We start from the raw sequence: 53,454 nt of genomic DNA on the forward strand, positions 1-53,454 counted from the left end.
CGGCGGCTTCGGCGTCTGGTACCTGGACCTCACCAACACCACCTCCCGCGCCTGCGAGGGCATCCACCCGGTCGTCGTCCTCGTCGACGACGGCCGGGCGCTGGAACCGTCGCAGCCCCGCCTGGAGTTCTTCGACGGCGACCGCCCGCACGCCGTCACCTTCGAGAGGACCGACCGCGACGAACTGATCGGCGCCTTCGGTGAAGGAGAGGAAGCGGGCGGCGGCGCCTTCCCCGGCTTCACCGTCGGCCCCGGCAAGACCCTCACCGTCAAGGTCCGCCTCGCGCTCACCTCAAAGACCGCGCCGGGTGAGGTCACCGCGAACGCGGCCGTCGTACAGCGCCGGGGCGGCGACGGCGAGTGGATCGGCCAGTCGAACGACTACCGTTTCCACGTCGGGACCGGCGCACCCGCCGACGAGCCGGCCGCCGGGCAGGACTCCGGCCCGGCCACCCCCTCCGTCGCCGCCACCCCCGACGACCAGGGCACCGGCATCCCGTTCGCCGACGAACTCGCCGGTACCGGACTGGCGCGTCTCGACGCGGTCCTGGTGGCCACCGCCCTGCTCGTCGCCGCCGGCGGCGCGGCCGTACTGGTGGCCCGCAGACGCCGCTGAGCCGCGGACGCCCCGCCGCACACGTTCCCTCAGACGAGATCCACCAGGTCCGCGATGGAGTCCACGACCTTGGTCGGCCGGTACGGGTAGCGGTCGATGTCGTCGAGTGTCGTCAGCCCCGTGAGGACGAGGAAGGTCTCCATCCCGGCCTCGAGACCGGCCAGGACGTCGGTGTCCATCCGGTCGCCGATCATGGCGCTGGTCTCGGAGTGGGCGCCGATGACGTTCAGCCCCGTCCGCATCATCAGCGGGTTCGGCTTGCCGACGAAGTACGGTTCCTTGCCCGTGGCCTTCGTGATCAGCGCGGCCACGGAACCCGTCGCCGGCAGCGCGCCCTGCGGCGAGGGACCGGTGTTGTCCGGGTTGGTGGCGATGAAACGGGCGCCGTCGTTGATCAGGCGGATGGCCTTCGTCAGTGCCTCGAACGAGTAGGTCCGGGTCTCCCCGAGGATCACGAAGTCGGGGTCGGTGTCGGTCATCACGTAGCCCGCGTCGTGCAGCGCCGTCGTCAGGCCGGCCTCACCGATGACATAGGCGGTGCCGCCGGGGTGCTGGTTGTCCAGGAAGGACGCGGTGGCCAGGGCGGAGGTCCAGATGTTCTCGACCGGCACCTCCAGACCGATCCGGTTCAGGCGGGCGTGCAGGTCCCGGGCGGTGTAGATCGAGTTGTTGGTGAGGACCAGGAACGGCCGTCCGGACTCGCGCAGCTTCTTGATGAAGGCGTCCGCACCGGGAACGGGGACGCCCTCGTGCATCAGCACCCCATCCATGTCGGTGAGCCACGATTCGATGGGCTTGCGCTCTGTCATGGGGCGGACTCCTGCCGTGCGTGGGCCATGGGAGGCCCATGCTATGCAGTCATACGTTCACACGGATCACACCCATGTCTCCCGCGGCCGCCGAAACCCGCAGGCCGCCGCCGTAACCCGTTTGGAGCAGCCCGGCCCCGCGCGGGGTGCGGGGGCGGGGCGCACGGGGGAGCCTCCAGATAACTGGAGGTACACGATGGGCTCACTGAAAGTCACACTCTGTGCGGGAGCCGCGCTGGCCGCCGCGCTGTGCGCACCCGCCGCCTACGCGGCGGACGGCGGCGGCGTCTCCGTGACACCGTCGTCCCCCGCGCCCGGCACGGACGTCACACTCCGCGTGCCCGACTGCACCGAGAAGACGGCCGTCGCCGTATCGGCGGCGTTCGAGACGGACGTCCGGCTCGGCCTGGCCACCGAGGACGGTGTCCTCGTCGGCTCCAGCCGGGTCCGCTCCACCGTGCGGGCCGGGGCGTACGCCGTCCAGGTCAGGTGCGGCGACCACGCCCGCAACGGCACCATCACCGTCCACGAGAAACGGCACCCGGACACCCGGCCCTCCGCCCCGGCCTCTCCGGTCGCCCCCGTCGACGCGGGCGGCGGCGGCACCGCGCGGCTGGCCGCCGCCGGCAGCGGGGAACAGGCCCGTTCCCAGCCCCCCGGTACGGCGCACACCGTGACCGGCCTGGTGCTCGCGGGCATCGCCGCCGTCGCCGTCGCGCTGCGCGGCGTCCGCAGCCGGAGCAGCGGGACGGGCTGACCATGTCCGAACGACACGCGCACGGCGCCCCCGCGCCCGACGCGCACGGCGCCCCCGCGCCTGACGCACACCGCGCCCCCACGCACCACGCGCACGGCGCCCCCACGCAGGACGCGCACCGCGCCCCCGCGCCCGACGCGCACCGCGCCGCCCTTCCCGGCGGCCGTCTGGTGACCGGCATCGCCTGGGTGGTGCTGCTCCTCGGGCTGTGGCTGTGGGGCCGCGAGGCCGCCGACGTGCACGAGGGCACGTCCGGGCCGGCCACCGGCGACATGGCGGCGGCGGGGCGGCCCCCCGACGTTCCCCTGCCCCCCGCCCACGCCCCCCTCGGCGACGCCCGGCCGCAACGGCTGGACGTCCCCGGACTCGGCATCCGGGCGCCCGTGGTGGCCCGCGGCCTCGACGACAGGGGCGCGATAGAACCACCACCCTTCGACCGGCCCGGCTCCGTCGGCTGGTACGCGGCCGGCGTCACCCCGGGTGCGGCCGGGACCGCCCTGATCGTGGGCCACGTCGACACCGAGACCCGGCCCGCCGTCTTCTACGAGCTCAGCACCCTGAAACCAGGCGGGACGATCCGGGTGGTCCGCGAGGACGCCGCCGTCGCCGAGTTCACCGTCGACGACGTCCGGGTCCTCGCCCGCGACGGCTTCGACGCCCAGCAGGCCTACGGCCCCCGCGACACGGCCCGCTCCGAACTCCGCCTGATCACCTGCGGCGGCGCCTTCGACGACACCACCGACAGCTACACGGCCAACGTCGTCGTCTCGGCGTACCTGACCGGAACCGCCCCCTAGTCGGGCTACCTGACGAAGCCCTACCAGCACAGCACCCGGCCCCCGGTCCGGGAACCGCCCGGGTACCAGGGGCGTATGTCAGGATGAGCCCGGGAACAGCGCACCAGGGGGTTGGATGTACGGCAGCAGGCCGGCCGGAACCGTGTCCGGGAGGCGGGCGGCGGCAGCGGCGCTGGGGGCGGCACTGCTGCTCGCGGGCTGCTCCTCGTCCGGTGACGGGGACGACAGGAACGCGGGCGCCGGGATCACGCAACAGCCCAAGGAGGCCGACCCGTTCTGGGTCAACCCCGACGGCACCGCGGCACAGCAGGTCGCGTCCCTGGCCGAGGCGGGGAAGAAGGACCAGGCCGAACAGATCCGCAAGATCGCCCAGCAGCCGACCGGCGAGTGGATCAGCCCGGAGAACCCCGAGGAGCAGGCCCGCGGCTTCACCGAGGCCGCCGACGAGGCCGGCCGCACGGCGCTGCTCGTCCTCTACGACATCCCGCACCGGGACTGCGGCCAGTACTCGGGCGGCGGCGCCGCCGACGGCGACGCCTACCGCTCCTTCGTCGACGGCGTCGCCGAGGGCATCGGCGACCGTGCCGCCACCGTCGTCCTGGAACCGGACGCGGTGCTCCACCTCGTCGACGGCTGCACGCCCCAGGAATTCCACGAGGAGCGCTACGACCTCCTCAAGGACGCCGTCACCAAGCTCGCCGCCCTGAGGAACACCAAGGTGTACCTGGACGCGGGCAACGCCGGGTGGGGCGACCCCGACCAGATCTTCGAGCCGTTGAAGCGGGCCGGCGTCGAGCAGGCCGACGGCTTCTCGGTCAACGTCTCGAACTTCTACACCACCGAGGAATCCCTCGCCTACGGCAAGCGGCTCTCCGCCAAGGTCGGCGGCAAGCACTTCGTCATCGACACCAGCCGCAACGGCAACGGCCCCTACACCGAGGGCGCCCCCGACGAACGCTGGTGCAACCCGCCCGGCCGGGCCCTCGGCGAGACCCCGACCACGAAGACGGCGGACCCCCTCGTGGACGCCTACCTCTGGGTCAAGCGCCCGGGCGAGTCGGACGGCGAGTGCAAGGGCGGCCCGAAGGCGGGGGCGTGGTGGTCCGACTACGCCTTGAAACTGGCGCAGGGGTAAGCAACCCGACGCACCCGCGGAAGGGCTGGGGCTAGGGCACGTGCACCCACTCCGCCTTGCTCGGCGTCCCTTCCCCGTCCGTCACGAACATCATGTACCACCCCGACTGGACCAGGTTCTCGTTCTCCGGCACCGTCACCGTCAGCCTGTTCCCGTCCGCCGAGAAGTCCAGCGCCACGGACCGCTGGTCCACGTCCGTGACGTGGGTGGACGCGCTCGGCCGAATCAGCCGCACCTTCTTGACCGACCCGGCCGCCCGGGACGTGAACGTCCCCGACCCGCCGCGCTCGATGGTCTTCGGACCACCGGACAGGTCCGGCCGCGAGTCCCGGTACAGGTACGGCGGCGTGTAGATCTCGATGCGCTGCTCGAACTCGCCCGGCTTGGTGTTGGCCTTGTCGGCGTAGAGGGAGTCCGAGCCGAAGAACATCAGGCGCCCGTCGGGCAGCAGGATGGAACCGGAGTGGTAGTTGCGGCCCACCAGCGGGTCGGCGACCCGCTCGAACCGGTTCGTGTCCGGGCGGTACAGCCGGGCCTGGAGGATGTTGGAGTCGCTGCGGCCCCGGTAGTCCTCGGAGCCGCCGGAGACCAGCACGCTGTCGTCGGGCAGGACGGAGGCCTGCGGATAGCGCGTGCCCTTCTCCAGTGACGGCCCGTCCACGAACTCCGGGTCGTCCGCCTTCAGGTCGACGATCCGGGTCTTCTCGCTGGACAGCTTGGACTCGCCGACCCCGCCGCCGCCGATCACCATGTACGTCTGGTCCTGCGCCGGCGGCAGCAGCACCGTGTTCGCCGTCTCCAGCCTGTCGGCGTCGCTCATCCCGGGAATCCTGGTGAACTTGTTGGTCGCCACGTCCCAGATGCCGGGGTCGCGGCCCACGTCGTCGGGCCCGTAGCCGGCGTTCGCGCCCGAGTAGAAGATCTTGCCCTTCTGCGTCAGGAACAGCGCCGGGTACGTCGGGAACTGGCGGACCTTGTCGGTGTAGGTCCACTCCTTGGTCTCCGGGTCGTAGATCTCGTTCTTGCCCGGGACCAGCTGGCCGATGTCGTCGAGGCCGGAGACGCTGAGGATCCTGCCGTCGCTCAGGGTGGTGAGCGTCGGGTACCAGCGGGCCTCGTGCATCGGGTCGACCTTGATGTACTTCTCGGCGACCGGGTCGAACTCGAAGGCGTCCCGGATGCCCTGGAAGTCCTTCTTGTCGAGGGCGAGTTTCTGCGCGATGCCGTAGGTGTTGCGGGCGTCGGCACCGGACAGGCCCTGGATGCGGTAGTTGTCCTCGGTGCCCGTCTCGTACTCGGTGCCGCTCTTCTCGGCCTCGACGTAGATCCGGCCGAGGCCGGGGTCGTTGCGCAGGAACTCACCGGTCGTCCGGTCGAAGACCTTCTCGGCGCGCGGCACCAGGACCGGGTCCTTGGAGACGAAGGTCCTGCCGTTCTCCCTGCCGGTGAACCGGCTGCCCGCGGGCAGGGTGATCGGCTTGTCCGGGTTCTCGTTGTGGACGACCATCAGGCCGCCCGCCTTGGTGACGTCGCCCTTGAGCTTCTCGTACCGCTTGGTACCGCCCGCGATCAGCAGATTGCCGTTGGCGAGCTGGGTGTGGCCGGTGCAGAACAGGTCGGTGGGCGTCGGCACCTTCTTGATGGTGCCCTTGACGGGGTCCCAGATCCGGGTGTCGTACTGCTTGGCGTCGGAGTTGTCCTGGTTGTTGCCCGACCCGGCGACCATCAGCACCTTGCCGGTGCGCAGCAGTGCCGCGTGGATGGTGTTCTGCCGGTACTTCTCGGGAAACTCGATGATCTCCCACTTGCCGTTGGCGGCCTTGTACTCCGGCTCGTTGATCTTGTACTGGTGGTATTTCCCGGTTCCGAAGCGGTAGAGCCACGGCCCGTTCATCCCGGCCAGCGCGACTGCCACCGCCGTACCTATCGCGAAGCGACGGGCGCGGCGGCGGCCGGCACGGTCTTTCATTCCTCACGTCCCCCAAGTCCACCAAGGGCGATCTGCATGGTCTGGTCGTCGCCCCCGTCGGGCGCGGCGGCCCAGTTCGGCTTCTGCTGCGGCGCGTGCGGCGCCTGTTGTCCGAGCGGCGCCTGCTGTCCGTAGGGCGCCTGCTGTCCGTAGGGCGCGCGCGGTCCGTACGGCGCCTGCGGCGCGTGCGGCGCGTGCGGCGCCTGCTGTCCGTGCGGCGGGTACGCCTGCTCGGGCGCCGGCTGCTGGGGCGGGACCCGCGGTGCGGGCGCCGCCGCCACGGCAGGCGGCCGCTTCCTCGCCTTCCGCAGCTCGTGGCGCCAGGCGAACATCGGCGACGCGGTGATCAGCATCGCGAAGGTCGCCCAGATGATCATGGCGGGGTGCGAGTGGCCGTACACGAAACCGGCGGCGATCGAGCCACCGAAGATCACGATGAAGTACCAGTGGTACCGGAACGTCCCGAACAGGGTGTCCGGGCTGGCCGAGTCGCCCTTCGGGGTCACCACGAACTTGCTCTTGCGCCGCAGCACGGAGTCGATGAGCGCCTTCGCGTACAGCGGTGCCGACAGCGCGGACATGACCATGCCGGCCACGCCCCCGGAGCCCTCGGGCTCGTGCGGCGAGACGTTGTGGCGGCGGTTCCAGACGTACAGGCCGATCTGGAGCGCGGAGGCGTTGCCGTAGAGCATCAGCCAGACCGCCGGGTCGATGTTGACGCCCGAGGCGCCCAGGCCCAGGAACAGGCAGCAGCTCAGCGCCGCCAGAATCCAGTTCAGGGCCGACATCGGATAGAAGATGATCATCATCGTGTAGTTGAAGAGCTTGCTCGGCGGCAGCGAGTACCAGCCCTTCCAGTACTGCTTGAGGATCGTCTCGTACGTCCCTCGGGACCAGCGCATCTGCTGGGTGAAGAAGTCCGTCCAGGCGTTCGGGCCCTCGCCGACCGCGAGCACGTCCGGGGTGTAGACCGAGCGCCACTTGCGGCCCGTGGCCGGGTTCTTGTGGCGGTGCATCTCGAAGCCGGTCGCCATGTCCTCGGTGATCGAGTCGTACAGGCCGCCGATCTGCTTCAGTGCCCTGATGCGCACCGCGTTGGAGGTGCCCACGAACATCGGCCCGCCGTAGCGGTTGCCCGCGCGCTGGATCAGCGCGTGGAAGAGGAACTGCTGCGACTCGGCGGCCTTGGTGATCGGGTTGTCGTAGTTGCCGTAGACCTGCGGGCCGATGACGAAGCCGACGTCCGGGTCGCGGAAGAAGCCGAGCATCCGCTCCAGGTAGTTGGGCAGCGGCACGTGGTCGGTGTCGACGGAGGCGAAGAAGTCGTAGTCGTCGCCGTGCGCCTCGAGCCAGGCGTTGTAGTTGCCGTGCTTGGTCTTGGCGCGGTGCGGACCCTTCCTCCGGTTCCACTTGGCGACGCCCTTGCGGGAGAAGTGGTGCACGCCCAGGCGCGCGCAGACCTCCTTCACCTCCGGGTCGTCGCCCTCGTCGAGGAGCCAGACGTGCATCAGACCGCGGTGGCGGATCTTCACGGCCGCCGCCAGGGTCTTCGTCACCATCTCCAGCGGCTCCTTGCCGGGCACGAAGGAGGTGAGGAAGGCGACCTTGGTGCCGGTCTCGGGCACCACCGGGACCGGGTCACGGGCGACCAGGGTGGCGTGCGCGTTCGACAGCACGTTCAGGCAGCGGAACAGCTCGATCAGGCCGATCGCGACGAGCATCACGATGTCGAGCGCGGGCAGCCAGTCGAAGGCCACGTAGTCGCGCTCGGTCCAGTGCTCGGGCTGGAGCAGCCAGACCAGCAGCACCACCGACAGCAGCGGCGCGGCGGCCAGCATCAGGGCGACCCTGACGCGGTGCGGCTCCTGCGAGATCAGCGAGCGGTACTGGACCCGGTACGGCTTGTTCGGGTCGGGCTGGGTGAGGGGGCCCGCGAGCCGGCTGTAGTGCTCGTAGTCGTACTTCGGCAGTGTCTTCCTTATCCGGCGGTACGAACCGGTGTTCCAGTTCCGGTGACCGGGCACCCTGAGCCGGGTGGTCTGGGACGGGTCGTGGTCCCGCCCGGCGCCCGTCGGCGTCGACGTCATGAGTCATCCCCCCACACGCGGGTCAATGCGTGTTTCGTCGCTTCCTTCGCCTGCTCCGGTCCCCCTCGACCATCACGGACGTCACCAGTGGTGGGTCGGTGTCACCACGGCAACCACACCTTATAGACAGACATGGAATGGCGGCCCCCGGTTGCGTGATGCCCCCCTCGGCACCCGGCCCCGCAACCGGACCAGAGTTCTACGGCGTTCGTCATGATCGCAAGGTGAGCGGTCATCGGGTACGCCGAAGGCCCCCCGTGTGCTACGGAGGGCCTTCGACCGTCGGTGCGCCGCCAGGGACTCGAACCCCGGACCCGCTGATTAAGAGTCAGCTGCTCTAACCAACTGAGCTAGCGGCGCCTGCTGACCTGCACGACTCTACCCGATGCCGACCGGTGCTCCGGACCGCCGCCCCTCGCCCCGCTCCCGGCCGGTTACATCATTCGGACCGTCAACATGCGAGTGACGACGACAGTTGAGAAGCTGACCGACATGTACCGAAGTGCACCGCCACGGGTATTTCCGACGGGAGTGTGAGGGGAATCGCATGGACACTCCCGTATTCGAGGAAATCGACCCCGCGAGCGACTGCGAATGCCCCGGCTGCCGTCACTGGCGGCGCGTCCTGCCGCATTCCCCGGCCGGTCGCGCGCTCGCCCATCCGGCGGCCTACCGTGCGCTGGTCGTGGCCACCGCCACCGCTTCCGCGACCGCCGTCACGGCCCTCGGCGCGGGGCAGGCCGCAGCGGTGCCGACCGCCGCCCACGCGCCCCACCGCCCGGGCGTTCCCGCAGGTGACGGCGCCGACACGCCCCAGGGGCCCAGGGCCCCGCTGCACGGTGAGACCGCCCAGAGCGCCCAGACCGCCCAGAGCGGCCAGACCGGCCGGCCCGCGGCGCCACCGGCCGGTGCGGAACTGGCGACCATCACCCGTACGGAGATCATCGACCGGGCCAGGACCTGGGTCGCCGCGAAGGTCCCGTACAGCACGACCGCCTACTGGTCCGACGGTTACCGGCAGGACTGCTCGGGCTTTGTGTCGATGGCCTGGAAACTGCCCGCGAACGAATGGACCGGGAGCCTCGGCACCATCGCCGACCGCATCACCGAGGAGGAACTCCAGCCCGGCGACATCCTGCTGTTCCACAACGCGGCCGACCCCGAGAAGGGCTCCCACGTGGTGATCTTCGGTGGCTGGACGGACGGCACGCACACCGCCTACACGGCCTACGAGCAGACCCCGCCGCACACCCGCAAGCTCGACACGCCCTACGCCTACTGGAGCAACTCCGCCAAGTACCTGCCGTACCGCTACAAGCAGGTCGCGGCGAGCAAGGGGATCGAGGCGGGCAAGGGAGCCGTGCCGGGCGGGGCGGGCGCGACGGACGACATGGGTGCGGCGAACGACATGGGTGCGGTGGGAGGGGCCGGTGCGGCGGACGGCCCGCTCCCGGCCGCCGGCCCCGCCTCGCACGGGGTGGCCGGGTACCCGGGCCGGGCCATGTTCCGGCCGGGCGCGGACAACCCGTACGTCACCCGGCTGGGCAGGCAGCTCGTGAGAAAGGGGTTCGGCACGCACTACACGAGGGGACCGGGTCCGCGCTGGGGCGAGGCGGACCGACGGGGCGTCCAGGCCTTCCAGCGCGCCCAGGGCTGGCGCGGAGGCGCGGCGGACGGCTACCCGGGCCCGGAGACCTGGCGGCGGCTCTTCTCGTGACCGCGCCGAGGTGATCACCCGTTCATGACGCGTCTGGCGCGGAGGCTGGAGCACGCATGAGTACCAACACGACATCGTCAACGACCCCTCGGGCCGCGGCGCGGGACACCGCCGAGCCCGCGGCGGAGACCGGACACCGGCCCGCCCGGCTCATCCACAACGAGGCCACCACGGAGATCCCCGTCCACCTGCTGTTCCGCGACGACCCCGACCCGGCACCGGTGCCGCTGCGGCCCGCGGTCGTCGCCCGCAGACAGACCACCGGGGAGCGGCCCCGCCCGCGGCGTCCCGTCGCCGCACGCCCGCGTCCGGTGCCGTCGGTCGACCCGGAGCTGACGGAGCGTCCGGCCCGGGTGCTGCCCGGCGCCGCGGGGGTGGCCGCCGGGTTCTGCGGGGCGGCCGGCTGCGCCCTCGCCTCCTGGTGGGCCGGGCTCGTACCGCCGCTCGCGGCCCGGGCGCTGGGACTGCCCGCGTACGCGGGTGCCGGGCTCGGGCTCGCGCAGTGGGCGGCGTACGCGGCCGCCGGGGCGCTGGGGATGTTCGGGTTCGGCGGGCTGGCCCGGGGGCGGACCGGACGTGCCTGGGTGCTCGGCCTGTTCGGCCGCTACCGGGGGACGGTGCGGCGCACCGGCCTGATGTGGGTGAACCCGCTGCTGCTGCGCCGCAGGGTGGACGTGCGGCTGCGGCACTGGCGCAGCGAGCCGATGCCCGCGGCCGACGGCCACGGGGTCGCGCTGCGCGCGGTGACGCTGGTGGTGTGGCGGGTGCGGGACACCGCGCGGGCCACGCTGGGCGTCGAGGACCACGAGACGTATCTGCGCGAGTGCGTCGAGGCGGCGCTGGCCCGGGTCCCGGTGGAGCCGCTCGGCACGGTCCGCAGCTCGGCGGACGTGGCCGGGGACACGCTGACCCGGCTGGTGGCGGCGGACGCGGCGCCGGTGGGACTCGAGGTGTTCTCGGTGCGGCCGGTCCGGGTGGAGTACGCCCCCGAGGTCGCCGCCGCCATGCACCGGCGCCGGATCGCGGCGCTGGACGCGGCGCAGCGGGCGAGCGTGCTCACCTCGGTCGTGGACTCGGTGGAGGACACGGTGACCCGGCTGACCATGCGCGGGCTGGTCGAACTGGACGACTACGAGCGCAAGGTGCTGGTGAAGGACCTGACGGTGGCGTTCTGCGCGGGGCGGGGCGACGCGAGGCCCTGACCCGCCCGGCGCGGGAGGGCAGCGCGTTTCGTTTTTGGTATGGACATGCTCAACGTGCGCCCATAATCTGAAACTTGGTCTAGACCTGCACGGCTCACTGAACTTCCCCACACGTCACAGGGAGCAGCAGTATGCGCACCAGGACCAAGTTGTACGCCGCCGCGCTGGGCATGGCGACCACCGGAGCCCTCGTCCTCTCGTCCGGCGGCGCGAGCGGCCACGGCTACACCGACCTGCCGGTCAGCCGGCAGAAGGTGTGCCAGAACGGCACGGTCAGCGGTTGCGGCGCCATCCAGTGGGAGCCGCAGAGCGTCGAGGGTCCCAAGGGCTTCCCGGCCTCGGGTCCGGCCGACGGGAGGATCTGTTCCGCTGGTCACGGCTCGTTCGCCGCGCTCGACAGCCCCAGGCAGCCGAACGGGCAGGCGTGGCCGACCACCCGGGTGAACGGCGGGCAGAGTTACACCTTCCGCTGGCAGTTCACCGCCCGGCACGCCACGACCGACTTCAAGTACTACGTCACCAGGCCGGGCTGGAACCAGAACCACAACCTGACCCGGTCCGACCTCAACCTCACGCCGTTCTTCACGGTTCCCTACGGCGGCAAGCAGCCCCCGGCCACGCTCTCCCACAGCGGCACGCTGCCGTCCGGGCTGAGCGGGCACCACGTCATCGTCGCGGTGTGGACGATCGCCGACACGGCCAACGCGTTCTACGCGTGCTCGGACGTGACCTTCTGAACGGGCGAAGGGCCCCCTCGCCTGAGCGAGAGGGCCCTTCCGCTGTGCGCCGCCAGGGACTCGAACCCCGGACCCGCTGATTAAGAGTCAGCTGCTCTAACCAACTGAGCTAGCGGCGCATGACTCGCGCCGTCCGCTTCCCGCGGTCGGCGACGACGAAAATACTACCCGGTCCCGGGAGGTGCTTGTGACCGGCCCTGGACCCGCCGGACCGGTCCGGGACCGGCCCTGGACCCGCCGGACCGGCCCAGGACCAGCCCGGGACCCGCCGGGACCAGCCCTGGACCCGCCGGATCGGCCCAGGACCGGCCCAGGACAAGCCCAGGGCCCCCTGCGGATCTCCCCCGATCCGCTCCAGCCTCGCCGGGGGAGAGGCCGATCCGCTCTAGATCGCCAGCGACAGCAGCACCGGCGCCGCGCTCCGGTTCAGCTCGTCCGCGGCCCGGCGCAGCCGGTGCGCGTGCTCGACCGGGAGCGACAGGGCCAGACACCCCACGGCGGAACCGGCGGTGATCGGGACGGCCGCGCAGACCGTGCCCACCGCGTACTCCTGGAGGTCGAGGACGGGCACGGTGGCCGGCTGGGACTCCAGCCGGGACAGCAGCAGCTTGTCGCTGGTGATGGTGCGCGAGGTCAGGCGGGCCATCTTGTGCCGGGCGAGGTGGTCGCGGCGGCCCGCGTGGTCCAGCTGGGTCAGCAGGCTCTTGCCGACCGCGGTGGCGTGCGCCGAGAAACGGAAGTCCACCCACTCGTTCACCTTGGGCGTGGTGGGGCCGTCGGCGTACTGGGTGACGCTGACCTCGCCGTCGACGTACCGGCTGATGTAGACGGCGGCGCCCACCGAGTCGCGCAGCCGGTCCAGGGTGCGCTGGAGCTTCTCGTGCAGCGCCTGCTCACGGCCCTGGGCCGAGCCCAGCCGGGCCAGCGCCTCCCCGGTGACGTACGCGACGTCGGCGCTCTGCTCGACGTAGCCCTCGCGTCGCAGCATGCGCAGGAGCGTGGTCAGTCGCTCCGGGCCGAGGCCGGACTGGCGGGCGATCTCGGTGTCGGTGACACCACAGGTGTGCCGCGACACCGTCTCCAGGACGCGCAGGGCGTCCTGGGCCGAGTGGTGCGGCGTGGTCGGCTTGTGCTGCAGCGCCACGGTGGTCTCCCCCTGCGCTAGCTCGTAGGCCCCTGTCCCTGCCTGTGCCCCCGGTCCGGACAGCGGATGCCCTTCACGATAGCCGCCAGGCGGCCCGGCGTGAGGAGGTGTTCGCGGGATTTCAGGGCCCCCAACTGCGACAGTGACCCACTGGCATATGCCAGGCGGCGTGCCCCAACGTCCCCACCTCGGGGGTCGGGGCACGCGCGGTGCGTGGTCACGGCGCCGCGCCGGGGGTGGCTCCGGTCACGAGGTGGAGCTGAACTTCGGGTCGCCCCCGGTGCTGAGCAGGGTGCCGCCCTCCCACAGGCCGATCTCCCAGTAGATCGTGGAGTTCTCCGGGATCTCGTCGTGGAAGCCGTCGCACACCTGCCAGCCCGCCGAGGAGCCGCCGTACTCGTAGCAGCGGAAGTTGTCGCCGGTCCGGTTCACCGTGCCGCGCACCTCTATGTGGTGGCCGTCGGCCAGGGTGTCACGGACGTAGAACTTGTCGCCGTAGGGCCGGAAGCATGCCAGGCCGGCCGTCGCGCGGGGGTTCTCGTAGCCGGTGACCTCGTTGCAGTTCGCGTCGAGCGTCGGGGAGGTCGACGTCGCGGAGGCCTGCTCCGAGTGGAGCGTGGCGGCGGAGGCGGAGCTGCCGAGGAAGGCGACGAGGGCGAACGCGGCCGTGGTGACGAACACGGGGGCGGTGAATTTCACGGTGGGTCTCACTCCTGCGGTGTGGAGGGCCTGGCTGGGGATACCTGTCCGATCGACGGGGCGGGTGGGCTTCGGGGTCCGGACCTCCCGCCCGGACCGCTCGTCCTGGCTATGGCGTATCCATGACGATATGGGTGCCTTTGTGATGCCGTAAGGCCTTTGTCGGACAAGCGTCGACGGAATCAGGCCCCGCTCGCGTCCTCGTGGGGCCGGGCGCGTGGGAGCCCGCGCGGAAAAGCCGCGGGTCACCGCACCGCCCGACGTCGGCCGGGCGGTGCGGTGACCCGCGGTGGGAACGGTGGCGCGCTGCGCGCCGTCAGAGCACGGCGCTCAGGAACTCCCTCGTCCGCTCGTGCTCCGGATCGCTGAAGATCTTCTCGGGAGCCCCGGACTCGATGACCCGGCCCGAGTCGAACATCAGCACCTGGTCCGAGATGTCGCGGGCGAAGTTCATCTCGTGGGTCACGCAGAGCATCGTGATGTCCGTGCTGCGGGCGATGTCCCGCAACAGGTCCAGGACGCCCGCGACCAGCTCCGGGTCGAGCGCCGAAGTCACCTCGTCGAGCAGCAGGACCTTCGGGCGCATCGCCAGCGCGCGGGCGATCGCCACGCGCTGCTGCTGGCCGCCGGAGAGCTGGGCCGGGCGGGCGTCGCGCTTGTCGGCCAGTCCCACCATGTCGAGGAGTTCCCTGGCCCGCTCCGCGGCCTCGTCCTTGGACATGCCGAGCACGGTGACCGGTGCCTCGGTGATGTTGCGCAGCACGCTCATGTTCGGGAACAGGTTGAACTGCTGGAACACCATCCCGATCTGCTTGCGGACCTCGCGCCGCTCGTTCTCGGTCGCCGGGAACAGCTTCTGCCCGTCCACGGTGATCGTGCCCTCGTCGGGCTTGAGCAGCGTCATCAGCAACCGCAGGATCGTCGTCTTGCCGGACCCCGACGGCCCGATGAGGGTGACGTGCTTGCCGGCGTCGACGGAGAAGTCGAGGTGGTCCAGGACGGTGTTGTCCCCGAACCGCTTGGTGACCTGTTCCAGGCGTATCAGCTCGCCGGTGCTGCGTTCGGGACCGGTCCCGGAGTTGGGAAGAGTGTCAGTGGGCAAGGCGTCGCTCCAGGGCTCGCAGGAAAAGGGAGGCCAGGTAGGAAAGCACGATGAACGCCACGCCGATCACCGTGAGCGGCTCCGTGAACTGGAAGTTCTCACGGGCGAAGAGCTGAGCCTCGCCGAGCATCTCCAGCACGGTGATCGCCATGAGCATCGGGGTGTCCTTGAGCATGGCGATCACGTAGTTGCCGAGGGCCGGCACCACGCGGCGGACCGCCTGCGGAAGGATGACCGCGATCCACGTCCGGTGCACGGGAAGGTTCAGCGCCGTGGCCGCCTCCCACTGGCCGACCGGCACCGCTTCGATGCCGGCCCGGTACACCTGCATCGTGTACGTCGAGTAGTGCAGACCGATGGCGAAGACACCCGTGGTCAGCGCCGAGGCCTGCACACCCCACTCGGGCAGTACGTAGAAAAGGAAGAAGAGCTGCACCAGGAGGGGGGTGTTCCGGATGAACTCCGTGACCACCCCGACCGGCCAGCGCACCCAGCGCGTCGGCGTGCGCATCAGCAGGGCCCACACCAGGCCCAGCGCGAAGGAGATCACCGAACCGAGGGCCAGGATCTGCAGGGTGACCAGCAGACCGTCCCAGAAGTGCGGCATGAAGTCGGAGACCGCGCTCCAGTCCCACTTCATCAGACAGCACCTCCCGCGTTGGTCGCCTCAGGCCGCTTCAGCGCGGCCTCGGTCTTGGGGGTCGGCGCCTTGCCGACCCCCGCCTTGAGCTTCTTCTCAAGGCCCCGCATGAGCCGGGTGAGCAGGAAGGCGAGGACGAAGTAGATCAGCAGGACGTACGTGTAGATCTCCGCGCTCTCCTGCAGCGCGAGACGCACGAGGTTGCCGCTGAACGCCAGGTCGCCCATGCCCATGAGGGACACGAGCGCGGTGCCCTTCAACAGTTCCACCAGCAGGTTCGAGAACGGCGGGATCATCTCCGGCAGCGCCTGCGGCAGCAGGATCAGGCGCATCCGCTGCCAGGGGGTGAAGCTGAGGGCGATACCGCCCTCGCGCTGTGCCGGGTCGACGGCCGCGATCGCGCCGCGCACGATCTCCGCGCCGTAGGCCCCGTACGTCAGGCCGAGGGCGAGCGTGCCCGCCCACATGGGTACGAGCTGCCAGCCGAAGGCCAGCGGCAGCACGAAGTAGATCCAGAAGATCATGATCAGGGCGGAGGTGCCACGGAACACCGTGGTGTACAGGCCCGCGAGGAGCCTGACGATCCGCGACTGATGAGTGCGGGCGGTGCCCACGACGAAGGAGACCGCAGCGCCCAGCAGGGCGCTGAAGACGAGCAGCTGGACGGTCGTCCAGACGCCCTCGGCCACGAGTTCCCAGAGTCCGGATGTCATCCGCCGCAGAGCTCCTTCGCGGTCAGATCCGTCATCTCGTCCTCGGTGAAACCGAAGGGACGCAGGATGCGCAGGAGTTCGCCGCTCTTCTTCATCTTGTGCAGCTCGACGTTGAAGGCGTCCCGCAGGGCGGTCTCGTTCGGACGGAATGCGAAGGCGCCGCCGTCGACGTGCGGCTTGCCGTCGACGATCGGCTTGAACGCCTCGGTCACCTCGGTACCGGACGACTTCTTCACCACCTCACGGGTGGTCAGAGCCGTACCGGAGAAGACGTCGGCGCGCCCGGTCTCCACGGCGTTGAGACCGGCGACCTGGTCCGGCACGATCAGGATGTCGTCCTTCGGATAGCCGGCCTCCACCGCGTAGGCGATCTCCGCGTAGCCGGTGCCGGTGGCGAACTTGGCCTTCTTCGCCACGACGTCCTTGTAGTCGTGCAGTCCGAGCGGGTTGCCCTTGCGCACGATGAAGGAGTCCAGCATCTGGTAGTCGGGGTCGGAGAAGATGACCTGCTCGCAGCGGGTGGGGTTGACGTACATCCCGGCCGCCACGATGTCGAACTGCTGCGACTGGAGACCCGGGATGAGGGAGCCGAACTCGGTCGGTACCGGCTGCACCTTTTCCACGCCGAGCCGCTTGAAGATGACCCTCGCCAGCTCCGGCGCCTCGCCGGTCAGCTCACCGTTCTTGTCGATGTATCCGAAGGGGATCTCGCCCGCGATACCGAGCCGGGCCACGCCCTGTGCCTTGAGCCGGTCGAGGAGATCGCCGCCTCCCACGTCGGACGACGTGGCCACGCGCGAGCAGCCGGCGGCTCCCAGCGCACCGAGCGCCGCGACCCCCGCGAGCAGCGACCGGCGAGTGGGCCCGGCTGTCCTGGGCCATTGGTCGGATATACCCCATGGAGGGGTTCTGTGTGGTCGAGCCATGGGCGCGCAGCTACCCGAAGGCGGAAAGGTTATGCCGATCGTTTTCAGTCCGATACTTCGGCCCGGCGCTCTTGACCGCAGGGCCGTCGGGCACTGCCATGGAGGGCATGGCTGATCGCTACATCGAAGTCTCGCTGGTCAAGCGCGGAATCACCTGCACGGCCCAACTGCTCGACGACCGGGCCCCGATCACCTGCGCGGCCGTCTGGGACGCGCTCCCTCTCGGCGGCGACGTGTACCACGCCAAATACGCCCGCAACGAGATCTACGCCCTCTTCCCGCCCTTCGCGGCACCCGAACCCCCGCTGGAGAATCCGACGGTAACGCCTATTCCGGGCGACCTGTGCTATTTCGCCTTCGCGGGTGCCGAGCTGGGCACCAAGGCGTACGGCTACGACCGCGAGGTCCGCCCCGGCACCACCCTCGTCGACCTCGCCCTCTTCTACGAGCGCAACAACCTGCTCCTCAACGGCGACGTCGGCTGGGTCCCCGGCACCGTCTGGGGCCGGGTGACCGACGGCCTCGACGCGATGGCCGAGGCCTGCAACGACCTGTGGCGCACGGGGGCGGCGGGGGAGACGCTCAGCTTCCGGCGGGCGTAGCGCCGTAGAGCGGGAGGGGCACCTCGCAGGCGCCGGGCCACGCGGCCCGCCCGGCGCCCATCCCCGCGCGTCCGCCCCCCGCGTCGGCTGCCCGCGGTGCCCATCCCCCGCGGCGTCCACCCCCGCGTCGGCTGCCCGCGCCGGCCATCCCTCGCGTCGGCTGCCCGCGGCGTCCACCCCCGCGCCGGCTGCCCGCGGTGCCATCCCCCGCGTCGGCCCCCCGCGCCGGCTGCCCGCGCCGGCCATCCCTCGCGTCGGTCACCCGCGCCGGCCATCCCCCGCGTCGGTCGCCCGCGCCGACCACCACTCGGCCGGTGTGCACGCATCCGGCCCGCGGCTACACGGACGCCGCTCCCGCCTCGTACAGCGCGTGGGCGGCGCGCAGGACCAGGTCGTCGCGGTGGCGGGCCGCGACGAGCTGTACGCCGACGGGCAGTCCGTCCCCGTCCGCCCCCACCGGCACGGTCGCCGCCGGCTGCTGGGTGAGGTTGAAGGGGTAGGTGAAGGGCGTCCAGCCCGTCCAGCGCCTGAGTCCCGAGCCCTTCGGGACCTCGACGCCCGCCTCGAAGGCCGTGATCGGCAGCGTCGGCGTCACCAGCAGGTCGTACTCCTCGTGGAAGCGGCCCATCCGGCGGCCCAGCTCCATCCGGACGTCCACCGCGGCCAGGTACTCCAGCGCCGAGTACCGGGCGCCCGCCGCGACGATCTCCCGCAGTCCCGGGTCGAGCAGCTCCCGCTGCCCCGCCCGCAGATGCTGCACCACCCGGGCCGCGCCGCTGAACCACAGGGTGTGGAAGGCGTCCACCGGGTCCGTGAAGTCGGGGTCGGCCTCCGTCACGTACGCGCCCAGCTCCGCCAGCCGCTCCACCGCCCGCCGCACCGCGCCGGCCACCGCCGGACGCACCGCCACCTGCCCGCCGAGCGAGGGGGAGTACGCCACCCGCAGCCCCCGTACCCCGCCGGACAGGGCCTCGGTGTACGACCCGGGGGCCGGGCCCAGCGCCGACCAGTCCCGGGCGTCCGGGGCGCCGATGACGTCCAGCATCAGCGCCGCGTCCGCCGCGTCCCGGGTCATCGGGCCGACGTGCGCGAGGGTGCCGAAGGCGCTCGCCGGATACAGCGGCACCCGGCCGTACGTCGGTTTCAGGCCGAAGATGCCGCAGAAGGACGCCGGGATGCGCACACTGCCGCCGCCGTCCGTGCCCAGCGCCAGCGGCCCCGCCCCGAGCGCCACGGCCGCCGCGGCGCCCCCGCTGGAGCCGCCCGCGGTACGCGACGGGTCGTGCGGGTTGCGGGTGACGCCGGACAGGGGCGAGTCCGTCACGCCCTTCCAGCCGTACTCGGGCGTCGTGGTCTTGCCGAGGAACACCGCGCCGTGCTCGCGCAGCCGGGCCACGGACGGTGCGTCCTCGTCCCAGGGCCCGTCCGGCGAGACGGCCCGGGAGCCGCGCAGGGTGGGCCGACCGCGCGTCAGCAGGATGTCCTTCACCGTGACCGGCACCCCGTCCAGCCGCCCGCACGGCTCCCCGCGCCGCCACCGTTCCCCGGCCCGCGCGGCCCGGTCCAGTGCCTCCTCGCCGGTCAGCCGGACGAAGGCGTTCACCTCCGGCTGGATCCGCTCGGCCCGCTCCAGGGCCGCCCGGGTCACTTCAACAGGGCTGAAATCGCCCTTGCGGTAACCTTCGACGAGCCGCACAGCGGTCAGCTCGGTGAGGTCGGTCATGCAGCACCCTCCCGCGTTCTCTCCTGGGGACGTCAGTGTCCGGGCACGTATCCGCGCTTCTTGTCGACCACGTTGGCCAGCGGCCCGCCGGCCGCCCAGCTCTCGAACAACTCCACGAACTGCGCGCCCAGTTCGTCCCGCCAGCCGATGGTGTCCCCGCTCATGTGCGGCGAGAGGATCAGCTCCGGCACCCGCCACAGCGCACTGTCCGGCGCGAGGGGCTCGTGGCTCAGCACGTCCAGGGCGGCGCCCGCGATCCGGCGCGCGGTCAGCGCCTCGACGAGGTCCTCCTCGACGACCAGCTGACCCCGCCCCACGTTCACGAACCGGGCGGAGGGCCGCATCACCCCGAACCGCCGGGCGTCGAACATGCCGCGCGTGTCGTCGGTGAGCGGCGCCGCCGCGACCACCCAGTCGGCCCCGGCCAGCAGCCGGTCAAGCTCCCGCGGCCCGTGGACACCCGGGCGCGCGGTGCGGCCGACCAGCGCGGTGGTGATGCCGAGCGCCTCCAGCGTCCGCACGATCGCCCGGCCGATCGGCCCGGAGCCGACCACGCAGGCGCGAGTACCGGCCACCCGCATCGACTCCCGGTGGCGCCAGGTCCGTTCGCCCTGCAGGCGCAGCGTCGTGGGCAGGTCCTTGGCCATCGCCAGGACGAGCGCGGCGACGTACTCGGCGATCGGCCGGTCGAAGACACCGCGCGCGTTGGTCACCACCGTGTCCGACCCGGCCAGCTCCGGGCACATCAGATGGTCCACGCCGGCGCTCGCCGTGTGCACCCAGCGCGGCCGCGGGCCGCCACCGGGCCACGCCTCGCGCACCGCGTGCGAGGTGAAGTCCCACACGAGCAGGACGTCGGCGTGCGGCAGCCGCTCGGCGAGGGTCCTCCCGTCGGCGTGCTCGATCCGGGCCCGGCCGGTCAGCCGGCCCAGACGGGGGAGCGGCTCGGCGTCCAGGACGAGGAGCGTGGGCGCGGGTGGGGGCGTGGTCATCGGCGGTCTGTCTCCGGTCGGTGGAAGCGGGGCGTTCGGGTGTTGACGGGGAAGTTAACCGGCTGTTGACCTGGGAGTGACGCGGGCGGATTGACCACGCTCGCACCGCAACCTACCTTCGTCAACACGGCCGTGCGTAACGGTGCGTTGCCCTCTCCTTTCTCAGTGTGAGGCCGGTGCGTGCCATGGACATCTCCTTTCTCGGCGGACCAGCTCCGCAACGCGGGGTCGGCGTGGTCGCCCCGTTCGACTTCGCACTCGATCGTGAGCTGTGGCGATGGGTGCCCGACGACGTGTCGCTGCACATGACGCGGACCCCCTTCGTGCCCGTCGAGGTCAGTCTGGACCTCGCCCGGATGGTCAGCGAACACGAAACCCTCGGCGAGGCGGTGCGCACCCTCAACGCCATCGCGCCCGAGGTCGTCGCCTACGCCTGCACCTCCGGCAGCTTCGTCGGCGGCATCGCCGGTGAACGCGCCATGTGCGAGGCGATGACCTGGGCGGGCGCGGTCCCGTCCGTCACCACCTCGGGCGCGCTGCTGGACGCGCTGGCCGAGCTGCGCGTACGCCGGGTGGCGCTGGTGACGCCGTACACCGTCTCCGTGACCCGCGCGCTGGAGGCGTACGTCGCCGAGGCCGGCGTCACCGTCACCGGCTGCGCCTTCATGGGGCTGACCCGGCACATCTGGAAGGTCCCGTACCGCGACGTGGCCGACATGGCACGCCAGGCCGTGCCCGCTCAGGGGTCGGCGGACGCCCTGTTCATCTCCTGCACCAACCTCCCCACCTACGACGTCATCCCCCAGCTGGAGGCAGAGCTGCGGATCCCGGTGATCTCGGCCAACCAAGTGACGATGTGGGCGGCGCTGCGCCGACTGGGTACCCCTGCGATGGGGCCGTACCAGGCGCTGACCGATCCGGCCGCGCGCACCGGCCCCGCGGCGACGGGTTCGGCCGGTCCCGCGGTGGTGGGGCCCGCCGGTCCCGTCGACCCCGCGGTGGCGGGTCCGGTCGGTCCCGCGGTGGTGGACATGCCGGGCGTCGGTGACGGCCCGGACACGGAACAGCAGCAGGAAGGGTGGACATGACAGCACTGGGGTTCCTGTACCCGGGCCACTCCGGCGAGGACGACTATCCACGCATCGAGCAGCTCCTGGGCAGCGACATCCGGGTGGACCTGGTGCACACGGACATCGGCGAGGACGCGCACCGGGTGGACGCGCTGCGCGAGATGGGCTCGCCGCGGCGTCTCGAGGCGGGCGTGGCGGAGCTGCGGCTCGCCGGTGCCGACGCCGTGGTGTGGGCCTGCACCAGCGGCAGCTTCGTGCACGGCTGGGAGGGCGCCCAGGAACAGGTGCGCGGCCTGGCCCAGGCGGCGGGGCTGCCGGCCTCCTCCACCTCCTTCGCCTTCGTGCACGCGGCGAAGGAGATCGGGGCGCGGCGGGTCGCGATCGGGGCGACCTACCCAAACGACGTGGCGCGGCTCTTCGCGGACTTCCTCGGCGCCGCCGGCATCGAGGTGGTCGACGTGGTCGGCTCGGGCATCATCACGGCGGCGGAGGTCGGCACCTGGACCGGGTCGGAGGTGCTGGCGCTGGCCCGCGCCGCCGACCGCCCGGACGCGCAGGCGGTGCTCCTGCCGGACACCGCGCTGCACACGGCGGCCCACATCCCGGCCCTGGAGAAGGAACTGGGCAAGCCGGTCCTCACCGCGAACCAGGTCACCATCTGGGAGGGCCTGCGCCTGGCGGACCGCCGGGTCAACGCCCCGGACCTGGGCGCCCTGTTCACCCGGGAGCCGGTGGTGCAGGCCTGAGCGAGTGGCGTGACACGGAGGAACCCCGGTCCCGCGTGAGCGGAACCGGGGTTCTCGTCGAGCGCTGGGCAGGCCTTGCACCTGCATTTCCCCACGGGAAGTGGGGCGTCTTTCCTTGGACCACCAACGCACTGCCCGCCGCCGGGGTTTGACTCCCGTGATCAGGCAGGATGAGCGTACCGCAGCTCCGCCCGGGGCGCACATCGGGCGGGGTCCTCTCCCCGGCCACGTCCGGGCCTGCCGGGTCATGGCCGTTCATGTACAGAGACGGTGGCCTCTGTTCTGAACGCGTCAGAACGTGTCTGAACTCTTGTCAGGTCTGAGGGGGCACCCTATTCTCACGGCGAGAAAGCGCTTTCCCGCCATGTGGTATTGACATGATCGCGACATGGCTTTCGTTCCGGCACGTGAAGGCGAGAATGGGAGACCGAGGATGAGACGACCAGTCGCGCTGCGACTCCAAGCGGCGCTGGGCACGCTGGCCCTCGCGGCCGCGGCCGGTGTGGTGCTGGCGATGCCCGAGGCGTCGGCGGCGGCCGGCGGTGCCACCGGCTACGCGACCCAGAACGGCGGCACGACCGGCGGTGCGGGCGGGCGGACCGTCCGGGCCACCACCGGCACCGCGATCCACGAGGCACTGTGCGGCCGGGCCGACAGCAGCACCCCGATCACCATCGAGGTCGAGGGCACCATCAACCACGGCAACACCAGCAAGGTCTCGGGCGACAGCTGCAACACCGCGGCCGACAAGATCGAGCTCAAGCAGATCAGCAACGTCACGATCGTCGGGGTCGGAAGCGGTGCGGTCTTCGACCAACTGGGCATCCACATCCGGCAGTCCAGCAACATCGTCATCCAGAACGTCACCGTCCGGAACGTCAAGAAGTCGGGCTCGCCCACCTCCAACGGCGGCGACGCCATCGGTATGGAGAGCGACGTCCGCAACGTCTGGGTCGACCACTCCACCCTGGAGGCCTCGGGCGGGGAGTCGGAGGGCTACGACGGCCTCTTCGACATGAAGGACAACACCCAGTACGTGACCCTGTCCTACAGCGTCCTGCGCAACTCCGGCCGCGGCGGGCTGATCGGGTCCAGCGAGAGCGACGTGTCGAACGGCTACGTCACCTTCCACCACAACCTGTACGAGAACATCGACTCCCGCGCACCCCTGCTGCGCGGCGGCACGGCCCACATGTACAACAACCACTACGTGAGCCTCAACAAGTCCGGGATCAACTCCCGCGCGGGCGCCAGGGCCAAAGTCGACAACAACTACTTCGAGGACTCCAAGGACGTCCTCGGCACCTTCTACACCGACGCGGCCGGCTCCTGGCAGGTCAGCGGCAACATCTTCGACAACGTGACCTGGTCCGAGCGCGGCGGGGACAACAACCCGGCCGGCCCCGACCCGCGGTCCAACACCACGGTGTCCATCCCCTACTCCTACAGCCTCGACGCCGCCTCCTGCGTGCCGGGTGTGGTGAGCGGCACGGCGGGCGCGAACAAGGGCCTGAAAGTGTCGGACGGCAGCTGCACACCGCAGAACCCGGACCCGACCGACCCCACCGACCCGGACCCGACCGACCCGACCGACCCGACGGATCCGACCGACCCGGACCCGACCGATCCGCCGAGCGGGACCAACCTCAGCCTCGGAGCCGGCTCCGACGGCTCGTCCAAGGCGAGCGGCACCAGCTACGGCAACGTCCGCGACGGTGACCTGAGCACCTACTGGTCTCCGGTCGGCACGACCGGCTCCATCTCCGTCAAGTGGTCCTCCGCCACCACCGTCTCCAAGATCAACATCCGGGAGGCGGCGGGCTCCGGGGGCACCATCGGCTCCTACCGGGTCGTCGACCACGACACCGGCGCCGTCCTGGCCACCGGCAGCGGAGCGGGCGTGATCGGCTTCTCGCCGGTCTCGCTGGAGAAGATCACCTTCCAGATCACCGGCGCCTCGGGCACCCCGAAGGTCGCCGAGTTCGAGACCTACGCGGGCTAGCGGCCGCGGGTAACGCCCGAAGCGGGCGGGGCGTGTCCGGATCGCGGCGCCGGGCACGCCCCGCCCTCTTGCGCGGGCGCGGGACAATGGACGGTGGCCCACTCCCACCGGAGTGCCCCGTACGCGGGGGAGGGCCGTCGTGACGTACGAGGAGGAGAAGACATGGCGGAGCCCACGCCGCGTCGGAACGAACCGCGGCTACGCCCCGCGCCCCTGCTCTTCGAGCCGGCGGAGGCGGCCGCCGACCCCGAGCACTTCTTCGACCTCGAGTCGATCGACGACCCCCGGGCGCTGCTCGAGCGGGCCACCGAGCTGACCCACGCGTTCCGTGCGGCGGCGGACCGGGCGATGGAGTTCCAGGCGGTCGCGGCGGCACAGCTGGCCGATCCGCGCCGGTTCGACCGGCTGACGACCGCCGACATCGCCGAACGTGCCGAGTGGACCGAGGACTACGCCAAGAAGATGGTGGAGTTCGGGCGGGACCTGATGCGCGGCGAACCGGCCGAGTAGACGGCCGGGTAATCCGCACGCATATGCCAGCGGGGTGGGCAAGATACTCCCTTCCAGGGCCCCGCGTCCCGGTTTCCCGCAACTCAGCGGAGCGGCTTCCTCACGCCGGGTAGATATGTGCGACATGAGCAGCGCACGCAAGGCCACGCCCCGTGTCACGGACGTCACCTCGGACGGAGCCGCCTGGCTGGCGTCGGCGGCCGCGTATCCGCGCAGCACGCTCGCGTTCTGGGAGGAGCGGCCCGGCGCCCCGGTCGTTCTGCCCTGCGGTTCCGCCTTCGACGTGGTGAGCGCCCCCGCGATCTTCGGGCGCCGGATGCTGGACCGGCTGTGGGACGACGGCCCGGGTTCGGGGCCGGTGGCGGAGTTCCGCGGCCGGACGCTGCTGTTCGCCGCGCCGGGCACCGCCCAGCGGCTGCCGTCGTTGCTCGGGTGGGAGGAGTGGAGCGCCCGCGGCCGGGAGGGGGGGCGTACGGGCGGGGTGCCGCCGCTGCTGTGCCACGGCGCCGGGGACGCGGTGACCGTCCCGGCCCCCGCGGGCGTGTCCCCGCGTTCCGGGTGCCGCTGGCTGGTGGCCCCGGACACCCGTCGGCCGTGGCTGCCGGGCCCGGAGATCCTGCTCTGGGCTGCTGTCCGGGCGGCCCGCGCGGCGGTACGGATTTCGATTTTTCCTCCCGTCGGCCAGGATGCTAAGGTCTACGACGTCAGCAGGCGCCGCTAGCTCAGTTGGTTAGAGCAGCTGACTCTTAATCAGCGGGTCCGGGGTTCGAGTCCCTGGCGGCGCACGTTGTCGATGGCGAGGCAGGTTAGCGGAAACGCGAACACTGTCTCGCCATCGTTGTTTCCGCGTGGCCCCGCCGTGCGTGGCAGAGGCTTCGCCACCCGCGCCCCTCGGCGCAGGGCACCGAGAGCGTCCCGGCCGGGCGGCTCACCCCGGTGTGATCTGCACCGTCCACGCCCCCGACTCCGTCCGCCCCTGGGCCTCCACCCGTACGCCCTCGCCCGGCACCGTGAAGCTCTCGCCGAGGGCCACCGGGGCGTCGGCGAGCGGTGGGTAGACCGAGTCCGCCCAGCAGGCCTGGCTGTCCGGGTGGGCGTCGATCACCTCGATCGGTCCGCCCCCCGACTGTGCCCCGCTGTGCACCCGGTACACCAGCACCCCCGCCCGGCATGCGGAGACGTCGTTGCCGACCGGCGTGCGCACCTCGAAGGCGAGCACGCTGCCCGCGCCCGTGCGCACCACGGCCAGCTTCGTGCCCTGCCCGAGGCCGAAGGCGGGAGCGCCGGCTGCGCCGGTCACCTCCACCCCCGGGCCCGCCCCCAGCGGCTCCAGCGTCAGCCGGGTCGGCCCGCTGCCCCGCACACAGGCCACCTGCCGGGGCCGCAGCCAGCCCAGCTTCCACTTGTGCCAGCCGAAGAGGTCGGGTGCGAGCCCGAACTGGCTGCCCATCAGATCCCAGTCGCCGACATGCGTGTCCCAGTCGCCCTTGCCGTCGACGGGCCGGTGGTAGAGGTCGGGCAGGTCGAAGACGTGCCCCGTCTCGTGGGCCAGGACCAGCCGGTCCGGCGGATGGTTCTCGAAGACCGTGACGACCCGCCGGATGCCGGTGCCGTCCGCCCGCAGGGGCGCGTCCAGGTTGACGACCTTCGTGGCGTCGGAGTCCACCCCGGGCGCGTCCGGGTCCGCGACGAAGTAGACGACGTCGTACCGGGAGAAGTCGACGTACCGGTCGGCCGCGTCCAGCGCGTCGTGCAGGTAGGCGGCCCGGTGCTCGGGGCTCCAGTCCCGCCGTATGGCGTACGACGTCGACGGGCTCGGCATCGGGATCCATCTCGGCAGCGGGTGCGGGCGGAGGGTGAACGCGCCGTACGAGGCCCGCCGGAAGAAGCTGCCGGTGGCCGGGAAGTGGTCGGCGGCGAGTTCGGCCGCTGCCGTCAGCGGCTGGGAGTCGGGGAAGGACAGGAACACCATCACCGCGTCCAGGACGCGGGCGGGCCGCGGATAGGTGGCGTTCCAGGTGTCCAGGCCCTCGGAGTGGTGCACCTCGGTGCGCCGCAGCGCGCAGGGCTCCGGGGAGAAGGGCTCGGCGACCGAGGGGGCCGTGATCAGGGAGGTCGCGGCGAGCGCCGACATCGTGGTGCACACGGCCGCGGTGCTGCGCAGTCTGGGCCGGGCGCCCGTCCCCGCCGCCCGGCGGCCCGCACCGTGGCCCGCGAGAGCCTCCCGGGGAAGTCGCCTCAGGGGGAGCCGGCGCGGCACATGGACCTCCGGGTGCGGTTGACGGGACGCCGCACCCAGCTTGTGCATGATTGTCTTATTACGCCCTGTTCGCCTGCACCGGATGGGTGAGCCGGCCGGGATGTCGCCGGAGCCGTTCCGGCCGACCTCCCGAAGACACTCACGGAACGTCACAACTGGTCGGAGGCGTGAAAGGCCCGTCCAGGTGTGAGCGGAAACGATCTGCCAGAGGGGTCGCCCGGTCCGGAACTCGGGACGGCGGCTGGAAGGGCCCGGTGTCAGCCTCTATGATCGGCACACTTTCCTGCACGAACAGAGCACGAACAGAGATCGAGGCACTGCGGGAGCGAGCGGTGGACGGAACCTCCGAAGGGCCGGCGCCCGCGACAGACCTCGGCCGGTCGGTCATCACAGAGAGTGACAGCGGTCTGGCTCCTCGTACTGCGCGTACGGGGTCCCCGGCCTACCGGTCGGTGTTCACCGCGGCCCCTCTCGCCATGGCCGTCGTCGACGCCGAGGGCCTGGTCGTCAGCGCCAACGACACACTGGGCACTCTGCTCGGCACCGACCCGGCCGCACTGGCCGGCCGCGTGGCGGCCGACCTCGTCGACCTCGCCTCCGATGCCGGTACCTGGCACGCCTACCGCGAGGTGCTGCGCGGCCGGCAGCCCCGGCTGCGCTGCACCAGACGGCTCAAGCGGGCCGACGGGCACTCCCTGTGGGCGCAGGTGACGGTCGAACCGCTGGCCGACTCCGGGAACAGCCCGGGTCTGCTGCTGTCCGTCGCCGACGTCAGCGCCCGGCGCGAACTGCAGGCCCGGCTGCGCCACCTCCAGATGCACGACCCCGTGACCCGGCTGCCCAACCGCGCCCTGTTCTTCGAACGCCTGACGGCCGCGCTGGAGGCGGAGTCGTACGAGCACGGCGGCACCGGCCGGATCGGCGTGTGCTACCTGGACCTGGACGGCTTCAAGGCCGTCAACGACACCCACGGCCACCGCGTCGGCGACCGGCTGCTCGCCGCCGTGGCCGAACGGCTGACCCGGTGCGCGGACGAGGCCGCCCACGCCCGGTCAGGCGTCCCGCTGGTGGCCCGGCTCGGAGGCGACGAGTTCGCCCTCCTGGTGGAGGACTCCACCGGCACCGACCAGCTCGCCGACCTGGCCCAGGCGGTCCTGACGGCCCTCCAGCCGCCCTTCGAGCTGTGCGATCGCAGACTGTCGGTCACCGCCTCGGTCGGCGTCGTCGAACGCCACACCGCCGGCACCACCCCCACCGCGCTCATGCAGGCCGCCGACACGACCCTGTACTGGGCCAAGGCCGACGGCCGGGCCCGCTGGACGCTCTTCGACCCCGAGCGCAACGCCAGCCGCATGACCCGCCAGGCGCTGGCCGCCACGCTCCGCCCCGCCATCGAGCGCGGCGAGTTCGCGCTGGAGTACCAGCCGCTGGTCGGCATGGAGGACGGCCGGGTGCGGGGCGTCGAGGCGCTCATCCGCTGGAATCATCCTCAGTTCGGCGTACTGGCGCCGAATCGGTTCATCGCGCTGGCGGAGGAGGATGGCTCGATCGTTCCCCTCGGCCGCTGGATCCTGCGCACGGCCTGCCACCAGGCCCGCCGCTGGCAGCTGGCCCACCCGGACGAGCCGCCGATCTTCGTCAGCGTCAACGTGGCGGTCCGCCAGGTCTGGGACTCCGACCTGGTCGCGGACGTGGCCCGCACCCTGGAGGAGACGGGCCTCGCCCCGAACCTGCTCCAGCTGGAGCTGACGGAGTCGGCGGTGATGGGCTCGGCCGGGCGCCCGCTCCAGGTCCTCAAGGCGCTCAGCGACATGGGCGTCCACATCGCCATCGACGACTTCGGCACCGGCTACTCGAACCTGGCCTACCTCAGCCGGCTGCCGGTCTCGGTCCTGAAACTGGACGGTGCCTTCGTCCGGGGCTTCCAGTACGACGCCGTGTCCGACGGCGCGGTCGCCGACGGCGCGGTCGCCGGGGCCGCCAACCCGGCCGACGAGGTGATCGTCGAGGCGATGGTCCAGCTCGCCCACCGGCTCGGCCTGACCGTCACCGCCGAGTGCGTGGAGACCTCCGACCAGGCGACCCGCCTGCGCCGCATCGGCTGCGACACCGGTCAGGGCTGGCTCTACTCCCGGCCGGTGGCGCCGGACCGCATCTCCGCGCTACTGGGTTCCGCCGGACCAGGACCGGCCGGGGTTCAGGCCGGCGTCGGCAACCCGTAGGCGTCGGCGATCAGCTCGTACGAGCGCAGGCGTACGTCGCCGCCGTGGGCGTTGGCGGTGATCATCAGTTCGTCGGCGCCGGTGCGCTTGCGCAGGTCGTCGAGGCCGGTCCGCACCTCGTCGGCGGACCCGTGGATGACGTTCGCGTTCCAGGACCGCACGAACTCCGACTCCATCGGGCTGAAGTCGTACGCCTCGGCCTCCTCCGGCGTCGGCACGAGCCCCGGGCGCCCGGTGCGCAGGCGGACCATGTTCAGCGCGGCCGCCAGCAACTGCCGGCGGGCCTCCTTCTCGTCGTCGGTAGCGAGCGCGGAGACGCCGATGAGGGCGTAGGGGGCGTCGAGCACGGCGGACGGGCGGAAGGACTCCCGGTACAGCTCCAGCGCCGGGATCGTGTTCTGTGCCGAGAAATGGTGGGCGAAGGCGAAGGGCAGCCCGAGAGTACCGGCCAGCCGCGCGCTGAAACCGGAGGAGCCGAGCAGCCACACCGGCGGCCGGTGCGCCGACTGCACGCCCCCGGGCGAGGTGGCCTGCACGGGTCCCGGCACGGCGTGGATGCGGCCGTACGGGTGACCGTCCGGGAAGTCGTCGTCCAGGAACCGGATCAGCTCCGCGAGCTGCTGCGGGAAGTCGTCGGCGCCCTCGTTGAGGCGCTCGCTGCGGCGCAGGGCGGCGGCGGTGGCCCCGTCCGTACCGGGGGCGCGTCCGAGGCCGAGGTCGACGCGACCGGGGGCCATGGCCTCCAGCGTCCCGAACTGCTCCGCGATGACGAGCGGCGCGTGGTTGGGCAGCATCACGCCGCCGGAGCCGAGCCGGATGCGGTCGGTGTACGCGGCCAGGTGGGCCAGGATCACCGCGGGAGAGGAGGAGGCGACGCCGGGCATGGAGTGGTGCTCGGCGACCCAGTACCGGTGGAAGCCCCGGGCCTCGGCGAGGCGCGCGATGTCCACGCTGGTCCCCAGGGCGTCGGTGGCGGTCCGCCCGGCCCCGACGGTCACCAGGTCCAGTACGGAGAGGGGGACGGGAGCGGCGCCGTGGGCGGTGCCCCGGATCTCCTCTGCGGCGTCTACGGCCATGGTGGGGTGCCTCCTGTGGTTGACGTACGCGGGTCGCTTCGCGACGTAACAGGAGGGTGTCTCCGGTTATTCCCCGGCGGGGCGCCCGGAGGGCGGCGGGGAGCACGGTGGGGGGCGGAGACGGGGAGGGCGAGCCGTTGGAGCGGGAGGACGGGCGGGGCAGCGCCTTCCAGAGGGCGGCCCGCGCGAGCTCCGAGTCGTCGAGCGACTCGTCCTGTTCGGCGGTCTCCCGGTCCAGCGTCGTCTCGTACAGCCGCCGCCCCATCAGGTGGACGCCGGTCCGTCGCAGCTCGTCGGTGAAGGAGCGGAAGACCTTCCCGTCCGGATCCGTCCAGCCGAAGCCGCCGTCCGGCCCGACGATGTAGCCGTCGGGAGAGACGCTCATCGGACAGGTCATCCTGTGCACCAGAAGACCTCCCCGGTGACGGCTCCGACCCTACGACGCAGGCGTGGAAGAGGTGACGGCGACGCCGTTCGCGGGTGGTCACGCCACCTGGTCGACGGGTGAGACCCGGATCAGGTTGCCGTCCGGGTCGGTGACCACGAAGGTGCGGCCGAAGACCTCGTCGTGGGGCTCCTCCACCACGGCGACGCCCTTGGCGGCCCACTCGGCGTGGATCGCGTCGACGGCCGCGGCGGCGCCCGGCACCATCAGGCCGACCTCCGAGGTGCGCGGCGTCTGCGGCGCGACCCGGTCCCGGCGGCCGCTCCAGACGGCGAACAGCACGCCGGGCGCGACCTCGAAGGGGACGTAGCGCGGCGTGGTGACCACCGGCTTGATGCCGAACAGGTCGGAGTAGAACGCGGTCGCGCGCTCTACGTCGCTGACGTAGACGAGGAAGAGGTTGGGTGCGGACATGGGTATCGGCTCCTTCCGAGCGGCCGCTCGGCCGCTGGTGTCAGCCTCGCCTGAGAACATGACAGAAGCTGTCGTGTTCGGACGAGGGAGCTGTCGGATGAGTCGGCCGCAGCGTTTGATCGAGCTTCTCGCGGCGTTGCAGGCGCGCCGGCGGACCACGGCCGAAGCCCTGGCCGAGGAGCTGGGGGTGTCGACGAGGACCGTTCTGCGGGACGTACGGGCGCTCGTCGACGCCGGGATTCCCGTCTGCACCGAGCGGGGCAGGTACGGCGGTATCAGTCTGCTGCCCGGTGACCAGGCGGACCTGTCGAAACTGACGACCGGCGAGGCCGATCTGCTGCGGGCGGTCGGGCTCGATCTCGACCGTGCCCGTCAGCTCGGCGGCGAGGCTGCCGCCCGGTCGGCGCTGCGCAAGCTCACACCACGTCGGGCACTGCCGCCCGCCCGGGACGGCCTGCCGCTGGCGCTGACGGACGTGATCGTGATCGACAACCGGCCCTGGTTCGAGGATGCCGCGCCCCTGCCCGACGTCGCGGGCCTGGTGCGGGACGTGCGCATGGCCAGGCGGCTGTGGATCGTGTACCGGCGCAGCGGCGCCGAGTCCGCGCGGGAGCTCGTGGTCGACCCCTACGGGCTCGTGCAGCGGGGTGGGCGCTGGTACCTCGTGGCCGACCGGGACGGTGAGCCCCGGCTGTTCGCACTGTCCCGCCTCCAGCACTGGGCCCTGCTCGACAGCGACCGCCGACTGCGGCCCGGCGCCGACCTCGCCGGCACGGCGCGGAAGCTGGGTGAGGAGCTGGAGAGCAGAGACCGTGTCGTGGTCACGGCGCGCCTCGACGCGGGCAGCCTCGACCTCGCCCGCCGCGTCCTGGGCGCCAGGCTCAAGGAGGCGAGCGACCGGGGGGACCACGGGCGGGTCGAGATCACCGTGGCATACGACCAGGTCGACGGGGTGCGGCAGTTGCTCCAGTTCGGCGAACACATCGAGGTCGTCGCCCCGGAGCCCGCCCGCAGGCTGGTCGAACGGCTCGCGACGCATCTGGCCCGTACCCACCCCCCTGTCGCCGAGACGTGAACACTTCGCACGTATCTGTTCATGCGCCGCTCAAACGAGCTTCCGAAGGACAGAATCCCGCCCCTGTCCTCGCCGCGGCGACCGCTCCCCCCACGGCGCGACGTCCTCCAGGGCGCGGCCGCTCGTCTCCGGCGCCCAGGCCGCCGCCGACAGGGAGCCCGCGACGGCGACGACCGCCGGGGTCACGAACACCGTGCCGATCGCGCCGCCCACGCGGCAGCCCAGCGCCCTGATCAGGGCGGGGAGCAGCTCCGCGTGTACGGGCAGGGGCAGTCCGCGCAGGCCGCCGTCCTTGCCCGCGGCCGACCGGGTGGGCCGGGGCGGGGACGGCAACGGGGCGCCGGGAGCTTCTCGGCCGTCTGCTCGACCGACCCCATGGTCGCCGGAGCCTTCTCGCGGCCGCCGTGGTCGGCGAGCCACCGCGGCGACTCCGGAACCCAGCGGGCGAGGACGATGCACGGCACGCCCCCGTGAAGGTGGCCGAGGACGGCACCTCGCCGCCCTGACGACCGTCGGCTCGATCGGCATCCTGATCGGCGCCCTCGTCCCGGGCAGCCTCGTGGACCGGACCGGACCGGACCGGCCGGGTGTGGGGCACCTTGCCTCGGACGAAACGGACGCCATGAACGGCTCGGGCGAGGTGCAGAGCGTCAGGGCCAGGTTGCACGGGCCCACAGGCCGACGCAGCCGTTTGCCGGGCCGGTGTGGCGGCGGTGGTCGGGGGCGCGGGGTCACCCGGTGCTCCCCGAGACGCGCGAGCACCGCGTGGTTCGCCTCCCAGCCGTCCGGGCTGTGTCCATCGGCCGCCTGCGGCGGTGTGCCGGACTCCGTCCGGCGGGGTGGGGGCGTCACACTCGGGCCGGTGTGGCGGCGGTGGTCAGGGGCGCGGGGTCACCCGGTGCTCCCCGAGACGCGCGAGCACCGCGTGGTTCGCCTCCCAGCCGTCCGGGAACTTCACCAACGTGCCCAGCTGGACCGGTTCCGTGGACGGATAGTCGTCCAGCAGTTCGCCCACCCCAGCCCGGCAGACCACGATGCACGCGTGCCGGTGCCGGGAGGCGAGGACGCACAGGCGGCCGGTCTCCAGGTGGAAGGCGGTGGCGTCGGGGCGGCCGGAGAGCGGGTGCAGGACGACCGTGACGTCGTACTCGCGGCCCTGGAGCCGGTTCGCCGTGTCCACGGTCACGTCGCTCACCCCGAGGCCGGCGAGCGCCGAGCGGACCGCCGCCGCCTGGTCGCGGTGCGCGGTGCCCACGGCGATGCGGGCGGCGGTCAGGGGAGCGGGGTCCGGTGAGCGCTCGGACGTCGCCCGGCCGTCCCGGTCGAGGAGCCGCCGGACCACCGCCGCCACCGCGCGCACCGCCTCCGGGTCGGTACGCGGCGTGTGCCGGGCGGGAAGCTCCAGCAGGCCCCAGCCGGCGGCGGCGGCCTCGTCGATCACGCGGTCCGCGCCCGAGCCGTCCGACGGCACCGTGAAGGCCAGGCTCCGCTCGCCGTGGTCCGTACCGCTGCGGAACGGCGTGTACGGGTAGAAGGCGTCGGAGACCAGGCGGGCCGCCGACGCGGGCAGGCGCCAGGACACCGGAAGGCGGTGCTGGGGGAGGGCGGGGTTGTGGGCGAGGAGCGTCGTCACGGCGGACGCGGACGGGTCGTAGGCCAGGCCCGCCCACTGCTCACTGCCCACCGTCGAGAACGGGTCCAGCTGACCCGGGTCGCCCACGAACAGCGCCCGCTCGAACAGCCCGGCGACCGCCAGAAGCGAGTCCGAGCGCATCTGGTACGCCTCGTCGACGATCGCGTGCCGCCACTGCTCGTCCACCTCGACGTGCGCCCACTTCGCGGCCGTCGACAGGACGACGGCCTGCCCGGCGAGGTCGGCGGCCTTCGCGGACTTGCGTACGTTCGCCAGCGCGTCGAGCGCCTTGTCGTACGGGTCGGCGTCGCTGCTGTGCAGGCGGCCCACCGGGAGGTCCGGGTTCTTCTCGGCCAGACGCAGGACCAGGTCGTCCACCTGCGCGTTGGTCTGGGCGACCACCATCAGGGGCCGGCCGGCCTCGGCCAGCTCCAGCGCGGCCCGCACCACGAGCGTGGACTTGCCGGCGCCGGGCGGGGAGTCGACGACGACACCGCGCTCCGTGCCGTGCAGGGTGTCGTGGAGGATCGCCGCGGTGGCGCGGGCCGCCTCCGCGCCCGGGGCGAGGGCCGGAGCGGCAGCTCGGCCGGCGTGTGCCGTGGGGGCCTCTGCGGTCACAGCACGTCCTCCTCGGTCTGGGCGTCGGCGGCCTCCGGCACGGCGGCCGTCACGCCGGGCGGGCCGCCGTGCGTCCACGGGGTCTGCTCCGGGTCGGGGAGCTTCGGGCCGCCCCGCTGTTCGTGCTCGAAGAGGGTGAAGCAGACCAGGTCGCCCTTCTCGGGCACCGACCCGGCCTCCGGCTCCCTGCCGCGGCCCATCTTGTCCGTGATCCGCAGGACGACCGTCCCGTCGTCGGGATCGCCCGCCGGCCCGACGTACTCGGCCGCCTGCGGCCTGCCGCCCAGCGAGCGGTAGACCTTCACCCGCTCGCCCAGGTGCGGGCGGTCGTCCGTGCGGACCGTGACCAGCGGGCGCGGACCGGGCCGCTTGCTCTCGCTGTACGCCATCACCACGTCGACGACCTCGCCCGCGAACGCCTCCCCGGACAGCCGCCGCCCGGCCATCACCAGCGGATCGTCCAACGCCTCCTGGGCCTCCAGACGTGCCTGCTCGCGCTCACGCGTGGCCAGCTTGTTCGCCGCCGTCACCGCGTCGTCACGGCGCGGCTGCGGAGGCTCGCCGGCCAGGACACGGTCGCGGTGGGAGGTGAACGACCAGCGGTCGCGGACCCAGCGCTCCCCGGCATGAGCCCCTTCCGGCAGCTCCCGCAGCAGGTCCAGGCCCCGCCACACCGAGTCCCAGGTGGGCCGCGTACGGCTCTCGACCAGGGTGCGGATCTCCCGCTCGGCGGCCGTGAGCGTGCCAAGCCGTTCGTCGGCCTCCAGGCCGTCCTCGGCGGCGGCCAGCGCGGTGCGGGCCCGGTCGTAGCGCTCGATGGCGGGGGCGAGCAGCTTGTTGTCGAAGGCCGGGTCCGTCGCCGGGCCCGCGGGCGGGCACAGCAGCTGACCGCCGGCGTCGCGCGCGAGTTCGGCACGGCGCGCGGCCTGCGCTCCGGTCGGCTCCCCGTCGCCAGGCGCGATCCACGCGAGCAGTGCCCCCAGGTGCTGGTCCTCCAGGGTGGACTGCCCGGTCGCCCAGTGCCGGCCCAGCAGGTCGGTCATGGCCAGGAGGAGCGAGGAGCCGGGCACGCGGGCCCGCTCGCCGTAGTGGGTCAGCCAGCGGCCGAGCAGCGGCACCCGCGGCGGCGCGGGGTGTGGGGTCTCCGGGTCCTGCTCCGCCGTACGCCGAAAGCGCATGGAACGGCCCAGCAGGCGTACGAAGTCGATGCCCGCGCGGCTCGGCACGACCAGCTGCGCGGCATCCGCGCACAGGTCGACCTCGACCTTGACCCGCTTGCCCGTCTCCGGGTCGGTCTCGGTGCGCTCGGCGGCCTCGACGCTCTCCGCGCAGGCCTCGACGTGCGGCAGCACGATGTCGGCCAGCTCGGCGAGGAAGGTGAAGCGCAGGTCGCGGTCGCGGGGCTGCGGCACGACCAGCAGGTGCGGCGCGTCCCGGTCGGTGCCGACCAGCGCGCCGAGCGGGGCGCCCGCCTCACCGGCGGTGATCAGCGGGACGAAGACCAGCGGACGGCCGGACAGATGCCGGTGCCGGACGGTGGCGGAGGGCTGGGCGCGACCGGTGCGCACGGCCTCCAGCCGGGCGAGTGTGGTGATCAGCGACACCCGGCCACCCCGCTGGCCCCGGCGTCGGTCACCCGGCTGGCCCCGGCGTCGGTCACCCGGCTGGCCCCGGCGTCGGTCACCCGGTTGGCCTCGGCGTCGGCCTTCCCGCCGAGTCCGGCGCCGGTCTTCCCATCGAGTCCGGCGCCGGTCTTCCCGCCGAGCCCGGCACCTGCCGCCCCGCCGAGCCCCGCACCTGCCGTGGCGAGTGCCTCGGCGCGCAGCCGGGCGGCCCTGCGCAGTGCGGCCACCGTCGGATCGTCCGGGCCGCCGGCCTCTCCGCGGGCCGCGGCCAGCACGTCCTCGACCGTCGACAGCCCGCCCAGTTCGGCCCGGACCGGGCGGCCCAGGGAGGTCACCGCACCGGCCTCGCGGGACCGGCCACGGCAGTGGAAGGCCAGCTCGCAGGCGGACAGGCACTCGGGTGCGTACGCCGCCGGGACCGACTCGACCGCCGCCACCAGCTCCTCGGCCGGCAGCTCGGGGGAGAAGCAGACACCCTCGGGCAACGCATCGGCGATGTCCTCGATACGGGTCAGTCGGGCCAGCTGCCGGCCGGTGACCGCGCGCTGCTTGCGCACGTCGACGGCGGACGCGGCGGGCAGGTTGGAGAAGTCCCTTGGGCAGACGAGCAGGACGCGGTGGCGTACCCGCGGGGCCGGGTCCAGACGGGCGGCGACCCGCTCCAGGGCCAGCACGTACACCGCGGCCTGCCGTGCGGCGGCGCCGACCTTCGCCGGGTCGGCGGAGCCGTCCAGCATGGGGAAGGACTTGATCTCGACGACCGTCCAACTGCCGTCCGGATGCACCACCACGGCGTCCGGCTCCAGGAAGGCGGGCGAACCGGCGACCTCGAGGGCGAGCATCGGATGGTCGAGCAGCGTCCACGTACCGGGGGTGCCGGTGGCCTCGCGCAGGGCCAGTGACGTCCGCGCCGCGCGCCCCTCGGGGCCGGTCGCGGACAGGTCGGGCACCTGGGCGTCGGCGGGCGGCTCGGCACCCCGGTCCAGCTTCTCGTGCGCGAGCCGCAGCAACTCGGCGCCGCCGTCCGCCTTGACCCTCGCCTCGAAGGCGTTGCCCCGCGTGAAGGCGAACTGCGACTGTCCGAAGACCGACGGCGAGCCCAGCGCACTGGCCAGCGAGGCCTTGTCCACCCCGGCGCCGTCGAGGATCGCCCGCCGCTGACACCCCGGATTGGCGGCGAGGGCGGCCAGGGCACGCGCGTCCAGCGCCTTGGCCGGTACGTCGGGACCGCGCAGCTCAGCGAGCCGGTGCCGGAGTCTCGTCCCCCGCGTCCGAGGGGGCGGTGTCCGGCTCGGCTCCCGGTCCGAACCGCTGCTCGCGCTGCCGTGGAAATCGCTCACCCGCGGAAGTCTGGCATCCGGCACTGACAATCGGGGAACCGGCGCCGTCCGGGGCGGACGGGGAAGCGGTCGCCTCCGGTGCGAAACGGGCCGTGAGCCGGGTCCGCAGCCGCTCCGCGGTCCGCAGCACGAACGGCGTCAGCAGCAGCCCCGCGCCCATCACGGCCGCACCGGCGGCCGCGTCGAGGAAGTAGTGGTTCGCGGTGCCCATCACCACGACCGTGGTCACCAGCGGGTAGACGACACCGGCCACCTTCGCGGTGCGCGTGCCGCCGTGGCGCCACAGCATCACGCCGCACCACAGTGCCCAGCCGACGTGCAGGCTCGGCATCGCCGCGTACTGGTTGGTCATCCCGCCCAGGCCGCGCGGCGCACTCGCCTCGCCGCCCCACCAGCCGTACGAGCTGAACTGGGCCATCGTGTCGACGAAGCCGTGACTCGCGTCCAGCAGCCTGGGCGGGCAGGTCGGCAGGAGCGTGAAGCCGATGAGTCCGATGAACGTGGACGCCATCAGCCAGGTGCGGGCCGCCCGGTACCGCACGGCGCGGGAGCGGAAGATCCAGATCAGGATCGCCGGGGTCACCAGGTAGTGCAGCGACGCGTACCAGAAGTCCGCCGGTACGCCGATCCAGGGCTGGTCGGTGAAGAGGCGGTTGAGCGGGTGCTCCGCGTTGAGGAGGAGCGCCTTCTCGATGTCCAGGATGGCCAGACCGTGGTCGACGGCGTCGGAGACCTCGCCCCGCACGAGCAGGCGCCCGGCGCTGTAACAGGCGTACACGAGGACGATGAGCGGCAGCTCGGTCCACCAGCGCAGCCGAGGATTCGGGGCCGCCTCGGTGCCCGGTTTCTCGGTGTGCGGCAATCCGATCGCCCTCCCCCTTCTCGTTACTGGCGCGCCTGGACGGACACGGGCGAGCCACTCTACGGCCTCCCCGCGTCCGCTCCGCGAAGCGCCCTCGGACCGGAAAGACGCCGGAATCGCCCCCCGGGTTGCCCGCACGGACAGTACGGGATGATGGAGGAGTCCCCTCAGACATATCTCCCGGAAAGGCCTCTTCATGGCACCGCGCATCCTGCTGGCCCGGCACGGACAGACGGAGTGGTCGCTGTCCGGCAGACACACCGGCAGGACCGACGTGCCGCTCCTGGAGGAGGGACGGCGCGGCGCGAAGCTGCTCGGCGAGCGGCTGCACCGGGCGCCGCTGGACGGGCTGCCCGGCGTGGAGGTGCGGACCAGTCCGCTGGTCCGCGCGCGCGAGACCTGCGCCCTCGCGGGTTTCGGCGAGCGCGCCCGCGTGTGGGACACGCTGATGGAGTGGGACTACGGGGCGTACGAGGGCATGACGCCGGAGCAGATCCAGGCCGTCCGGCCCGGCTGGCTGATCTGGCGGGACGGGGCCCCGGACGGGGAGAGCGCGGCGGACGTCACCGCACGCGCGGACGAGGTGGTGGCGTGGGCGCGGGAGGCCGACCGTGACGTGCTGGTCTTCGCCCACGGGCACGTTCTGCGGTCGATCGGGGCGCGGTGGCTGGGCCTGCCGGTGTCGTTCGGGGCGCGGATACGGCTGAATCCGACGTCGCTGTCCGTGCTGGGGTGGGCTTACGGGGAGCCGGCGCTGGAGAGCTGGAACGATTCGGGGCATCTCGTCGGCTGACGGGCCCGTGCCGGTGACATGCCGGTGACGGCGGTGCCCGGTGTCGGGGCCGGGCGACGGTGGGTGCGCGGACCGGCGTCGCGGATGCCTCTCCGCGTACTCTGCCGGCTCGGCCGTTCGGGCACTGGGAAAGGCACGCTGCCCGCAGCCGGGGCGGCGTGCGAGCGCCGCAGTGATCAGGCCGTGAGGGGCGTCATGCCGACCGCGGCAGCGCCGCGTGGCGGTCCAGGAAGGTGGAGACGTCCGAGGCGCGGCGGTGGGGGAGGAGGACCCGGGCCGTTCCGGCCAGCATCGTGTGGATGCGGGAGGACTGGACCTCGCCCAGCAGGTCGAGGACCCGCATGCCCGCGCCCGCCGCCTCGTCGGGGCGGCCGCCGCGGGCCAGGTCGTCGGCCAGCTCCGCCGAGTACAGCGCGAGGTTCCGGGTGAAGTGCGGGTCCTGCAGATCCGCCGCCCGCCGCGCGTGCCGGGCGGCCCGGGGCCAGTCGCCCAGGGTGGACCAGCACTGGGCCTCCAGCCCCTCCAGCTCGGCCTCACCGTAGAAGCTCATCCACTCGGGGTCGGCGTCCGAGCGGCCCCGCTCGAAGAAGGCCTGCGCGCGGGCCAGCGCCTGCTCGCAGCCGACACGGTCCGCGAGCCCCGCCCAGCCACCCGCCTCGCGCAGCGCGAGCAGGGACATCAGCCGGTCCGAGCCCAGCGGGCCGGCGGCGCGCCGCGCGGCCTGGGCCGCCCGTACCGCCTCGCGCGGCCGCCCGGCGTCGCGGGCCAGGAACGCCATGTTGCAGAAGGCGTGGGCCTCCAGGCCCGGGTCCCCGTTCAGCCGGGCCGTGGCCAGGGCCTCGGCGTAGTGGGAGCGGGCGTCGTCGAAGCGCCCCGAGTCGTGTGCCAGCCAGCCCACGGAGATCGCCAGTTCACCGGCGCCCGTGCAGAGCCGGTCCGCGGTCGCCTGCCGGGAAGCGCCGGCGTCCAGGAGCGCGTACGCGGTGCGCAGCGGGGCCGCCGCGCGCCGGTAGAGACCGTCCGCGCCGTGCCGGTCGTCGAGCAGCCGGATCCGGCGGACGGCTTCCTCGAGGGCGCCGGCCTCGCCCGCCCCGGCCCGGCGCACGGGGTGCCCGGCCGCCGCGGCGTCGAGGGCGGGCCCCAGGGGGCCCAGCGAGGCGGCGGCCACCGTGGCACCGCTCGTGATGAATGCGCGACGCAGCACGTCGCTCTCCTCGTTGTCGTCGTGCGTCTCGTACAGGTCCTGCGTGTCGTGCGTCTCATACGGCTCGCCCGCCCCTCGCGACTCACCAGCGGTGCGCGCCTGGCGTCCGCGTACCGACGAGCGGGACGCGAACCCCAGGTCGGTGAGCGTGCGGCCGGGGAACATGTGCAGGAACACCCGCTCGTACGCGTAGTTGGGACAGCGGATCTCGCCCGCCTCGACCCGGCCGACGTAGCGCGCGTCGCAGCTGACCCGCTCGCCGATCTCGCGCGCGGCCCGGCGGACCGCCGCCGCGAACTCCGCAGGGGAGCGCTTGCCGCGCAACCGCCGGAAGGCGAGGTTCGGCCGCGGGGGCCGTTCGGGCTGGGCGGAGGTCGCCGTTGACGACGCCATGGCCGGGTCCTCTCGTGCGAACCGTCGAACCATGCCGGAAGAGGGCGCAGCCCTGTTTCCGGCGAGCAAGAACGTACCGGCTGTGACGGAGCTGCCACGCACGGTTTGGCTGCAAACCGGATATCTCATCCACGATCTGCCATGAAGTGCCATCCTTCGCGGCTGCCTTGTGCCGTAGCCGTTGACGCTCCGCCGCGTTGAACCGGGCGGACCGGGAGGCCCCCGACTCCCGACCGCTCGTCCGAGGAGGAGTTTCGTGGTGGAGGCCGGGATGGACACCAGCATCAGCGATTCCCCCTGCGACGCCTGTGACGTCGTCACCGTGCCGACCCGGCAGGGTCTGGAGGCGGTCGACATCCTCAGGCGGGGAGCCGGTGAGGGGATGGGCTCCGTGCTTCACGACGACGGCTGCGACACGCTGGGATTCCTGGTGCCGCCGGGCACCGCCGCCGCCTGGGACGTGCCGGGCAGTACCTGCACGGAGACGGACGGCCGCGGGCTGCGCGTCGTCCCGGCGCCCGAGCCGCCCGTGGAGGGCTCCGACTGGCTGCTGCCGCCCGGCGAGGCGGACCTGGCGACCGATCCCGCCGTACTGCGGGCCGCGCTGGGCGAGGCGGCCCGGCTCATCAGGGCCGCGGACAGCTGCCGCTGAGCAGCCTGTACGACCGTTGCCCGTTGCCCGTCTCCCATACGACCGCTGCCCGTGCCCGGCAACCGGTGTCCGGCGACCCGCGACCCGCGACCGGTGTCCGGCGACCCGCGACCCGCGACCCGCGACCGGTGTCCGGCGACCCGCGACCGGCGACCGGCGACCGGCGACCGGTGTCCGGCGACCCGCGACCCGCGTCCGGCGACCGGTGTCCGGCGACCCGCGACCCGCGACCGGCGACCGGTGTCCGGCGACCCGCGACCCGCGACCGGCGACCCGCGACCGGCGACCGGCGACCGGCGACCGGCGACCCGCGACACGCGACCGGCGACCGTGGTCCGATAATGGACCGATGGGAAAGTCCAGGAACACCCGCCGCGGACGCGCTGCCGCAGAGGCCGTCGTCGAGGACGTCGACGGAGGACGCGCCGAGCTGGTCCCCGACCGGGACCGGCCGCGGGCCTGGACGCTGCTGATCGACGGCGCCCCGCAGTCGCACGTCGACCTCGACGACCCGGCGTACCTGTCCTTCGAGTACCAGCGCCGCATCGGCCACGTCATCGACCTGGCCGCCGCGCCCGGGAAGCCCGTGCGGGCCGTGCACCTCGGCGGCGGTGCCCTCACCCTCGCCCGCTACGTCGCCGCCACCCGCCCCCGCTCGACCCAGCAGGTCGTCGAGCGGGACGCCGCCCTCGTCCGCCTGGTCCGCCGGGAGCTTCCCCCGGACCCCGGCGCGCGGATACGGGTGCGCTCCACCGACGCCCGCGCCGGGCTGGCCAAGGTGCCCGACGGCTGGGCCGGCCTGGTCGTCGCGGACGTCTTCGGCGGGGCCCGCACCCCGGCCCACCTGACCTCCGGGGAGTTCCTCGACGAGGTACGGCGCGCGCTCGCGCCCGGCGGGGTCTACGCCGCCAACCTCGCCGACGGCCCGCCGCTCGCCCACCTGCGCGGCCAGATCGCCACCGCGGCCGGCCGGTTCGCCGAACTCGCCCTCGTCGCAGACCCGGCCGTACTGCGCGGCAAACGCTTCGGCAACGCGATCCTGGTCGCCTCCGACCACCCGCTGCCGATCGCCGAACTCACCCGCCGCGCCGCCTCCGACCCGCACCCGGCGCGGGTGGAACACGGCCGCGCGCTCACGGACTTCACCGGCGGCGCCGTGCCCGTGACGGACGCGGCAGCGGTGGACTCGCCCGCGCCGCCTGACTCCGTGTTCAGGTGAGCGGCGCCCCGCGGCCGGCCGGACAGCCGGCTCAGTAGGTGCCGACCTCCACCCGGGGCGGCCCGTCGTGCCAGGTGCAGAACACCGACACCCGGTCCGCGCCCGAGGCGAACTCCACCCGGATCCACGACTCCGTCTTCCACACCTGCATCGACCAGCCCGCACCCGGCGTCGCCGACACCAGGGACGCGGACGACGTGCCGAGGTCGAAGACCGCGCGGCCCCCGTCGGTGTCGTAACTCCTGACCCGGCCGGACGCCGCGGGGGCGGAACTCGCCGGGCCCTCGGGCGGTGCGGTGGACGCCGCGGCACGCGACGGGGTGGGTTCGCGCGTCGTCCCGCCCGGCGCCGGCGCCGCACTGTCCGAGGGCGAGGGCGAGGGTGAGGGCGAGCGCGAGGGCGGCGGCCTGCCGGTGGACGACGCCAGGGACCCCCCGTCGTCGCGCCCGTCGCCGCGCTCACCGTCCCGCACACCGGCGTCGGCCGCCGTGATGGGCAGTGCGCGGGGGGCGTCGTAGGCGGTGCCCGCCATCACCGCGTGGACGCCCCACCACGACAGCGTGACCGCCGCGCCGGTGGCGAGCAGCCAGGCGATCAGGTGGACGAGTCCTCTGCGCATCGCGGCCATACTGCCTCACGCGCCCCACGCGTGTCGCCAGAACACGGTGTGACGGTGACCCGGACGGGGTTGTCCACAGGCCCAGGCCGGGCTGCTCCGCATGGCGTACGGTGCCGCCCATGGCAAGTGTGCTCGTGGTCGAGGACGACCAGTTCGTACGCTCGGCGCTCATCCGGCATCTGACCCACGCCTCGCACACCGTGCGCAGTGTGGGTACGGCGCTGGAGGCGCTGCGCGAGGTCGCCCATTTCCGGTTCGACGTGGTGATCCTGGACCTCGGACTGCCCGATCTGGACGGTTCCGAGGCGCTGAAGATGCTGCGCGGCCTCACCGACGTACCGGTGATCGTCGCCACCGCACGCGACGACGAGGCGGAGGTCGTACGGCTGTTGAACGCGGGCGCGGACGACTACCTCACCAAGCCCTTCTCCGTGGAGCACCTGTCGGCCCGGATGGCGGCCGTACTGCGCCGGGCCCGCGGCGGCCCCGCGGAGGCGGCGCCGTCGACCGTCATCCGGGTCGGCGGCCTCACCGTCGACCCGTTGCGCCGCCAGGCCGAACTGGACGGCGTGGAACTGGACCTGACCCGCCGCGAGTTCGACCTGCTCGCCTTCCTGGCCGGGCGGCCGGGGGTCGTCGTCCCCCGCAAGGAACTGCTCGCCGAGGTCTGGCAGCAGTCCTACGGCGACGACCAGACCATCGACGTCCACCTGTCCTGGCTGCGGCGCAAGCTCGGCGAGACCGCGGCCCGGCCGCGCTATCTGCACACCCTGCGCGGCGTCGGTGTGAAGCTGGAGCCGCCACGATGAGATGGGCCCTGGTCAAAGTCTCGCTGGCGGTCACCGCGATGGTCGTGGTGGCCTTCGCCGTGCCCCTCGGACTCGTGATCCGGGAGATGGCCCGCGACCGCGCCTTCTCCAACGCCGAACGGGAGGCCGCCGCCGTCGCCCCGGCGCTGTCCATCACCACCGACCGCGAGGAGTTGGAGCGCGTCGTCGCCTCCGCCGCCTCGGACGCGGGGATGGCCGTGCACATACCGGCGTCCGGTGCCGGGCCGGGTACCGGTTCGGGCGCCGATTCCGGTGCCGGGACCGGCGGCGCCACGGACATCGGCCGGCAGCGCGCCACCGACGCGGACATCGCCGCCGTACGGGAGATGGGGCGGGCCTCCACCGCCGAGGTGGGCGGCGGTTCCACCCTGCTCCAGCCGGTCGCGCTCAGCTCCGGCGAGATCGCCGTCGTCGAGGTGTACGTCCCCGAGTCCGAGGTGACCAACGGCGTCGGCACCGCCTGGGCGGTGCTCGCCGCGGTCGGCGCCGCCCTGATCGTCGGTTCCGTCGCGGTCGCCGACCGGCTGGGCGTACGGATGGTGCAGCCGGCGCGGCGCCTGGTCGAGGGCGCGCACGAGCTGGGGGAGGGCAAGCTGGGTGCGCGGGTGCCCGTGGAGGGGCCGGACGAACTGCGGCGCGCGGCGGTCGCGTTCAATTCGATGGCCGACCAGGTCGTCCAGCTCCTCGCCAACGAACGGGAACTGGCCGCCGACCTGTCCCACCGCCTGCGCACCCCGCTGACCGTGCTGCGCCTCAACACGGCCTCGCTCGGCGACGGTCCGGCCGCCGAGCAGACCAGGGCCGCGGTCGAGCAGCTGGAGCGCGAGGTCGACACGATCATCCGTACCGCCCGGGACGCCAAGCCGCAGACGGCCGCCGCCGGTCCCGGCGCCGGGTGCGACGCGGCCGAGGTGGTCCGGGAGCGGATGGGGTTCTGGTCGGCGCTGGCCGAGGACGAGGGCCGCAAGTGGCGGGTGGCCGGCGCGGACCGGCCGGTGCGCATACCCGTCGCCCGTACCGACCTGGCCGCCTCCCTCGACGCCCTGCTGGGCAACGTCTTCCGGCACACCGCCGAAGGCACCGCCTTCGCGGTCGACCTGCACAACGGCGAGGACGCGGTGATCGTCCTCGTCTCCGACGCGGGCCCGGGCATACCCGACCCCGAGGCGGCGATGGCCCGCGGCCGGGGTTCGGGCACCGACGGGTCGACCGGGCTCGGCCTGGACATCGTGCGCAGGCTGGCGGAGTCGACCGGCGGCGACGTGCGCATCGGCTCCTCCGTGCTCGGCGGCACCGAGGTGCGGATCTGGATCCAGCTGGACGGGCGGACGGCACCGGTGCGGCGCGGTCACCGTGGGGCCGTAAGGCGGCGTCGGCAGTCCCGGCCGGCCGCGACCATTAATCGGTCCCGATCTCTTCCTTAAGCCCACCCTAAGATCGCCAACTCCCGCCCGGATGAGGCGCTTTGCCCGTTTCCGGCCCGCTAGCGTGCTGCCGCACCCCCACTCCGCCCCCGCCGGTCTCCCGCGGGGGCACCGTGAACAGCGAAGGCAGGCACGTGATGCGCACGCACCGACGCAAGGTCAGTGGCAGGAACAAGGCGATCGGCGCCCTCGTCGCGGCGGCCGTGGCCGGTGGCGGGGCGCTGCTGTTCACCAGCACCGCCCAGGCGGCCTCGGTCGGCGCCGCGTACACGAAGACCAGCGAGTGGTCGACGGGCTACACCGCGCAGTACGTCGTGACCAACACCAGCGGGCACGCGAAGACGGACTGGACGCTGGAGTTCGACCTGCCCTCCGGCGCGAAGCTCGGCTCGCTGTGGAACGCCGAATCGAAGACCGACGGACAGCACGTCACCGTGACCCCGCCCAAGTGGGACACGGACGGTCTGAAGGCCGGCGAGTCCGTCACGGTCGGCTTCGTCGTCAACGGCACCGCCGACCCGACCGGTTGCCGCGTCGACGACGCCGCGTGCTCGGCGGACGACGGCGCCACCCCCGAGCCCAGCGGCCGCCCCACCGAGACCCCGGCCCCGACCCCCACACCGGACCCCACGGCCACCGACACCATTGAGCCGTCCCCGACCGGCACCGCCACCACCCCCGCGCCCACCAGTACTCCCGGCAACGGCACGGCCGCGGGCGCCGGGTTCGCGCCGTACGTCGACACCTCCCTCTACCCGGCCTTCGACCTGCTCGCGAACGCCGAGGCGACCGGCGTGAAGGACTACACCCTCGCCTTCGTCACCGACGGCGGCGGCTGCACCCCCAAGTGGGGCGGCGTCACCGACCTCGGGAACGACGCAGTCGCCGGCCAGATAGGCGCCCTGCGCGACAGAGGCGGCGACGTCCGCGTCTCCTTCGGCGGCGCGTCCGGCTCCGAACTGGGCACGACCTGCACGTCGGCCGACGCGCTGACGGCGGCGTACGGCAAGGTCGTCGACGCCTACCGGCTCACCAAGGTCGACTTCGACGTCGAGGGCGGGGCGCTGCCCGACACGGCCGCCAACACCCGCCGCGCCCGGGCCATCGCCGCCCTGCAGAAGCAGCACCCCGGCCTGGACGTCTCCTTCACCCTCCCGGTGATGCCCGAGGGCCTCACCCAGGCGGGCGTCGACCTCCTCGCCGACGCGAAGAGGAACGGCGTGGACGTCGACACCGTCAACATCATGGCGATGGACTACGGCCCCGCGTACAGCGCCGACATGGGCACCTACGCCGAACAGGCGGCCACCGCCACCCAGGCCCAGATCAAGGGCGTCCTCGGACTGTCCGACGGCGACGCCTGGAAGACGGTCGCGGTCACGCCGATGATCGGCGTCAACGACGTCGCCTCCGAGGTCTTCCGGGTCGAGGACGCCGCCCAGCTGGTGGAGTTCGCGAAGTCCAAGGGCCTCGGCGGACTGTCGATGTGGTCCTCGACCCGTGACAAGGCCTGCCCCGGCGGCCCGAAGCCCTCGGCCGACGCCACGTGCAGCTCCGTCGACCAGGAGACGAACGCCTTCTCCAAGGCGTTCGCCGCCTTCGAGTAGGGCCGGGCTCCCCCCACACCGGCCCCACGAGCGGGGCGCGGCATCCCCCCGTCGGATGCCGCGCCCCGCGCCCTTGTCCCGCCGCCCGCTTCCCGCGGGACTACTCGGCCGACTCCACCGGCGGGAGCGCCCCCGTGCGGGCCGCCCGCCCGTACCACAGGGCACTCGACTTCGGGGTGCGCTGCTGGGAGACGTAGTCGACGTAGACCGCGCCGAAGCGCTTCTCGTAGCCGTAGGCCCACTCGAAGTTGTCCAGCAGGGACCACAGGTAGTAGCCGCGGACGTCGGCGCCGTCGGCGATGGCCTGCCGGACCGCCGAGAGGTGGCCGTTCAGGTAGGCGACCCGCTCGGGGTCGTGCACCGAGCCGTCCGCGCCGGGCTTGTCGTCGTAGGCGGCGCCGTTCTCGCTGATGTACAGCGGCATGCCGGGGGCCTCCCGGTCGTAGCGCATGATCAGCTCGTGCAGGCCGGTCGGGTCGACGGTCCAGCCCATCTCCGTGCGCTCGCCCGGCGGCTGGTGGAACGCCACGTCGTCCGCGGCGGGCCACGGCGAGTGGTCGCTCGCCCCGTGGCCGTCGGCGCGCGGGGCTCGCGAGTCCGCGTCGGCCGCCGACACCACCGTGGGTGTGTAGTAGTTGAGGCAGATCGCGTCGATCGGCCGGCGGATCTGCTCCAGGTCGCCCTCCTGGACGTACGACCAGTCGGTCAGCGGCGCCGTCGCCTCCAGCAGCGACTGCGGGTAGGCGCCGTGCAGGATCGGGCCGTGGAAGATGCCGCCCGACAGGTCGTCGATCTTCCGGGCCGCCGCCAGGTCCGCCGGGCTCTTCGACAGCGGACGTACGACGGACGTGTTGAGGCTGATCGCCACCGAGTTGCGGGCCGGCATCACCGAACGCAGCGCCGCCGTGCCCAGGCCGTGCGCCAGGTTCAGGTGGTGCGCGGCGCGCAGCGCGGCCGCCGGGTCGGTACGGCCGGGGGCGTGCACACCGGAGGCGTAGCCCAGGAAGGCGGCGCACCACGGCTCGTTCAGCGTGATCCACTGCTCCACCCGGTCGCCGAGCGCCTCGCCGACGATCCGCGCGTACTCGGCGAACCGGTACGCCGTGTCGCGCTCGGGCCAGCCGCCCGCGTCCTCCAGCTCCTGCGGCAGATCCCAGTGGTAGAGGGTGACGGCCGGCTTGATCCCGGCGGCCAGCAGCTCGTCCACCAGGCGGCGGTAGAAGTCCAGCCCGCGCTGGACGGCGGGGCCGCGGCCGGTCGGCTGCACCCGGGGCCAGGAGATGGAGAAGCGGTAGGCGCCGAGGCCCAGGTCCTTCATCAGCGCCACGTCGTCGCGGTAGCGGTGGTAGTGGTCGACAGCGATGTCACCGGTGTCCCCGCCGGCCGTCTTCCCGGGTGTGTGGCTGAAGGTGTCCCAGATCGAGGGCGTACGGCCGTCCTCCCGCACCGCGCCCTCGATCTGGTACGCCGAGGTGGCGGCGCCCCACAGGAAGGCGGGGGGGAAGGTCACCGGGGTCACCGGCGTTGCGGACTCAAGCATGGAAGCGCTCCCATATCGGGTCGTGGCGGGGTCGTCCCGGTCGTGGCGGACCGACCGGGGGGACCGACGAGGAGGAAGGACGAGGGGGGAAGCCCGGGCCGGGGCGGCGGTGACCCGGCCCCGGGGGTGAGGTTGTCAGCCCTTGACGGCGCCCTGCATGATGCCGCCCACGATCTGCTTGCCGAAGATCGCGAACACCAGGAGCAGCGGCAGCGTACCGAGCAGCGCCCCGGCCATGATCAGGGACTGGTCCGGGGTGTAGCCGCGGCCCAGTCCGGCGAGGGCGACCTGCACGGTCGGACTGCCGTTCTGCGTCAGCACCAGGAACGGCCACAGGAAGTCGTTCCAGGACTGCACGAACATCAGCATGCCGAGCACGGCCATCGCGGGCCGCGCCGCCGGGAACACCACGTGCCAGATCACGCGCCAACTGCTGGCGCCGTCCACGCGCGCGGCCTCGATGATCTCGTCCGGCAGTGCCTGGAGCAGGTACTGCCGCATGAAGAACACGCCGAACGCGTTCACCAGGGACGGCAGGATCACCGCCTGGAGCTGGTCGGACCAGTCCAGCTTGGCGACCATCATGTACAGCGGGATGATGCTGAGCTGCGGCGGCACCATCATCGTGCCGATGACGATCAGCATCAGCGCGTTGCGCCCGCGGAAGCGCAGCTTGGCGAAGGCGAACCCGGCGATCGTCGACAGGAACACGATGGTGAACGCCGAGATGCCGGCCACGATGGTGGTGTTGAGGAACGCCTCGCCGAGGTTGGCGTCGCTCCAGGCGACCTCGAGCTTGTCGAACAGGTTGCCGCCGAACCAGAAGGGCGGCGGTGTCTGGGCGAGCCGCTGGTTGTCGCGTGAGGCGGCGATCGCCGTCCACACCAGCGGGAACAGCGAGCCGATGGTGAACAGGGCGAGGATGAGGTAGGCGATCGGCCCGGCGTGCAGCGTACCGCCGGCCCGGGACGCCCTGGAGCGTCGTCGGCCCCGCCGGGGCGGCTCGGGTGCCGCGTCGGCCGGGGGTTTCGTCATGGTCGTCGTCACGGCCGGTTCTCCTTAACTACTGGCGCGCAGCCGGCGCGAGATGACGGCGTTGAGGATCCCGATCACGATGAGGATCAGGAACATCGCCCAGGCGATCGCGGAGGCGCGGCCCAGGTGCTGGTTGACCCAGCCCTGCTCGTACAGGTACAGGCCGAGCGTCTGGAACTGGTGCTGGGAACCGCCCGAGGCGCCCTTGTTGGCGTCGAACAGCAGCGGCTCGCCGAAGACCTGCGAGGCACCGATGGTCGACACGACGACCGTGAACAGGATCGTCGGACGCAGCGAGGGCAGCGTGACGTGGATGAACTGCCGCCAGCGGCTCGCGCCGTCCAGCGCCGCCGACTCGTACAGGTCCTGCGGGATCGCCTGCATCGCCGCCAGGTAGATCAGCGCGTTGTAGCCGGTCCAGCGCCAGATGACGATCGAGGACACGGCGAACTTCGACGCCCACGAGCCGTTCTGCCAGTCGATCTTGTCCAGGCCCACCATGTCGAGGACCCAGTTGATCATGCCGTAGTCACGGCCGAAGAGCAGCACGAAGACCAGCGAGGCCGCCGCGATCGACGTCGCGTACGGCGCCAGCATGACGACCCGGTAGAAGGTCGAGGCACGCAGCTTGTAGTTGAGGATGTGGGCGAGGCCCATCGCCATCAGCAGCTGCGGCACCGTGGAGATGATGCCGATGTACAGCGTGTTCTTGGCGGCGTTCCAGAAGAAGTCGTCGTCGAAGATGCGGGTGTAGTTGTCCAGACCCGTCCACTTCATGTCGGTGGGCGCGGTCAGCTCCACCGTGTGCAGCGAGGCCCAGCCGGTGTAGATCAGCGGAAACAGGCCGAAGGCCAGGAAGAGCAGGAAGAAGGGCGAGACGAACGTGTACGGGCTCCAGCGCATGTCCCGCTGCCAGCGGCGGGAGAGCTTGTCCCGCTTCTTCCGCTCGGCCTCGGCGGCCCCCCTGTCGCCGGGCGGGCGGCCCGGGGCCGCGCCCCCCTTGACGGGGGACGCGGCGGTGTCGTGCCGGGTGGTCATTCCGGTCACTTCTCCAGGTTGTTGTCGATGGTCTTCACGGCGTTGTCCCAGGCTTCCTCGGCCGACTTGCCCTGGGTGACGAGGATGACGCCGTTGTCGGTGAGACCCTGCTGGATGATCTGGTCCTTCGGGCCGATCACCTGGGTCGGGATCTGCTCGGCGGCCTTGGCGAACAGCTCGCCGATCGGCGCGTCACCGGTCATGTCGTTCTTGCCGCTGGTCACCTGGGGCAGCTTGTACGCGGCGGGCGCGCTCGGGAAGCTGCCCATCTTGGAGAACAGCTTGGCCTGCTGCTCGGGCGCGGTCAGCCAGGTGATCAGCTTCTGCGCCTCCTTCACGTGCTTGCCGCTCTTGGGCACGCCCAGGAAGGTGCCGCCCCAGTTGCCGGACTTCGGTGCCTGGGCCACGTCCCACTTGCCGGCGGACTCCGGCTGGGACTTGGCCTTGATGGTGCCGAGCATCCACGGCGGGCAGGCGACGGTGGCGAACAGGCTGTTGGAGATGGTCTGGTCCCAGGCCGGCTGGAACTGGGTCTGCGACTGGACCAGCCCCTTCTCGGCCGCCTCGGCGGTCAGGTCGAAGGCCTTCTTGACATCCGGGTTGGTCTTGTAGATGACCTTGCCGGAGGAGTCGTAGAACTTCTCGTCCTCACTGCTGAGCATGGCGTTGATCAGACCGCCGGGGGAGTCCATGAAGTAGGTGTCCTTGCCGGCACCCTTCTTGTACTTCTCACCGGCCTCGATGAACTTGTTCCAGTCCCCGGCCCACAGCTTGGAGACCTCCTCGCGGTCGGTCGGCAGGCCGGCCTTCTCGAAGAGGTCCTTGCGGTAGCAGATGGCCATCGGGCCGATGTCGGTGCCGAGGCCGATGGTGGCGCCGTCCTTGGTGGTGGCCTGCTGCCACTTCCAGTCGAGCCAGTTGCCCTTCTGGACGCCCTCGGCCTTGGACATGTCCTCGAACTTGTCCGCCTGGGTGGCGACGACCTCGGCGATGTTGCCGACCTCGATCGCCTGCACGTCCTGGAGGCCACTGCCGGTGGTGAGGTGGTTCACCAGGGCGGGGTAGTAGTTCTCGTTCCGCTCGGTGACGTTCTCCTCGATGTTGATGTCCGGGTTGAGCTTCTCGTACTCCTCGTAGAGACCGGCCTCCTTGAAGCCCATCGTCCCGAACAGACCGAGGGTGACCGTGGTCTTGCCGCTGCTGTCGCCCGACGACGAGTTGTCCTCGTCGTTGCCGTCGTCGGCACAGCCGGCCAGCAGCCCGGCGCCCAGCGACGCGATGGCCGCCATGACCACCACCTTGCGGGCGGATCGTGTACGTGCTGCTCGCATTGGGTCCTCCTGTTGCCCTGACGTGCCGACCCCCCGGCCAACTACTTGGTTGGGCCCGCTGCTTCATGTCGTTCGTTCGTCGCTGCGGCTCGGGCGGGGAACGTGCGGGATGTGTATGTGCCAGGTAGTGTGGGAGCGCTCCCACAAGTGATGACTTGAAGAGTCCCGGGTCCGGGCGGGGGTGTCAAGGGAACGGACGCGACGAATCGCGTTCAGTTATCGGCCTGTTAACTGGACGCCGCGAGCGGCGCGGAGACACCCCCGTACGGCGGTGGAGGGACCGGAGTCGGTCATTACACCCGACCGGCCTGTTAAATTCCAGGCCAGCCGCAGAGTGCGGGGTGTCGACGGGAGGCAGAGCCGATGGCAAGCCACGGAGCGCGTGGGCGGAGCGGGGGCCGACCCACCCTCGAAGAGGTGGCGGCACGGGCGGGCGTCGGCCGCGGCACGGTCTCCCGGGTGATCAACGGCTCGCCCCGGGTCAGCGACGCGACCCGGGCGGCCGTCGAGGCGGCGGTCGCGGAACTCGGCTACGTCCCCAACACGGCCGCCCGCGCCCTGGCCGCCAACCGCACGGACGCGATCGCCCTGGTGGTGCCGGAACCGGAGACCCGGTTCTTCGCGGAACCGTACTTCTCGGACATGCTGAAGGGTGTCGGCTCCGAACTGTCCGACACCGAGATGCAGCTGCTGCTGATATTCGCGGGCAGCGACCGGGAGCGGGAGCGGCTCGCCCAGTACCTGGCGGCGCACCGGGTGGACGGCGTCCTGCTGGTCTCCGTGCACGCCGACGACCCGCTGCCCGACCTGCTGACCCAGTTGGAGATCCCCGCGGTGATCAGCGGTCCGCGCTCGGCCGCGGAGTCACTGGCCTCGGTGGACTCGGACAACTACGGCGGCGCCCGCTCGGCCGTCGAGCACCTGCTGTCCCGGGGGCGCGGCCACATCGCCCACATCACCGGCCGCCTCGACGTCTACGGTGCCCAGCGGCGCGTCGACGGCTACCGCGACGCCCTGCGGGACGCGGGCCACGACGCGGACGAGGGGCTGATCGAGGCGGGCGACTTCACCGAGGGGGGCGGGCACCGCGCGATGGTGGAACTGCTGCGCCGCCGCCCCGGACTGGACGCGGTCTTCGCCGGTTCGGACGTCACCGCGGCGGGCGCCCTCCAGGCGTTGCGCGAGGCGGGCCGGCGCATCCCGGACGACGTGGCGCTGGTCGGCTACGACGACTCGGCCATCGCCCGTCATATGGAGCCGCCGCTGACCAGTGTGCGCCAGCCCATCGAGGAGATGGGCCGCGCGATGATCGACCTGCTGCTGGCCGAGATCGCGGACCGCCGTCCGGCCGCCTCACGGGGGCTGGAGCGGCACCAGGTGGTGCTGGCGACGGAGCTGGTGGAGCGCAGGTCGTCCTGAGGCCGGGCGTGGGGTCGCGCGGCCGGGGGCGCGCCCCGGCCCCCGCCCCCCAACGGCGCGCCGGGCACCCACGACAGCCGCGGCG

At 72.4% G+C, this 53,454-nt stretch carries 47 protein-coding genes, 3 tRNA genes and 1 pseudogene (1 of these 51 only partly in view); 23 read left to right on the plus strand and 28 right to left on the minus strand.

Translation table 11 applies throughout. The annotated features are described in order from the left end of the window. On the plus strand, positions 1–616 hold the 3' portion of the coding sequence (locus ACGFYH_RS08995; protein WP_393802446.1) for a hypothetical protein. 224 nt of this gene lie to the left of the window's left edge; 616 of the gene's 840 nt are visible here — the last part of the coding sequence; its start codon lies off the left edge, out of view; it ends in the stop codon at positions 614–616. Positions 617–645: 29 nt separating this feature from the next. Here ACGFYH_RS08995 and ACGFYH_RS09000 read toward each other — a convergent pair whose 3' ends face one another. Further along, positions 646–1,425 (minus strand): HAD-IIA family hydrolase, encoded by a 780-nt coding sequence (locus ACGFYH_RS09000; protein ID WP_393802447.1) that lies wholly within the window; start codon positions 1,423–1,425, stop codon positions 646–648. Positions 1,426–1,621: 196 nt separating this feature from the next. Here ACGFYH_RS09000 and ACGFYH_RS09005 point away from each other — a divergent pair, with 196 nt between their 5' ends. From ACGFYH_RS09005 to ACGFYH_RS09015, 3 genes are all read left to right on the plus strand, one after another. Beyond that, positions 1,622–2,182, plus strand: a complete 561-nt coding sequence (locus ACGFYH_RS09005) for a hypothetical protein (RefSeq protein ID WP_393802448.1) — start codon at positions 1,622–1,624, stop codon at positions 2,180–2,182. Between the two features lie 2 nt (positions 2,183–2,184). Continuing rightward, complete coding sequence (locus ACGFYH_RS09010) at positions 2,185–2,979, plus strand: class F sortase (protein ID WP_393802449.1); 795 nt, start codon at positions 2,185–2,187, stop codon at positions 2,977–2,979. A gap of 115 nt (positions 2,980–3,094) precedes the next feature. Beyond that, entirely contained in the window at positions 3,095–4,114 is a 1,020-nt protein-coding gene (locus ACGFYH_RS09015) for a glycoside hydrolase family 6 protein (protein WP_393802450.1), read from the plus strand. 31 nt (positions 4,115–4,145) lie between these two features. On the opposite strand, the gene ACGFYH_RS09020 is transcribed toward ACGFYH_RS09015, so the two are convergent. The 3 genes from ACGFYH_RS09020 to ACGFYH_RS09030 form a co-directional block, all read right to left on the minus strand. Continuing rightward, positions 4,146–6,083: a galactose oxidase-like domain-containing protein gene (locus ACGFYH_RS09020; protein ID WP_393802451.1), complete on the minus strand. Its 1,938-nt coding sequence runs from the start codon at positions 6,081–6,083 to the stop codon at positions 4,146–4,148. Next, complete coding sequence (locus tag ACGFYH_RS09025) at positions 6,080–8,170, minus strand: glycosyltransferase family 2 protein (RefSeq protein WP_393802452.1); 2,091 nt, start codon at positions 8,168–8,170, stop codon at positions 6,080–6,082. Before ACGFYH_RS09025 ends, ACGFYH_RS09020 begins: the two co-directional genes overlap by 4 nt. Positions 8,171–8,456: 286 nt before the next feature. After that, positions 8,457–8,530: transfer RNA gene (locus tag ACGFYH_RS09030), tRNA-Lys, on the minus strand. A gap of 187 nt (positions 8,531–8,717) precedes the next feature. Between ACGFYH_RS09030 and ACGFYH_RS09035 the strand changes: the two genes are divergently transcribed. The 3 genes from ACGFYH_RS09035 to ACGFYH_RS09045 all read left to right on the plus strand — a co-directional run bounded on the left by ACGFYH_RS09035 (position 8,718) and on the right by ACGFYH_RS09045 (position 11,826). Then, on the plus strand, positions 8,718–9,887 hold the full coding sequence (locus ACGFYH_RS09035) for a peptidoglycan-binding protein (protein ID WP_393802453.1): 1,170 nt from the start codon (positions 8,718–8,720) through the stop codon (positions 9,885–9,887). Between the two features lie 56 nt (positions 9,888–9,943). Continuing rightward, complete coding sequence (locus tag ACGFYH_RS09040) at positions 9,944–11,089, plus strand: SPFH domain-containing protein (RefSeq protein WP_393802454.1); 1,146 nt, start codon at positions 9,944–9,946, stop codon at positions 11,087–11,089. 131 nt (positions 11,090–11,220) lie between these two features. Then, positions 11,221–11,826 carry a lytic polysaccharide monooxygenase gene (locus ACGFYH_RS09045; protein WP_393802455.1) on the plus strand — a complete coding sequence of 202 codons (606 nt, stop codon included), beginning with the start codon at positions 11,221–11,223 and terminating at the stop codon, positions 11,824–11,826. Positions 11,827–11,871: 45 nt separating this feature from the next. Here the strand turns inward: ACGFYH_RS09045 and ACGFYH_RS09050 are convergent. The 7 genes from ACGFYH_RS09050 to ehuB all read right to left on the minus strand — a co-directional run bounded on the left by ACGFYH_RS09050 (position 11,872) and on the right by ehuB (position 17,050). Beyond that, positions 11,872–11,945 (minus strand) — tRNA-Lys (locus ACGFYH_RS09050). A 266-nt stretch (positions 11,946–12,211) separates the two neighbouring features. After that, entirely contained in the window at positions 12,212–12,970 is a 759-nt protein-coding gene (locus ACGFYH_RS09055; protein ID WP_393802456.1) for an IclR family transcriptional regulator, read from the minus strand. A 246-nt stretch (positions 12,971–13,216) separates the two neighbouring features. Next, the gene (locus ACGFYH_RS09060) at positions 13,217–13,669 is read right to left on the minus strand and encodes a hypothetical protein (protein WP_393802457.1); all 453 of its coding nucleotides are present in this window, start codon (positions 13,667–13,669) and stop codon (positions 13,217–13,219) included. A gap of 316 nt (positions 13,670–13,985) precedes the next feature. After that, positions 13,986–14,771, minus strand: coding sequence for an ectoine/hydroxyectoine ABC transporter ATP-binding protein EhuA (gene ehuA, locus ACGFYH_RS09065; protein ID WP_393802458.1), 786 nt, complete (start codon positions 14,769–14,771; stop codon positions 13,986–13,988). Then, positions 14,761–15,411 (minus strand): ectoine/hydroxyectoine ABC transporter permease subunit EhuD, encoded by a 651-nt coding sequence (gene ehuD / locus ACGFYH_RS09070; protein WP_393802459.1) that lies wholly within the window; start codon positions 15,409–15,411, stop codon positions 14,761–14,763. The genes ehuA and ehuD overlap by 11 nt, the downstream gene beginning before the upstream one ends. Next, on the minus strand, positions 15,411–16,124 hold the full coding sequence (ehuC, locus tag ACGFYH_RS09075) for an ectoine/hydroxyectoine ABC transporter permease subunit EhuC (RefSeq protein WP_393802460.1): 714 nt from the start codon (positions 16,122–16,124) through the stop codon (positions 15,411–15,413). The genes ehuD and ehuC overlap by 1 nt, the downstream gene beginning before the upstream one ends. After that, positions 16,121–17,050 carry an ectoine/hydroxyectoine ABC transporter substrate-binding protein EhuB gene (ehuB, locus tag ACGFYH_RS09080; protein ID WP_393802461.1) on the minus strand — a complete coding sequence of 310 codons (930 nt, stop codon included), beginning with the start codon at positions 17,048–17,050 and terminating at the stop codon, positions 16,121–16,123. The genes ehuC and ehuB overlap by 4 nt, the downstream gene beginning before the upstream one ends. 107 nt (positions 17,051–17,157) lie before the next feature. Between ehuB and ACGFYH_RS09085 the strand changes: the two genes are divergently transcribed. Beyond that, positions 17,158–17,652: a DUF3830 family protein gene (locus ACGFYH_RS09085; RefSeq protein ID WP_393802462.1), complete on the plus strand. Its 495-nt coding sequence runs from the start codon at positions 17,158–17,160 to the stop codon at positions 17,650–17,652. Positions 17,653–17,989: 337 nt separating this feature from the next. Here the strand turns inward: ACGFYH_RS09085 and ACGFYH_RS09090 are convergent, their stop codons facing one another. Both ACGFYH_RS09090 and ACGFYH_RS09095 read right to left on the minus strand, forming a co-directional pair. Beyond that, positions 17,990–19,375, minus strand: a complete 1,386-nt coding sequence (locus tag ACGFYH_RS09090; protein WP_393802463.1) for an amidase — start codon at positions 19,373–19,375, stop codon at positions 17,990–17,992. Positions 19,376–19,407: 32 nt separating this feature from the next. Continuing rightward, positions 19,408–20,367 (minus strand): D-2-hydroxyacid dehydrogenase, encoded by a 960-nt coding sequence (locus tag ACGFYH_RS09095; RefSeq protein WP_393802464.1) that lies wholly within the window; start codon positions 20,365–20,367, stop codon positions 19,408–19,410. Between the two features lie 185 nt (positions 20,368–20,552). Between ACGFYH_RS09095 and ACGFYH_RS09100 the strand changes: the two genes are divergently transcribed. The 6 genes from ACGFYH_RS09100 to ACGFYH_RS09125 all read left to right on the plus strand — a co-directional run bounded on the left by ACGFYH_RS09100 (position 20,553) and on the right by ACGFYH_RS09125 (position 25,480). Further along, entirely contained in the window at positions 20,553–21,455 is a 903-nt protein-coding gene (locus tag ACGFYH_RS09100) for a decarboxylase (RefSeq protein ID WP_393802465.1), read from the plus strand. Continuing rightward, positions 21,452–22,183, plus strand: coding sequence for a decarboxylase (locus ACGFYH_RS09105; RefSeq protein WP_393802466.1), 732 nt, complete (start codon positions 21,452–21,454; stop codon positions 22,181–22,183). Before ACGFYH_RS09100 ends, ACGFYH_RS09105 begins: the two co-directional genes overlap by 4 nt. Before the next feature lie 433 nt (positions 22,184–22,616). Then, a complete protein-coding gene (locus ACGFYH_RS09110) occupies positions 22,617–24,185 on the plus strand; it encodes a polysaccharide lyase family 1 protein (protein WP_393802467.1) in 1,569 nt (522 codons plus the stop codon). Between the two features lie 162 nt (positions 24,186–24,347). After that, positions 24,348–24,695, plus strand: coding sequence for a hypothetical protein (locus tag ACGFYH_RS09115; protein WP_393802468.1), 348 nt, complete (start codon positions 24,348–24,350; stop codon positions 24,693–24,695). Between the two features lie 124 nt (positions 24,696–24,819). After that, positions 24,820–25,416 (plus strand): bifunctional DNA primase/polymerase, encoded by a 597-nt coding sequence (locus ACGFYH_RS09120; protein ID WP_393802469.1) that lies wholly within the window; start codon positions 24,820–24,822, stop codon positions 25,414–25,416. Further along, positions 25,407–25,480: transfer RNA gene (locus ACGFYH_RS09125), tRNA-Lys, on the plus strand. The genes ACGFYH_RS09120 and ACGFYH_RS09125 overlap by 10 nt, the downstream gene beginning before the upstream one ends. Positions 25,481–25,623: 143 nt before the next feature. Here ACGFYH_RS09125 and ACGFYH_RS09130 read toward each other — a convergent pair. Beyond that, a complete protein-coding gene (locus tag ACGFYH_RS09130) occupies positions 25,624–27,003 on the minus strand; it encodes a M6 family metalloprotease domain-containing protein (protein WP_393802470.1) in 1,380 nt (459 codons plus the stop codon). Positions 27,004–27,287: 284 nt separating this feature from the next. Between ACGFYH_RS09130 and ACGFYH_RS09135 the strand changes: the two genes are divergently transcribed. Continuing rightward, positions 27,288–29,177: a putative bifunctional diguanylate cyclase/phosphodiesterase gene (locus ACGFYH_RS09135; protein WP_393802471.1), complete on the plus strand. Its 1,890-nt coding sequence runs from the start codon at positions 27,288–27,290 to the stop codon at positions 29,175–29,177. On the opposite strand, the gene ACGFYH_RS09140 is transcribed toward ACGFYH_RS09135, so the two are convergent. The 3 genes and pseudogenes from ACGFYH_RS09140 to ACGFYH_RS09150 form a co-directional block, all read right to left on the minus strand. Then, positions 29,153–30,253, minus strand: coding sequence for an LLM class flavin-dependent oxidoreductase (locus ACGFYH_RS09140; RefSeq protein ID WP_393802472.1), 1,101 nt, complete (start codon positions 30,251–30,253; stop codon positions 29,153–29,155). The genes ACGFYH_RS09135 and ACGFYH_RS09140 overlap by 25 nt on opposite strands. Positions 30,254–30,407: 154 nt before the next feature. Then, positions 30,408–30,650 (minus strand): annotated as a pseudogene (locus ACGFYH_RS09145) (dihydrofolate reductase); the annotation flags it as partial. 87 nt (positions 30,651–30,737) lie between these two features. Continuing rightward, positions 30,738–31,112: a VOC family protein gene (locus ACGFYH_RS09150; protein WP_393802473.1), complete on the minus strand. Its 375-nt coding sequence runs from the start codon at positions 31,110–31,112 to the stop codon at positions 30,738–30,740. 97 nt (positions 31,113–31,209) lie between these two features. On the opposite strand from ACGFYH_RS09150, the gene ACGFYH_RS09155 reads away from it, so the two are divergent. Beyond that, complete coding sequence (locus ACGFYH_RS09155; RefSeq protein WP_393802474.1) at positions 31,210–32,187, plus strand: helix-turn-helix transcriptional regulator; 978 nt, start codon at positions 31,210–31,212, stop codon at positions 32,185–32,187. Between the two features lie 30 nt (positions 32,188–32,217). On the opposite strand, the gene ACGFYH_RS09160 is transcribed toward ACGFYH_RS09155, so the two are convergent. From ACGFYH_RS09160 to ACGFYH_RS09180, 5 genes are all read right to left on the minus strand, one after another. Beyond that, entirely contained in the window at positions 32,218–32,520 is a 303-nt protein-coding gene (locus tag ACGFYH_RS09160) for a hypothetical protein (protein WP_393802475.1), read from the minus strand. 544 nt (positions 32,521–33,064) lie between these two features. Beyond that, on the minus strand, positions 33,065–34,438 hold the full coding sequence (locus ACGFYH_RS09165; protein WP_393802476.1) for an AAA family ATPase: 1,374 nt from the start codon (positions 34,436–34,438) through the stop codon (positions 33,065–33,067). Continuing rightward, complete coding sequence (locus tag ACGFYH_RS09170; protein ID WP_393802477.1) at positions 34,435–36,042, minus strand: hypothetical protein; 1,608 nt, start codon at positions 36,040–36,042, stop codon at positions 34,435–34,437. The genes ACGFYH_RS09165 and ACGFYH_RS09170 overlap by 4 nt, the downstream gene beginning before the upstream one ends. Further along, complete coding sequence (locus tag ACGFYH_RS09175; protein WP_393802478.1) at positions 36,033–37,403, minus strand: hypothetical protein; 1,371 nt, start codon at positions 37,401–37,403, stop codon at positions 36,033–36,035. The genes ACGFYH_RS09170 and ACGFYH_RS09175 overlap by 10 nt, the downstream gene beginning before the upstream one ends. Then, positions 37,300–38,265, minus strand: coding sequence for a phosphatase PAP2 family protein (locus ACGFYH_RS09180; protein ID WP_393802479.1), 966 nt, complete (start codon positions 38,263–38,265; stop codon positions 37,300–37,302). The genes ACGFYH_RS09175 and ACGFYH_RS09180 overlap by 104 nt, the downstream gene beginning before the upstream one ends. A 196-nt stretch (positions 38,266–38,461) precedes the next feature. Here ACGFYH_RS09180 and ACGFYH_RS09185 point away from each other — a divergent pair, with 196 nt between their 5' ends. After that, positions 38,462–39,058, plus strand: coding sequence for a histidine phosphatase family protein (locus ACGFYH_RS09185; RefSeq protein WP_393802480.1), 597 nt, complete (start codon positions 38,462–38,464; stop codon positions 39,056–39,058). 193 nt (positions 39,059–39,251) lie between these two features. On the opposite strand, the gene ACGFYH_RS09190 is transcribed toward ACGFYH_RS09185, so the two are convergent. Next, complete coding sequence (locus ACGFYH_RS09190) at positions 39,252–40,655, minus strand: hypothetical protein (protein ID WP_393802481.1); 1,404 nt, start codon at positions 40,653–40,655, stop codon at positions 39,252–39,254. Positions 40,656–40,926: 271 nt separating this feature from the next. Here ACGFYH_RS09190 and ACGFYH_RS09195 point away from each other — a divergent pair, with 271 nt between their 5' ends. Beyond that, positions 40,927–41,307: a hypothetical protein gene (locus ACGFYH_RS09195; protein WP_393802482.1), complete on the plus strand. Its 381-nt coding sequence runs from the start codon at positions 40,927–40,929 to the stop codon at positions 41,305–41,307. Between the two features lie 349 nt (positions 41,308–41,656). Further along, complete coding sequence (locus tag ACGFYH_RS09200; protein WP_393802483.1) at positions 41,657–42,526, plus strand: spermidine synthase; 870 nt, start codon at positions 41,657–41,659, stop codon at positions 42,524–42,526. A 31-nt stretch (positions 42,527–42,557) separates the two neighbouring features. Here ACGFYH_RS09200 and ACGFYH_RS09205 read toward each other — a convergent pair whose 3' ends face one another. Beyond that, entirely contained in the window at positions 42,558–43,145 is a 588-nt protein-coding gene (locus tag ACGFYH_RS09205) for a hypothetical protein (protein ID WP_393802484.1), read from the minus strand. A gap of 119 nt (positions 43,146–43,264) precedes the next feature. Between ACGFYH_RS09205 and ACGFYH_RS09210 the strand changes: the two genes are divergently transcribed. From ACGFYH_RS09210 to ACGFYH_RS09220, 3 genes are all read left to right on the plus strand, one after another. Further along, positions 43,265–43,954, plus strand: coding sequence for a response regulator transcription factor (locus ACGFYH_RS09210; protein WP_393802485.1), 690 nt, complete (start codon positions 43,265–43,267; stop codon positions 43,952–43,954). Beyond that, the gene (locus ACGFYH_RS09215; protein ID WP_393802486.1) at positions 43,951–45,399 is read left to right on the plus strand and encodes a sensor histidine kinase; all 1,449 of its coding nucleotides are present in this window, start codon (positions 43,951–43,953) and stop codon (positions 45,397–45,399) included. The genes ACGFYH_RS09210 and ACGFYH_RS09215 overlap by 4 nt, the downstream gene beginning before the upstream one ends. A gap of 137 nt (positions 45,400–45,536) precedes the next feature. Next, positions 45,537–47,006: a cellulose binding domain-containing protein gene (locus ACGFYH_RS09220; RefSeq protein ID WP_393802487.1), complete on the plus strand. Its 1,470-nt coding sequence runs from the start codon at positions 45,537–45,539 to the stop codon at positions 47,004–47,006. A gap of 100 nt (positions 47,007–47,106) precedes the next feature. On the opposite strand, the gene ACGFYH_RS09225 is transcribed toward ACGFYH_RS09220, so the two are convergent. From ACGFYH_RS09225 to ACGFYH_RS09240, 4 genes are all read right to left on the minus strand, one after another. Continuing rightward, positions 47,107–48,546: a GH1 family beta-glucosidase gene (locus ACGFYH_RS09225; protein ID WP_393802488.1), complete on the minus strand. Its 1,440-nt coding sequence runs from the start codon at positions 48,544–48,546 to the stop codon at positions 47,107–47,109. A 135-nt stretch (positions 48,547–48,681) separates the two neighbouring features. Continuing rightward, positions 48,682–49,593 (minus strand): carbohydrate ABC transporter permease, encoded by a 912-nt coding sequence (locus ACGFYH_RS09230; protein ID WP_393802489.1) that lies wholly within the window; start codon positions 49,591–49,593, stop codon positions 48,682–48,684. Between the two features lie 12 nt (positions 49,594–49,605). Further along, positions 49,606–50,619 (minus strand): carbohydrate ABC transporter permease, encoded by a 1,014-nt coding sequence (locus tag ACGFYH_RS09235; RefSeq protein WP_393802614.1) that lies wholly within the window; start codon positions 50,617–50,619, stop codon positions 49,606–49,608. A 5-nt stretch (positions 50,620–50,624) separates the two neighbouring features. Further along, the gene (locus ACGFYH_RS09240) at positions 50,625–51,950 is read right to left on the minus strand and encodes an extracellular solute-binding protein (protein ID WP_393802490.1); all 1,326 of its coding nucleotides are present in this window, start codon (positions 51,948–51,950) and stop codon (positions 50,625–50,627) included. A gap of 363 nt (positions 51,951–52,313) precedes the next feature. Here ACGFYH_RS09240 and ACGFYH_RS09245 point away from each other — a divergent pair, with 363 nt between their 5' ends. Then, complete coding sequence (locus ACGFYH_RS09245) at positions 52,314–53,369, plus strand: LacI family DNA-binding transcriptional regulator (RefSeq protein WP_393802491.1); 1,056 nt, start codon at positions 52,314–52,316, stop codon at positions 53,367–53,369. Positions 53,370–53,454 lie beyond the last annotated feature (85 nt).

The organism is Streptomyces sp. NPDC048392, assembly GCF_043200575.1.
Classification (GTDB): Bacteria; Actinomycetota; Actinomycetes; order Streptomycetales; family Streptomycetaceae; genus Streptomyces.

What these genes read in the sequence shown, in the direction of transcription:
- ACGFYH_RS09150 (WP_393802473.1), bottom strand. Translation starts at nt 31,112, where the DNA reads ATGTCCGCACCCAACCTCTTCCTCGTCTACGTCAGCGACGTAGAGCGC.
- ACGFYH_RS09205 (WP_393802484.1), bottom strand. Translation starts at nt 43,145, where the DNA reads ATGCGCAGAGGACTCGTCCACCTGATCGCCTGGCTGCTCGCCACCGGC.
- ACGFYH_RS09225 (WP_393802488.1), bottom strand. Translation starts at nt 48,546, where the DNA reads ATGCTTGAGTCCGCAACGCCGGTGACCCCGGTGACCTTCCCCCCCGCC.
- ACGFYH_RS09035 (WP_393802453.1), top strand. Translation starts at nt 8,718, where the DNA reads ATGGACACTCCCGTATTCGAGGAAATCGACCCCGCGAGCGACTGCGAA.
- ACGFYH_RS09095 (WP_393802464.1), bottom strand. Translation starts at nt 20,367, where the DNA reads ATGACCACGCCCCCACCCGCGCCCACGCTCCTCGTCCTGGACGCCGAG.
- ACGFYH_RS09025 (WP_393802452.1), bottom strand. Translation starts at nt 8,170, where the DNA reads ATGACGTCGACGCCGACGGGCGCCGGGCGGGACCACGACCCGTCCCAG.
- ACGFYH_RS09235 (WP_393802614.1), bottom strand. Translation starts at nt 50,619, where the DNA reads ATGACCACCCGGCACGACACCGCCGCGTCCCCCGTCAAGGGGGGCGCG.
- ACGFYH_RS09090 (WP_393802463.1), bottom strand. Translation starts at nt 19,375, where the DNA reads ATGACCGACCTCACCGAGCTGACCGCTGTGCGGCTCGTCGAAGGTTAC.
- ACGFYH_RS09005 (WP_393802448.1), top strand. Translation starts at nt 1,622, where the DNA reads ATGGGCTCACTGAAAGTCACACTCTGTGCGGGAGCCGCGCTGGCCGCC.
- ACGFYH_RS09015 (WP_393802450.1), top strand. Translation starts at nt 3,095, where the DNA reads ATGTACGGCAGCAGGCCGGCCGGAACCGTGTCCGGGAGGCGGGCGGCG.
- ACGFYH_RS09195 (WP_393802482.1), top strand. Translation starts at nt 40,927, where the DNA reads ATGGACACCAGCATCAGCGATTCCCCCTGCGACGCCTGTGACGTCGTC.
- ACGFYH_RS09215 (WP_393802486.1), top strand. Translation starts at nt 43,951, where the DNA reads ATGAGATGGGCCCTGGTCAAAGTCTCGCTGGCGGTCACCGCGATGGTC.
- ACGFYH_RS09245 (WP_393802491.1), top strand. Translation starts at nt 52,314, where the DNA reads ATGGCAAGCCACGGAGCGCGTGGGCGGAGCGGGGGCCGACCCACCCTC.
- ACGFYH_RS09040 (WP_393802454.1), top strand. Translation starts at nt 9,944, where the DNA reads ATGAGTACCAACACGACATCGTCAACGACCCCTCGGGCCGCGGCGCGG.
- ACGFYH_RS09045 (WP_393802455.1), top strand. Translation starts at nt 11,221, where the DNA reads ATGCGCACCAGGACCAAGTTGTACGCCGCCGCGCTGGGCATGGCGACC.
- ACGFYH_RS09130 (WP_393802470.1), bottom strand. Translation starts at nt 27,003, where the DNA reads ATGCACAAGCTGGGTGCGGCGTCCCGTCAACCGCACCCGGAGGTCCAT.
- ACGFYH_RS09120 (WP_393802469.1), top strand. Translation starts at nt 24,820, where the DNA reads ATGAGCAGCGCACGCAAGGCCACGCCCCGTGTCACGGACGTCACCTCG.
- ACGFYH_RS09010 (WP_393802449.1), top strand. Translation starts at nt 2,185, where the DNA reads ATGTCCGAACGACACGCGCACGGCGCCCCCGCGCCCGACGCGCACGGC.
- ehuD (WP_393802459.1), bottom strand. Translation starts at nt 15,411, where the DNA reads ATGAAGTGGGACTGGAGCGCGGTCTCCGACTTCATGCCGCACTTCTGG.
- ACGFYH_RS09000 (WP_393802447.1), bottom strand. Translation starts at nt 1,425, where the DNA reads ATGACAGAGCGCAAGCCCATCGAATCGTGGCTCACCGACATGGATGGG.
- ACGFYH_RS09190 (WP_393802481.1), bottom strand. Translation starts at nt 40,655, where the DNA reads ATGGCGTCGTCAACGGCGACCTCCGCCCAGCCCGAACGGCCCCCGCGG.
- ACGFYH_RS09200 (WP_393802483.1), top strand. Translation starts at nt 41,657, where the DNA reads ATGGGAAAGTCCAGGAACACCCGCCGCGGACGCGCTGCCGCAGAGGCC.
- ACGFYH_RS09105 (WP_393802466.1), top strand. Translation starts at nt 21,452, where the DNA reads ATGACAGCACTGGGGTTCCTGTACCCGGGCCACTCCGGCGAGGACGAC.
- ACGFYH_RS09155 (WP_393802474.1), top strand. Translation starts at nt 31,210, where the DNA reads ATGAGTCGGCCGCAGCGTTTGATCGAGCTTCTCGCGGCGTTGCAGGCG.
- ACGFYH_RS09100 (WP_393802465.1), top strand. Translation starts at nt 20,553, where the DNA reads ATGGACATCTCCTTTCTCGGCGGACCAGCTCCGCAACGCGGGGTCGGC.
- ACGFYH_RS09115 (WP_393802468.1), top strand. Translation starts at nt 24,348, where the DNA reads ATGGCGGAGCCCACGCCGCGTCGGAACGAACCGCGGCTACGCCCCGCG.
- ehuC (WP_393802460.1), bottom strand. Translation starts at nt 16,124, where the DNA reads ATGACATCCGGACTCTGGGAACTCGTGGCCGAGGGCGTCTGGACGACC.
- ACGFYH_RS09210 (WP_393802485.1), top strand. Translation starts at nt 43,265, where the DNA reads ATGGCAAGTGTGCTCGTGGTCGAGGACGACCAGTTCGTACGCTCGGCG.
- ACGFYH_RS09240 (WP_393802490.1), bottom strand. Translation starts at nt 51,950, where the DNA reads ATGCGAGCAGCACGTACACGATCCGCCCGCAAGGTGGTGGTCATGGCG.
- ACGFYH_RS09110 (WP_393802467.1), top strand. Translation starts at nt 22,617, where the DNA reads ATGAGACGACCAGTCGCGCTGCGACTCCAAGCGGCGCTGGGCACGCTG.
- ACGFYH_RS09085 (WP_393802462.1), top strand. Translation starts at nt 17,158, where the DNA reads ATGGCTGATCGCTACATCGAAGTCTCGCTGGTCAAGCGCGGAATCACC.
- ACGFYH_RS09185 (WP_393802480.1), top strand. Translation starts at nt 38,462, where the DNA reads ATGGCACCGCGCATCCTGCTGGCCCGGCACGGACAGACGGAGTGGTCG.
- ACGFYH_RS09140 (WP_393802472.1), bottom strand. Translation starts at nt 30,253, where the DNA reads ATGGCCGTAGACGCCGCAGAGGAGATCCGGGGCACCGCCCACGGCGCC.
- ACGFYH_RS09220 (WP_393802487.1), top strand. Translation starts at nt 45,537, where the DNA reads ATGCGCACGCACCGACGCAAGGTCAGTGGCAGGAACAAGGCGATCGGC.
- ehuB (WP_393802461.1), bottom strand. Translation starts at nt 17,050, where the DNA reads ATGGCTCGACCACACAGAACCCCTCCATGGGGTATATCCGACCAATGG.
- ACGFYH_RS09020 (WP_393802451.1), bottom strand. Translation starts at nt 6,083, where the DNA reads ATGAAAGACCGTGCCGGCCGCCGCCGCGCCCGTCGCTTCGCGATAGGT.